This is a genomic window from Pseudomonas sp. HP_08, from assembly GCF_055284095.1.
The window spans coordinates 1-56,834 of sequence record NZ_JBTOQC010000021.1 but is presented as its reverse complement, the minus strand read 5'-3'; the positions used below and the strand labels follow the sequence as shown (position 1 = coordinate 56,834).

The following is a 56,834-nucleotide window of genomic DNA, read 5'->3' as shown; positions in this document are numbered from 1 at the left end:
TGGCGGGCAAAAAACAAGCCGAGGATTATACCCGAGCTAGGACCTCACGCGCCAGTTGAGGTCGGGTTTTGTGTCGGCACATTGCGATTGAGCAGGTCCCGAAGCTGAGTTTTCTCTTCTGCGCTCAGTTCGGTCTGCCGTGCCTTGCTAATCAGATGTTCCAGGCTTCGCTCGCGTTGGCGGGCGGTTAAGCTAGTTATAGTGTCGAAAAACTGTTGTTCAAGGTTGTCGGCTTCGATCAGCCATTCCTTTTCTGCCAGCGCGCGTAACAATCGGCCCTGATCGGTGCCATGCCAGCGAGCTATCAACTGTAACGACCGCAAGCCGGGATTCTTTTGCCTGGCTTCGATCAATGCCACCAGAAGTTGCGCCTGAAGGTTGTCTTCGGCCGCGAAATGGCTGGCGTTGTCGACCTTTTCCGCAAGCTCCGGGTGATGCAGAAGCGTGCGCAGGGCTGACTGCATGGTTGGCTCTACGGTGGCCGGCACGCGCGGTTGTCGCGGTTCAAAGTCGCGGCGCTGGCCTTTTTTGTCCCAGGGCTTGTTGTCCCATTTCTGCTTGCCTTGACGGTTGCCCGAGCCTGCGCTTTTCGGTGGCGTCCACTGTGGCTGTTCGTCGTAACCCTGGTAATCACTGACCGATGGCGGGTAATCGGCAAAGTCGGGCATGCCCTCGTATCCGGCATGGCCCTCATGGCTGGCGGGCGCTGGAGCGCTTTGTGCCAGCTGGCTCATGGCCTCGCCGGTCAGCCCGGTGATTTCGCTCAGGCGCTGGCGCATCAAGGTGCGCAGATTGGCACCCGGAACCTTTTCGATCAGTGGTGCAGCCAGCGTGGCCAAATGGGCCTTGCCCTCCAGTGAGCGAGGATCGGCTTCCTGGGACAACTGTTCAAAAAAATAATCGGCCAGCGGTTGGGCATGCTGGTTGATACGCGCCTTGAAGGCGTCGGTGCCTTCAGAGCGCACCAGCGTGTCCGGGTCTTCGCCTTCGGGCAGAAACAGAAAGCGCGCACGGCGCCCGTCCTGCAGGCTTGATAAAGCGGCTTCGAGGGCGCGCCAGGCGGCGTTACGGCCAGCCTGATCGCCATCGAAGCAAAACAGTACGCTGGGCACCACGCGAAACAGGCGCTTGAGATGCTCTTCGCTGGTGGCAGTGCCCAGTGTCGCGACGGCATTGCGCAGGCCTTGCTGGGCCAGGGCAATGACGTCCATGTAGCCTTCGACAACGATGATCTCGTCAAGGTTGCGATTGAATTTGCGCGCCTCGAACAGGCCGTACAGCTCTTGTCCTTTGTGAAACACCGGGGTTTCCGGGGAGTTCAGGTATTTGGGCTTGTCGTCACCCAGTACCCGTCCACCGAAGGCAATGACCCGGCCACGCGCATCGCGGATCGGAAACATCACCCGGTCTCGAAACCGGTCGTAACGCTTGCCGGTTTCGTTGTTCTCGATCAGCAAGCCTGCGTCGATCATCACCTTCTGCTGCAGTGTGTCGCTGCTCAGGTGCTTGTACAGGTTGTCCCAGCCCGGTGGCGCAAACCCCAGGCCGAAGTCACGGGCGATTTCGCCGGACAGGCCGCGACCCTTGAGGTATTCCACTGCCGCCTTGCGTGCCGGATGGCCTTTGAGCGCCTGGCGATAGAACTCGGCGGCAGCTTCCAGCAACGGATACAGCGGCGAATCAGTCGGCTGACGCGGCTTCTGACCCCTGCCGCCTTGCTCGCGGGGCACTTCCATGCCTGCCGCCTTGGCCAGTTCCTCGACCGCCTGGGGGAAGTCCAGGTTGTCGTGGTCCATGATGAAGCCCAGTGCGTTGCCGCCGGCACCACAACCAAAACAGTAGTAAAACTGTTTGTCGGGGCTGACGCTGAACGACGGGCTCTTCTCTTTGTGGAACGGGCAGCAGGCAACATGGTTCTTGCCGGCTTTCTTGAGTTGCACGCGCGAGCTCACCACGTCGACGATGTCGGTGCGGTTCAACAGGTCGTCAATGAAACTCTGGGGGATCAGCCCGGCCATGGCATTCTCGTCAGGCGCAATGCAATGAGTCAGTATGGGTCATCAGTCGTGCATCCGTGGCGTCTGTGTGCAGGGTCCCATGTCGAATGGGCCTGGCAGCGCAATGGCGTGCAGCTTGAATGGTGCTGTGCACCCTGTTCGCGCTCTGTAGAGAGGCGAGCAATATGGCCCGGAGCGGGCAGGGTAGTGTTGACGGAGCGCCCTGGGCGAGCCTGCGCTTCGGGCGGTCTCTGTCAATGAAGCGTGTAGCGTGAAGCTGAAACTGCAAATGCCGACAGCCCGGCTTTGGGCCGGGCAAGGCATTCGCTTGCGACGTCAGTCTGTATTAGTACAGACGAACGGCACGGCGCTGTTCGCGCTGAACTTTCTTGGCGTGACGCTTAACAGCGGCTGCTGCTTTGCGCTTACGCTCAGAAGTTGGCTTTTCATAGAATTCGCGGCTACGAACTTCAGCCAGAACACCGGCTTTTTCGCAGGAGCGCTTGAAACGACGCAGAGCTACGTCGAAGGGTTCGTTCTCTTTAACTTTGACGGCTGGCATCCAGAGCTACCTTCATTCATTACCGGGGTCAACGTTTCGTGCAAAACGCACAGAAATACGTCGGTTTTTAAGGGTTGCGGATGTTACCCCTTCGCGGGCAGGAATGCAAAGCCTCTGATCGAAAAGGGTTGGCCCACGTCATGAGCGGCGACTATGATGCGCGCCTTCGAATCCGCCCCCCTGAAAAGGCGCACCCCATGCTAGTACTGGGACTGGAAACCTCCTGCGACGAAACCGGCGTCGCGCTTTACGACAGTGAAGACGGCCTTTTGGCCGATGCGCTGTTCAGCCAGATCGACCTGCACCGCGCCTACGGTGGCGTGGTTCCGGAGCTGGCTTCACGCGATCACGTCAAGCGTATGCTGCCGTTGATCCGCCAGACATTGGCCGAAGCCGACCGCGTCGCGACCGACATCGACGCCATCGCCTACACGGCAGGTCCAGGCCTGGTCGGCGCCTTGCTGGTCGGGGCTTCGTGTGCCCAGGCGCTGGCCTTTGCCTGGGATATTCCGGCGCTGGGCGTGCACCATATGGAAGGGCATTTGCTGGCGCCGATGCTTGAAGCGCAGCCGCCGGCCTTTCCGTTCGTCGCTTTGTTGGTTTCCGGCGGTCATACCCAGCTGGTGCGAGTCGATGGCATCGGTCAATACCAAGTGCTGGGCGAGACGCTGGATGACGCCGCCGGCGAAGCTTTCGACAAGACAGCCAAGATGATGGGGCTGCGTTATCCCGGTGGTCCTGAAATTTCGCTGCTGGCCGCCAAGGGCGTGCCGGGCCGCTTTGTGTTCCCCAAGCCGATGACCGACCGTCCGGGCCTGGATTTCAGCTTCAGCGGGCTCAAGACGTCGGCCCTTAACGCCTGGCAGCAGTGCCAGGCGTCTGGCGACGACAGTGAGCAAACCCGTTGCGACATCTCGCTGGCCTTCCAGCATGCCGTGGTGGAGACTCTGACCATCAAATGCAAGCGCGCGCTCAAGCAGACCGGCCTCAACAGCCTGGTGATTGCCGGCGGCGTGAGTGCCAACAAGGCGCTGCGGGTTTCGCTTGAAGCCATGTTGGGTCAGTTGCACGGTCAGGTGTATTACGCGCGCCCCGAGTTCTGCACCGATAATGGCGCGATGATCGCTTATGCGGGCTGCCAGCGGTTGCTGGCGGGGCAGAAGGAAGGGTTGGGCATCAGTGTCCAGGCGCGCTGGCCGATGGAGCAGTTGCCGGGGCTCTGAGAGGCTTCGGTGGCGGCCTCAAAAATGTCGTTCGCGTCCTGCCAGCAGGTCGCGTAGATTGCCGCGATGACGCCAGGCGATCAGCAGTGTCAGGATGCTCGCCGGCAGTAATGCCCGGGGTTCCTGCCAGGCCAGCAGCGGCAGGGTCAACGGGGTGGCGATCAGCGCGGCAAGTGAGCTGGTGCGGGTCAGGTAGAACGTCAGGACCCAGAGCGTCGCTGCCAGGGCTGCCGCTGGAGGATAAAGCCCCAGCAGCATACCGGCTGCCGTTGCCACGCCTTTACCGCCCTTGAAGTGAAAGTACAACGGCAGCATGTGGCCGATAACGGCGCACAGGCCGATCCAGGCTTGTTCGTTGACGCTCAGGCCCTGATGCGCCGCGATCAGGACCGGAATCAGGCCTTTGCAAAGGTCGCCGGCGAGCGTCAGGATGGCAAGCTTTCGCCCCGCCAGACGCAACATGTTGGTGGCGCCAGCATTGCCCGAGCCACTGGCGCGCGGGTCTGGCGAGCCGGTAAAGCGGCTGAGCAGGATGGCAAAGGACAGTGAGCCGAGCAGGTAGGCGAATATCGCCAGTAACCAAAACATGCTGACCATTCCGGGCTAGGATGCCTTGATTCTAACGGCGCATCGCGCCCTTGTCGTGCAGTGGAGAGTAGTGCTTGGACAGAGTGTTCATCGAGGGGCTGGAAGTCGATACGGTCATCGGCGCCTACGACTGGGAGCGTGGCATTCGCCAATGCCTGCGCCTGGACCTGAGCTTCGCCTGGGATAACCGGCCGGCGGCGGCTGATGACGACCTGAGCAAGGCGCTGGATTACGCCAGTGTCAGCGAGCGAATCCAGGCCTTTGCTGCACAAACACAGTTCCAGTTGGTGGAAACCTTTGCCGAGCGACTGGCCGAGGTGTTGATGAGTGAATTCCACATTCCCTGGCTGCATATCAAATTGACCAAGCCCGGCGCAGTCGCTGCCGCCAAAGGCGTGGGTGTGGAGATCGAGCGCGGATGTCGCTAACCCGGATTTTCCTGGGCCTGGGCAGTAATATCGAGCGTGAAAAGCACCTGCAGGCAGGGCTTGAAGCGCTCGATGGCCTGTTGCTCGATCTGCACTGCTCGCCGGTGTTCGAAAGCCATCCGGTGGGCATCAAGAGCGGTCCGTTCTTCAATCTGGTGGTGTCGGCATTGACCGATCTGCCGTTGATGGAGCTGGACCGGCGTTTGAAATTCATCGAGGCCGATAACGGTCGCTATGCCCCGGATCGCAAGGGACTGCCGCTGGACATCGATGTCTTGCTGTACGGCGAGCAGGTGGGCACCTTCGATGGTCTGGTACTGCCGCGTGCCGAGATTCTCAAGAACGCCTTTGTGCTGCGCCCTTTGTCGTTGATCGCGCCGCACACGTTGCATCCGGGTGTGGGCGAGTCCTTCGCCGACCTGTGGGCCCATGCACAGATCGACCAGCAGCTGTGGCCGGTGGCATTCGAATGGCGAAACACGCCATTGACCCCGGCCGAACTGCTGTAGACCGCTTCTAGGCGCTGGCCTTGTAAATGATCAAGGCATCCAGGCGCGCGTCCTTCAGGGCGTTGCCCAGCTCCTGGCCTTTCAAGCCTTTTTCCAGCAATGGCTGCACAGACACCGCGCGTGCGGCCTGTGCGGCGCCGTGCAGGTAGGCCGCCTGTGGATAAGGTTGTTGCTCGAAGCCCGGGCGGGCGCGGGCGTCCATTTCGCAGGCAGCAATAAACTCCTCGAAACGCTGTGGGCGGCGGTAGACGTCGAAGCCTTGTAGCAGGTCCAGCAAGGTCGAAGGCTTGAGCGCCAGTGCCTGATGCCCGTGGCTCAGGTGCTGGCCGACCAGCAGGGCCAGTTCCTGACATTCCCGAGGCGCCCGAAAGCGTTCGCTGATTGCCTTGATCTCATCCAGATCGTGCAGCAGGCAGGCCCAGCGCACGCTGAGCGGCTGCTTGTGTCTGGCACACAGTTGCAGGACATCGAGCACATGCTCGCCGGTGTCGGTTTCAGGGTAGCAGGTGTCAGGTTGCGGCAGGCCAAACAGCGCTTCGAGCTCCGGCATCAGCTCTTTGAGCGCGCCACATTCGTGCAGCACGCGAATGAACACTTCGGGCCGTTCTTCCATCAAGGCGCGGGATATTTCTTTCCAGCTGCGTTCAGGCGTCAGGGCCTTGAGCTCGCCTGATTCGCTGAGTTGACGCATCAGTCCCAAGGTCTCGGGAGCGACACTGAAACCGCGCGAGGCATAGCGTGCAGCAAAGCGGGCCACGCGCAGGACTCTGAGGGGATCTTCGGCGAATGCCGGCGATACGTGGCGCAAGATGCGGGCTTCAAGATCGTGCTGTCCGCCGTACGGATCGGTCAGATTACCGTCCTTGTCTTCGGCAATGGCATTGATGGTCAGGTCGCGACGGATCAGGTCCTGCTCCAGCGTCACCTCGGGGCTGGCATGAAAAACAAAGCCGCCATAGCCGACACCGCTCTTGCGCTCGGTGCGCGCCAGGGCGTATTCCTCGCCAGTGAGCGGGTGAAGAAAGACCGGAAAGTCAGTACCGACCGGGCGATAGCCCTTGATCAGCATTTCGTCGCTGGAGGCGCCAACCACCACCCAGTCGATATCGGTAACGGGTTGCCCCAGCAGGCGATCGCGTACAGCGCCGCCAACTTTATAAATCTGCATAAGAACCTCCGTAAGCACGACAGGATAAACCTTGTGCTGTGCCGACGGAGGTTAAAACTACATGACGAATTGCGCTCAGAGGTGGTGAACCACCGCCATGTCGAGCCTCGGATAGTCACCGTCGGCGTGTTCGCCTCGCGGTGGAACGTGATGGGTCTTGACCAGTTGATCGCCCTGCAGGCTTTCGAGATGCACATCGAAGCCCCACAAGCGGTGCAGGTGTTTGAGTACCTCCTCGGTGGATTCGCCCAACGGTTTACGGTTGTGCTGCTGATGGCGCAGGGTCAGCGAGCGATCGCCACGGCGGTCGATGCTGTAGATCTGCACATTGGGTTCGCGGTTGCCCAGGTTGTACTGGGCAGACAGGGTTTCACGCACGGTGCGATAGCCGTCCTCGTTGTGAATGGCCGGCACCAGCAGGTCATCCTTCTGATCGTCGTCCATGATGCTGAACAGCTTGAGATCACGAATGACCTTGGGCGACAGGTACTGAAGGATAAAGCTCTCGTCCTTGAAGCTGCTCATGGCGAACTTGATGGTGCTCAGCCAGTCGCTGCCGGCGATGTCGGGAAACCAGTGGCGGTCTTCGTCGGTCGGGTGCTCGCACATGCGCCGGATGTCCTGGAACATCGAGAAGCCCAGGGTGTAGGGGTTGATGCCGCTGTAATACGGGCTGTCGAAGCCCGGCTGGTAGATCACGCTGGTGTGCGACTGAATGAACTCGAACATGAAGCCGTCGGTCACCAAGCCTTCGTCATAGAGGTCGTTCATCAGTGTGTAGTGCCAGAAGGTCGCCCAGCCTTCGTTCATGACCTGGGTCTGGCGCTGCGGGTAGAAATACTGGGCAATCTTGCGCACGATGCGCACCACTTCGCGCTGCCAGGGCTCCAGCAGCGGCGCGTGTTTTTCGATGAAGTACAGGATGTTTTCCTGGGGCTCGGCCGGGAAGCGCGCATTGTCTTCCTTGCTGCCCTTGCCGGCGCTTTTCGGGATGGTGCGCCACAGGTCGTTGATCTGCCGCTGCAGGTGCTCCTCGCGGTCCTTCTGCCGACGGCGCTCTTCTTCGGCGGAAATAGGGTAGGGACGCTTGTAGCGGTCCACGCCGTAATTCATCAGGGCATGGCAGGAGTCGATCAGGTCTTCGACCGCATCGATGCCATGGCGCTCTTCGCACTGGGTGATGTACTGCTTGGCAAACACCAGGTAGTCGATGATCGAACTGGCGTCGGTCCAGGTGCGAAACAGATAGTTGCCCTTGAAGAAGCTGTTGTGGCCGTAGCAGGCGTGAGCCACCACCAGTGCCTGCATGCACATGGTGTTTTCTTCCATGAGATAGGCAATGCACGGGTCGGAATTGATGACGATTTCGTAGGCCAGGCCCATCTGGCCGCGCGAGTAGGATTTCTCGGTGCTCAGGAACTGTTTGCCGTACGACCAGTGATGGTAGCCCAGCGGCATGCCCACGGAGGCATAGGCGTCCATCATCTGTTCGGCGGTGATGACTTCAATCTGGTTAGGGTAGGTGTCCAGGGCATAACGCTCGGCGATACGGCTGATTTCGCGGTCGTAGGCCTGGATCAGTTCAAAAGTCCACTCTGACCCGGTGGAAAGGGGCTGGCGTTTCTGGTCTCTGGCAGTCATGACGCTAACCTGCGCTGAAAGAGTTCACGAAATACCGGATAGATATCACCGGCAGATACCAGTTGCTGCTGGGCAAAGGTGTCGGCGAATTCTTCACCGATGCGCTCGTATTCGAACCACAGCGCCTGGTGTTCGCGCGGGGTGATTTCGACATAGGTGTAGTACTGCACGAACGGCATGATCTGTTTGGTCAGAATGTCGCGGCAGATCGGCGAGTCGTCGTTCCAGTTGTCGCCGTCGGAGGCCTGGGCTGCGTAGATATTCCACTCGCTGGCCTGATAACGCTCGGCCATGATTTCCTGCATCAGTTTCAGGGCGCTGGAAACGATGGTGCCGCCGGTTTCGCGTGAATAGAAAAACTCCTCTTCGTCCACTTCGCGGGCGCTGGTGTGGTGGCGAATGAACACGACTTCGATCTTGTCGTAGTTACGCTTGAGAAACAGGTAAAGCAGGATGAAGAAGCGTTTGGCAACGTCTTTGGTGGCCTGGGTCATGGAGCCGGAAACGTCCATCAGGCAGAACATCACCGCCTTGGAACTGGGGTTGGGTTGCTTGACCAGCAGGTTGTATTTGAGGTCGAAGGTGTCGAGGTAAGGGACACGACGGATACGCGCCTTGAGCCGTTCGACTTCGCCTTCAAGCTCTTGAATGTCGCCGAAGTTGTCCGGTTCTTCACGCTTGAGGCGCTCAAGTTCTGCCGTCACTTCGCGCAGCTTGGCGCGGCTGCTGCCCGACAGTGCAATGCGCCGCGCGTGGGCAGAGCGCAGTGTACGGATGATGTTTATACGTGAGGGATTGCCCTCGTTACTGATACCGGCACGCACGGTTTTGAACGTCTCGGTGCCGACCAGGTTGCGCTTGACCAGATTGGGCAGCTCAAGGTCCTCGAACATGAATTCGAGAAACTCTTCCTGGGTGATCTGGAACACGAACTCATCCATGCCCTCGCCGGAATTGCTCGCCTTGCCAGGCCCTTTGCCGCCACCGCCGCCTTGCGGACGCGGGATGTGTTCACCGGTGGTGAACTCTTTATTGCCTGGGTGAACCACGGTCTGTTTGCCACCACGACCATGGTGAAGCACCGGCTCGTCGATGTCGCGGCCGGGAATACTGATCTGTTCGCCATGTTCCATGTCGGTAATGGAGCGGCGGCCGACGGCTTCTTCCACCGCCTTCTTGATGTGATCACGGTAGCGCCGCAGGAAACGCTGGCGGTTCACCGTGCTTTTGTTCTTGCCATTCAGGCGTCGGTCGATCACATAACTCATAGGGGCCCCTTCGGGGAGCTGCTAGCTCCAAGCTACAAGCTGCAAGTTTGACTATCGAAACGCCGGCTCCAGGCTGACATCGGTCACCGTGCTGCCCTCGATACAGGGCAACACGCTGATCGACTTGTCGCTTGAAGCTTGCCGCTTGCTGCTGCCTTACTGCGACTTGCGTACGCGCAGGTACCATTCCGAGAGTAGGCGCACCTGCTTGTCGGTGTAGCCCCGTTCGACCATCCTGGTGACGAAGTCATTGTGTTTCTGCTGGTCTTCCTTGCTGGCCTTGGCGTTGAAGCTGATGACCGGCAGCAGGTCCTCGGTGTTGGAGAACATTTTCTTCTCGATCACCACCCGCAGTTTCTCGTAGCTGAGCCAGGTAGGGTTCTTGCCGTTGTTGTTAGCACGGGCGCGCAGCACGAAGTTGACGATTTCGTTGCGGAAATCCTTCGGATTGCTGATCCCGGCAGGCTTCTCGATTTTCTCGAGTTCTTCGTTCAGGGCCACCCGGTTGAGGATTTCTCCGGTTTCCGGGTCGCGGTATTCCTGGTCCTGAATCCAGAAATCGGCGTACAGCACGTAGCGATCAAAGATGTTCTGCCCGTATTCGCTGTAGGACTCGAGGTACGCGGTCTGGATTTCCTTGCCGATGAACTCGATGTAGCGCGGTGCCAGGTACTCCTTGATAAAGCGCAGGTAGCGTTCACGGGTTTCGGCCGGGAACTGTTCCTGTTCGATCTGTTGCTCCAGCACATACAGCAGGTGTACCGGGTTGGCGGCGATTTCATGCGGATCGAAGTTGAAGACCTTGGAGAGAATCTTGAACGCGAACCGGGTTGAAAGACCGGTCATGCCCTCGTCGACACCGGCACCGTCGCGGTATTCCTGTATCGACTTGGCCTTGGGGTCGGTGTCCTTGAGGTTTTCACCGTCATACACGCGCATCTTGGAGTAGATGTTGGAGTTGTCCGGCTCCTTGAGGCGCGACAGGGTGGTGAACTGCGCGAGCATTTTCAGGGTGTCGGGCGCGCAGTGCGCCTTGGCCAGCGAACTGTTGATCAACAGCTTTTCATAGATCTTGATCTCATCGCTGACGCGCAGGCAGTACGGCACCTTGACGATGTAGATCCGGTCGATGAACGCCTCGTTGTTCTTGTTGTTGCGGAAGGTGTGCCACTCCGATTCGTTGGAGTGGGCCAGCAGAATACCGGTGAACGGAATCGCGCCCAGGCCTTCGGTACTGTTGTAGTTACCTTCCTGGGTAGCGGTAAGCAGTGGATGCAGGACCTTGATCGGCGCCTTGAACATCTCGACGAATTCCATCAGGCCCTGGTTGGCCCGGCACAGTGCGCCCGAATAGCTGTAGGCGTCCGCGTCGTTCTGCGGAAATTCTTCGAGTTTGCGGATATCGACCTTGCCCACCAGCGCCGAAATATCCTGGTTGTTCTCATCCCCGGGTTCCGTCTTGGCAACGGCGATCTGGTTGAGGATCGAAGGGTAGAGCTTGACCACCTTGAACTGACTGATGTCACCACCGAATTCGGCCAGTCGCTTGGTAGCCCATGGCGACATGATGGTGCTCAGGTAGCGCCGCGAAATACCGAAGTCTTCTTCAAGGATGTCGCCATCCTCGGCGGCGTTGAACAGGCCCAGTGGCGATTCGAAGACTGGCGAGTCCTTGATCGCGTAGAACGGCACTTTCTGGATCAGTTGCTTGAGCTTTTCAGCCAGGGAGGATTTACCGCCCCCTACCGGGCCGAGCAGGTAGAGGATCTGTTTCTTTTCTTCCAGGCCTTGGGCGGCATGGCGGAAATACGAAACGATCTGCTCGATGCACTCTTCCATGCCATGGAAATCCGCAAAGGCCGGATAGCGGCGGATAACCTTGTTGGAAAAGATTCGCGACAAGCGCGGGTTGACGGACGTGTCCACCAACTCGGGCTCTCCTATGGCCAGCAGCAAGCGTTCTGCTGCCGATGCATAGGCGCTTCGGTCACGTTTGCAGAGCTCAAGGTACTCCTGTAGTGAGAGCTCTTCCTGGCGTGTGGTTTCGAAGCGTTGTTGGAAGTGGCTAAAAATACTCATGACGTCACCTCGCTCGATACGTTGAGCCGGCGGCGGATCGTCAGTCGATGCTGGCAGCAACTGAGTATCCAGATGCCGTTACCCCCCAAACACCATGAAAGTAACTACCGATGACCCACGCGCCGGTGTACCGGCTCTCCCCTGATTACGGATGGCCTGTGGGTAAGAATAGATGGCTTTCGGGAAGATAAAGAAGGGATGTGAAAATAGTCTGTTCAACCGTTCATCGGATTCAGGCTCAAGCCCGCGCAGTACACGGCTTGAGCCCGGATGAAATTTTTTTGTAATCAGCCTTGCGCGGTATCGCTCGGGTAGGTGGCGCGCCACAGCTCGAAACCGCCATCGAGGCTGTACACATCCGAGAAACCCTGGCCTACCAGATAAGCCGCAGCGCTCTGGCTGGAGTTGCCGTGGTAGCAGACCACGACCAAGGGTTTGTCCAGATCGGCCTTGGCAATGAAGTCGGCGATGGAGTGGTTGTCCAGATGCAGCGAGCCATTGATGTGGTTGCTGGCGAAGGTCTGCGGATCACGAATGTCGACCAGTACCGCGCCTTGTTCGCGCAGGGCATGGGCTTGTTCGGGCGGGATGCGTTTGAAATCGGTCATGCTGAAAGCTCCTGGGCTGATTAGGTGTCAGGCGTGGCGGTTGGCCCGGCCATCGGGGGTGCAGTCGCAGTGGTGGCGTTGCAGGGTGTCGACATTGAGCAGGGTCAGGCTGCCGCCCCACACGCAACCGCTGTCCAGCGCAAAGACGCCCGGCTCGTCGCAGCGGCCTTCAAGGGCTGCCCAGTGGCCGAAGATAATCTTTACGTCGCGGGTCTTGCGTTGCTTGTGGCTGAACCAGGGTGCATAGCCTGGCATGGCAGTTTCGACGCCTTCCTTGCCCTTGAGGTCCAGCTTGCCCTCGCTGGTGCAAAAGCGCATGCGGGTGAAATAGTTGGTGATCACCCGTAGCCGGGTGACGCCTTCAAGATCGTTGTCCCAGCGAGCGGGCTCGTTACCGTACATGTTGTCCAGAAAACGCTCGTACAGCGTGTCGTCCTGCAAGGCCTGTTCGACTTCGCCGGCCAGCTTGAGCGCTTTTTTCAGGGACCACTGTGGCGGGATGCCGGCGTGGGTCATGGCCACATTGCGCTCGGCATCGTAGTGCATCAGCTTTTGCCGGCGCAGCCAGTCGAGCAGTACCTGGCGGTCAGGTGCCTCGAGGATTTCGCGCAGGGTGTCGGATTTTTTCAGGCGCTCATTGTGGCGCGAGGCCGCCAGCAGGTGCAGGTCGTGATTGCCCAGTACGCAGGTCAGCGAATCGCGGATGCTGTACAGAAAGCGCAGGGTTTCCAGCGATTGCGGGCCCCGGTTGATCAGGTCACCGACCAGCCACAGGCGATCGTTGCCTGGAGTGAAGCGAACATCGTCCAGCAGGCACTTGAGCGGTTCAAGGCAGCCTTGCAGGTCGCCGACGGCGTACACCGCCATCAGTGCAGGGCACCCGGCACAGCCAGGCGGAAAGGGGCGATGACGGCGTCGAAGCGTTTACCGTCTTCGGCCAGCATCTGGTAGCTGCCCTGCATGTTGCCGACCTTGGTCGGCATGACCGTGCCGCTGCTGTAGGTGTGGCTCTGGCCTGCGGCAATCAGCGGTTGCTGGCCGACCACGCCATCGCCACGCACTTCCTCGACCTGGCCATTACCGTCGGTGATGACCCAGTGACGCGACATCAGCTTGGCGGGCAGTTCGCCGTTGTTGTGTACGGTGATGGTGTAGGCGAAGGCGAAGCGGTCTTGCTCGGGGTTCGATTGTTCGGCGAGATAGCGCGTAACGACACTGACATCAACCTGGTAACGGGAATCGGACATGCGATGGGCCTTGAAATCGAGAGCGGAAAGAACGCAAGCACCGGCTCAGTCTAGGCCATGTGCAGGGAAAATCACTGATCGCGAGTTCTCCTGCACAGGCCTGCCGGTCATTGGACGGGGGGCTTTTCGCTGAGCTGGTCCGCCAGACGGACAAACGCAGCAAGGTCGAGCTGTTCGGGGCGCAGGCTGCCGTCTACACCGGCGGCTTCGATCTCGTCGCTGGTAAGCAGCAGTTTGAGGGTGTTGCGCAGGGTCTTGCGGCGCTGGTTGAACGCTTCACGCACGACGCGCTCAAGCAGGCGGTGATCCTTGGCCGGGTGCGGCAGGGTTTCATGCGGCACCAGGCGCACGATGGCCGAGTCGACCTTGGGCGGCGGGTTGAACGCGCCGGGACCGACGTTGAACAGGTGCTCCACGCGGCAGTGGTACTGGACCATGATCGACAAGCGACCCCAGTCGCCGCCGCCAGGACCTGCTGCCAGGCGCTCGACCACTTCCTTTTGCAGCATGAAGTGCATGTCGCGGATCAGGGCGGCATTGCTCAGCAGGTGGAAGATCAGCGGTGTCGAGATGTTGTACGGCAGGTTGCCGACCACGCGCAGGCTGTTGGGGGCTGCGCCCAGGCTGTTGAAGTCGAACTTCAGGGCATCGCCCTGGTGCAGGTTGAAGTTCGACTTGGTGGCGAACTGGCTGTTGAGGATCGGGATCAGGTCCTTGTCCAGCTCGACCACGTCCAGGTGCGCACCGCTGCCCAGCAGGCCTTCGGTCAGTGCGCCCTGGCCCGGACCGATTTCCAGCAGGCGGTCTTCGGGTCTGGCACGGATGGCGCGCAGGATCTTGTCGATAACGCCGGCGTCGTGCAGGAAGTTCTGGCCGAAACGCTTGCGCGCCCGGTGTTGGTATTGCTCGGTCATGAAGGGGTCTCGGCCATCTGGTAGGCGGTTTGCAGGGCGACCTGCAGGCTGCCGGTGTCGACCTGACCGGTACCGGCCAGGTCCAGGGCGGTGCCGTGATCGACTGAGGTGCGGACGATCGGCAGGCCCAGGGTCACATTGACCGCCGCGCCAAAGCCCTTGTACTTGAGTACCGGCAGGCCCTGGTCGTGATACATCGCCAGCACCGCGTCGCAGTGCTCCAGATATTTGGGGGTGAACAGAGTGTCGGCGGGCAACGGACCGCGCAGGTCCAGGCCTTCGCCGCGCAGACGCTCCAGAGTAGGTTCGATGATGTCGATTTCTTCGCGGCCCAGATGCCCGCTTTCGCCAGCGTGGGGGTTGAGGCCACAGACCAGGATGCGCGGGCGCTGGATGCCGAACTTGTTGACCAGATCGCTGTGCAGGATGCGCGTCACACGCTCCAGGCGCTCGGCGGTGATGGCGTCGGCCACCTCGCGCAGCGGCAGGTGCGTGGTGACCAGCGCGACGCGCAGGTCGCCGGTGGCAAGCATCATGACCACCTGTTCGGTTTCGGTCAGTTCAGCGAGAAATTCAGTGTGTCCGGAAAAAGCGATGCCGCCTTCGTTGATCACGCCCTTGTGTACCGGGGCGGTAATCATGCCGGCGAACAGGCCATCCAGGCACCCTTGAGCTGCGCGGGTCAGGGTCTGCAGCACAAAGGCGGCGTTGGCCTTGTTCAGCGTGCCGGCGACCACCGGTGCCTGCAGCGGGGTGTCCCACACATACAGGGTGCCGGCGGGCGCAGGCACGTCGGGCAGGGCGTCGGCACTGACGGGCAGCACCTTGACGTCCACACCCAGCCGAGCGGCCCGCTCAATGAGCAGGTCGTGGCTGGTAATGGCGATCAGGGGGTAGGGCTGGGGCTGCGCGGCGAGCAGCAGGCACAGGTCGGGACCTATGCCGGCCGGCTCGCCGGGCGTCAGTGCGAAGCGCCTGGGCTTCACTGATTAGCCTGGGCGGCGCCAGGCAGTTTGACTTCGACGTAGGCCTCGTCACGGATCTGACGCAGCCAGGTCTGCAGCTCTTCATCGTACTTGCGGTTGCGCAGCACGGTCAGGGCCTGCTGGTCGCGAGCCTGAGTGGTGGTGTCGGTTGCCCGACGGCCCAGCACTTCAAGGATGTGCCAGCCATAGTTGGTCTTGAACGGTTTGGACAGCACGCCTTGTGGCGTCTCGTTCATGGCTTCGCGGAACTCGGGTACCAGCGAGTTGGGGTCAACCCAGTTCAGGTCGCCGCCATTGAGTGCCGAACCCGGGTCTTCGGAGAAGCTCTTCGCCAGATCGGCGAAGTTATCGCCGTTCTCGATGCGCTCGTAGAGTTTGGTCGCCAGACGTCTGGTTTCGGCTTCACTGCGGATTTCGCTTGGCTTGATCAGGATGTGCCGTACATGCACTTCGTCGCGCATCTGCGCCTGACCCTGGCCACCGCGTTTTTCCAGCAGCTTGAGAATGATGAAACCGCCCGGCGTGCGCGCAGGTGGTGTGACATCACCCACCGGCATCGAGCCGAGCATGTCACCGAATGGCGGTGGCAGCTGGGCAGCTTTACGCCAGCCCATGTCGCCGCCGTCCAGCGCGCTTTCGCTGGCCGAACGGGCCACAGCGAGCTGGGCGAAGTCAGCACCTTTTTTCAGTTGGTTGTATATGTCCTGAGCCTGGCTGGCCGCTTTCTGGATCTCGGCGGACGATGCACTGTCCGAGGTCGGGATCAGAATGTTGGCCAGGTGGAACTCTTCGGACAGCTGCGCCTTGCCCAGGTCCGAGGCCAGGAAGTTTTTCACTTCCTGCTCGGTGACCTGAATGCGCTCGGCAACACGACGCTGACGTACGCGGCTGATGATCATCTCGCGACGCACCTGCTCGCGGGCATCGTCGTACGACAGGCCGTCATGGGCCAGGGCAGCGCGGAACTGCGCCAGGCTCATGCCATTGCGCTGGGCAATGGTTTCAAGGGCCTGGTTGAGTTCTTCGTCGCCAATGCGGATGCCGGAGCGATCGCCCATCTGCAGTTGCAGGTTTTCCAGGATCAGACGATCCAGGACCTGGCTTTGCAGTGCTTCGGCTGGCGGAGTGCCGCCGCCGCGCTTGGCGATGGTCTGCTGGACTTCGCGCACACGCTGGTCCATCTGGCTTTTCATAATGACATCGTTGTCGACGATGGCCACTACGCTGTCCAGCGGCTGGACGGCCGCATGGGCCGCGCCGCTCAGGAGAAGCGCGCCCAGCATCAGCGGGCGCAGGCCGTTACAAAGCTTTGTCTTCACGTTCACGATAACCTTGAATGCCGTTGTCGAGGAAACTCTCTACCTTGGCGCCAGTCACGCCACCGAGGCCCTTCAACACAATTTGTAGGAATACGCCGCGGTCGCCTTTTTCGTTCTGAGGCGCTTCCTGGCTGTATTCGTCGTAGTCGACCCAGTAACGGCTGACCAGACGCAGCTTCCAGCAGCAACTGTCGTATTCGAAACCACCGAAGGCTTCCAGGGTCCGAGCGCGGTTGTAGTCATATTGCCAGCGGCTGATCAGGCTCCACTGCGGCACGATCGGCCAGATCACCGAGAAGTCGTGCTGCTGGATCTTGTAGTAGTCCTTCACGTAGCCAGGCGTGCCTGGGGTGCCGTAGTCACCGCCGCCAACGCTCCAGCGGCCGGTGCTCTGGTCGTAACGGACCAGGTCATTGCGGTAGCGGTAGCCAACGTTGACGATCTTGCCCGGGTTGTCCTCAGGCTGGTAATGGAACATCGCGCTGCCGGAACGGGTGCTGTGGCTGTCCGGGTCCCAGTTGAAATCGGAGTTGAAGCGCCAGTCGCGGTTGAAACGGAACTCGTATTCCATCGCGATCGGCGAAACATTGGCCTTGGCATCGTCGCGGTCGGCGAAGACTACGCCCGGCAGTTGCACCTTGCGGTCTTCGAAGTACAGCGCCTGGCCAATGCTGAAGCGTTGACGCTCGAAGCCGTTTTCTTCGATCCAGCGGTTGGTCACGCCCAGCGACAGCTTGTTCTCGTCACCGATACGGTCGGAGCCGACGAAGCGGTTGTCGCGGAACAGCGAGGCGTAGTTGAAGGTGGTTTCCGAGGTGTCGAAGACCGGAATGTCGGTCTGGTCCTTCTCCGGTACATAGAGATAGAACAGGCGCGGTTCCAGCGTCTGACGGTAGTCCTTGCCGAACCACTGGGTGTCGCGGTCGAAGTACAGGCCGCTGTCGACGCTGAAGATCGGTACGCTGCGGTTCTGAGTGCTGTCGAACTCGCCGCCGGCGGCTGCCAGCTGGCTCTTGCCCCTGCCGTCCAGATCCAGGTCGTACTGGGTGTAGACGTACTTGAGCTTGGGCGTGACAAAACCGTAGGTCGAGCTCAGCGGCAGGCTGATGGCCGGTGCCAGGTTCAGGCGGTCGCCGTTGGCACGGTCCAGGCCGGAAACGTTGTTATCAAGCCGCGAGCTGATGTTGCCGTCTTCATCGACAAAGCTGCCGTTGCGCAGGTCACGATCGAAACGCACCAGCTCGGTCTGATAGTCAAACTTCAAACCGCCCGGGTTATACGGCAGGGTGCCGTCCAGGGTCAGCTGTGGCAAACGGTTATACGGCGTGATGTTGGCCACGGTCGCCAGCTTGTAGGCCTGGGCATTGAAGCGGGCGGTGTAGCTGTCGCCGCGCCAGGTCAGGGTGCCCTGCTGGTTGATGTAGTCGGTCTTGGACACGCCGATCTGGTCGGTCTGCAGGTCCTGGAAGTAGTACGGGTCGCTGATGTCGGTGTAGTCGACCGTGCTCATCAGACGCGAGTCCAGGCCGCCCTTGTGCTGCCAGTTGATCATCCAGCGCGTCTTGTCGTAATCGCTCTGCAGCTTGCGATCATCGTTCTCGTCGTTGAGGTAGGCGCCGCCGAACTGGCCTTCGCTGCTCTTGGTCAGGTAACGGAATTCGCCTTCCATCAACAGGCCGCGCTTGGTCATGTAGCGCGGATAGAGCGTGGCGTCGTAGTTGGGCGCCAGGTTGAAGTAGTACGGGGTCACCAGCATGAAGCCGGTGTCGCTGCCGCTGGCGATGGTCGGCGGCAGGAAGCCGGACTGGCGACGGTCGTCGATCGGGAAGTAGATATACGGTGTGTAGAGTACCGGTATGTCCTTGACCCGCAGGGTGACGTTGGTCGCAGTGCCGAAGCCGGTGGCCGGGTTCAGCGTGACGTTGTTGCCCTTGAGCGTCCAGGCGTTGTTGCCCGGCTCGCAGGAGGTATAGGTACCGTCCTTGAGGCGGATAATCGCGTTCTCGGCCCGCTTGGCGTACAGCGCGTTACCACGGATGTTGGACTTGTGCAGCACGTACTCGGCGTTGTCGACCTGCGCTTCGCCGGTGTCCAGTTGCACCTCGGCACGGTCGCCGACGATCAGGGCGCCCTTGTCGCGCAGGCGCACGTCGCCTTTGAGCTCGCCACGGTTCTCGGCCTGGTGCAGGGAAGCCTCCTGGGCCTGAACCTGCATGCTGCCCTGGCGGATGACGACGTCACCGGCCAGGGTCGCAATCTGTTCTTCCTGCTGGTAGCGCGAGGCCTTGGCACCGATGAACATCGGCGACTCGTCCATGGGCGTGGTGTCATCCATGCCTGGGCGCAGCGGCTCGACATAGGCACCGGAGCAGTAAGGAGCGGTCTCGGCCAGTTGCGCGGCACTCAGGTTTTCACGCGGCACCCAGTCGAGGTGACTGTAATCGGCGCTGCGCGACTTGAGGGCCCGGCCCTTGGCTTCGGTGACCAGTTTGGTCCGTGGGCCAGGTTCGCTTGCCGAGCTGCCGCTGTCCTGCGAGCCTTCGGTGCCGGCCGTACCGGCATGCACCGGACGGGGCGGCAGCTGCGCTTCGCTGGTTTTCGGCGCGCAGTTCCAGGCTCCCGAAGCAGACACTGAACAGTCATACTGTTCGGCGGCAACCGCGAACGGAATGGCCAAGGGTTGCATCGCCAGCAGACTGCCGGTTACCAGCAACGGAAATTTTTTACGAAACGCGGGGGATTTCAATGCCATCTTATTAGTCCGGGCTTCCTGCGCGCCATCTGCCCGCGGGGGGCCGCACGCCTTTCGATGGGCTGAAAAAGATCCCGGATAATAAAGCATGACCCGCTTGACGGCTAGCGCCGTCGGAGACCCTTGTAATGCAAGACCACGATATACGCCTGCAAAAGCTCCAGGTTTGGCTGAACGAGCAATTACCTGCGCTGTTTCAGGCCAATGATTGGGGCGTTGTGCCCCAGGCTACCTTGACCGCTGCCAGCAGCGACGCCAGTTTTCGGCGTTATTTTCGCTGGGAAGGCGCCGGCCGCACGCTGATCGTCATGGATGCACCGCCGCCCCAGGAAAATTGCCGGCCCTTCGTGGACATCGCGCACCTGTTGGCTGGCAGCGGCATCAATGTGCCGGTGATTCATGCCCAGGACCTGGAGCAGGGCTTTTTGCTGCTCAACGATCTGGGTCGGCAGACGTATCTGGACGTGATCGACGCTGAAAATGCCGATGTGCTGTTCAGCGATGCCATCGATGCCTTGATCGCCTTCCAGCAACTGCCGATGGACGCGCCGCTGCCCAGCTACGATGTGGCCCTGTTGCGCCGCGAGCTTGAGCTGTTCCCGGAGTGGTATGTGCAGCGCCATCTGGGGATCGAACCGGATCCGGAGCAGCAGGCGCTCTGGCAGCAGACCAGCACGCTGTTGATCGACAGCGCCCTGGCCCAGCCCAAGGTGCTGGTGCACCGCGACTTCATGCCGCGCAACCTGATGCGCAGTGAGCCGAACCCTGGCGTGCTGGATTTTCAGGATGCGGTCTATGGCCCGGTCACCTACGACATCACCTGCCTGTTCAAGGATGCATTCCTGAGCTGGCCCGAAGAGCGGGTTGCGGCCTGGCAGCAGCAGTATTGGGATCAGGCGCGTGAAGCCGGGATTCCCGTGCAGGCGGACTTTGCCGAATTCCAGCGCGCCAGCGACCTGATGGGCGTGCAGCGGCACCTGAAGGTGATCGGTATCTTCTCGCGTATCTGCCATCGCGACGGCAAGCCGCGTTACCTGGCCGATGTACCGCGCTTCTTCTCTTATATAGAAACAGTGCTGGCCCGGCGTCCTGAGCTGGCGGCGCTTGGGCAGCTGTTGAAGGGGCTTGCATGAAAGCGATGATTCTCGCCGCCGGTAAAGGCGAGCGAATGCGTCCCCTGACGCTGACCACCCCCAAGCCACTGGTGCCTGTCGCCGGTGTGCCGTTGATCGATTACCACCTCAAGGCCCTGCGCGCCGCAGGCTTCGAGGAGGTGGTGATCAACCATGCCTGGCTGGGGCAGCAGATCGAAGACTATCTGGGCGACGGCCAGCGCTATGGCCTGAGCATCCGTTATTCACCCGAAGGCGAACCGCTGGAAACCGGTGGCGGCATTTTGCGCGCGCTGCCATTGCTGGGCGATGAGCCGTTCGCGGTGATCAGTGCCGATGTCTGGACCGACTACGACTTTTCCGGATTGAACACACGCCTGGCGAGCCATGCGCATCTGGTGATGATCGATAACCCGGCGCACCATCCGGCGGGCGACTTTTCGCTGGTAGGCGGGCAGGTGCGTGACGACGATTCGGCCGCGCAGCGGCTGACCTACAGCGGCATTTCGATTCTTGATCCTGCGTTGTTTGCAGGCTTTGAGCCCGGCGCCTTCAAGCTGGTGAATGTGTTGCGCAAGGCCATGGCCGAGGGTCAGGTCAGCGGTGAGCACTTCAAGGGCCGTTGGGTCGATGTCGGAACGCATGAGCGTCTGGCCGAGGTCGAGCGCTTGCTGGCGGAGAAGCACTGATGTTGTGGCCGGGCACTTTGATAGGGGCAGGAATCGGCTATGCACTGGCCAGTATTCCAGGCGCCTTGCTCGGCACGGTGTTAGGCCAGGTCGTCGACCGGCGCCTGCAATTGCGCAATTGGCAAACCCTGCGCGAACGGCTGGGCGGTCGGGCGGCGATCCGCGATGACGAGGTGTTGTTCGTGCTGCTCGGCCGGCTGGCCAAAAGTAATGGCCGTGTGCTGCCGGTGCATATTCACCAGACGCGCGAGCACATGAACCGCCTGGGCCTGGATCACGCGGGCCGGTTGCGAGCCGTGGCGGCGTTCAATCGGGGCCGTGATGAGCGCGAGGGTTTGCGCGGTTATCTGCGTTATCTGCGCAGCGATCCGGTGACGGGCGAAGCCTTGTTGCGGGCCTGTTGGCGCATGGCCTGGGCTGACGGCAAGGTAACGCCTGTCGAACGCGAACTGATCGGTGTCTGGGGACAGTGGCTGGGCTGGTCGCCTACGCGGATCGATGCGCTGGCGGCCGAGCATGATCCACTCAAGCGCACGCCGCTCGGCAGCGTCGAGGATTACCCCGGTGCCTTGTCGCTGCTGGGAGTAAAGGCCGATGCCGACCCGCAGACGATCAAGCGCGCCTACCGGCGTTTGCTCAGCCGCCATCATCCGGACAAGCTGACCGGCGCAGGCGCCAGTGCCGCGCAAGTGCGCGAAGCCACCGAAAGAACCCGCGACCTGCACAGCGCTTATGCACTGATCAAGACGCGGCGCGGCTTCAGGTAAGACGGTTTACGGGCACTACTCGGCCTGCACCCAGCCACGAATCCGGCGGAAGATCTGTTCCTGTTCAGCCTCGGCATTGCCAGCAATGTCGACCAGGCCGACCTGAGTATAGCCGGGGCCCTTGGTGCGTTTGCTGGTTTGCAGGCGTTGTTCGGCGCTGCCGTTGGGGCGGTTCTTGTAGATGAAGTCGGCGGTTTTGACCTTAAGGTCCGGGATCAGCGCCAGCAGTGAAGGCGAGGCGCCAATCGGTTCACGTGCGCCCACCAGCACCAGTTTCTGCACTTGTGAAGAGGGATGTTCGTTGGCATAGCGCGTGGCCCAGTAAGCGCCACTGCTGTGGCCAAGCAAGACGATGCTGCGCGCCTTGTTCTGCACCGCGAAGGCAATCGCGCTGTCGATACGCGCAAAGATCTGCTCGGCTTCGGCTTGCGCCAATACCTGGGCGGCGGCTGCTTGAGCGGCTTGGGCCGCCGAATCGTCGACCGCAGCGCTGGCGCCGTCTGTAGCAGGTGTTGGTGTTGGTGTTGGTGTTGGTGTTGGTGCCGCGGCCGGGGCTGCAGCGGTGGCGTCGGCCGCAGGATCTGCTTCGCGGGCTTGCAACGCCGGGTCTTGTGTATCGGGCAGCGGCAGGCTCAGGGTCGCCCAGCCGATATCGGGAAACTTGCGCCGCATCGGGCCGACCACCTCGGGCCAGTCCACCGATTCGCCGGCACCGGAAACAATGATTACCGCGCCTTGCGGATCGTCGCTGTTGGCGGGCTTCCATAGCGCGAGAAACGTAGTGTCGCCGGCTTGCAGTTGCTGCAGGTCCTGGGCGGGCAAGCGCCGCTCCAGTGCTTGTGCCTCTTCCTGTTCGCGGGACAACAGCGGCGGACGTTCGACAGGGGCATCGGTCGGCGCGGTGGCCGGGGCTGCAGGTGCCGGGTCGGCGGCCACGGCAGGCATGACCTGGGTCAGGCTCAATGACAGCAGTAATGCAGGAAACATTGCGCGAAGGGTATGGGACATCGGATATTCCAGATCAGAATCCATGCGGGCACTGTGCTTACAGTGCAGCTAAGCCGTGCAACAGACGAGAAGCATGCCTTGATGATAGCGGTTGTACGTGGGTTTTTTATCGGCAGCCTGGCTGCGCTCTTGATGCTGGCCGCCGCCGTGGCGCGTGCCGATGAGGCACCGGCTTCGGTTCAGGCAAACCTGAGCGGCGAGCAGCGTGCCTGGCTCGATCAGCAGGGTCCCCTGCGCGTCGGGGTGGTGCTGCGTGCGCCCTATGCGCAGTTCGACCAGCGCCTGCAGCAGTTGTCCGGCGCCAATGTCGACCTCATGAATGCGGTGGCGGCGGCCTTGCGCGTCGAGCTGTCGTGGCGCACTTATCCTGACCAGGCAACGATGGAAAAGGCCCTGGCGGCCGGCGATCTGGATCTGGCTCCCGGCCTGATGCAAACCCCGACCGGGCTGCGCCTCTGGCTGTTTTCCGACCCTTATTTGCGGGTCTCGCAATTGCTGATCGGTGAGCGCGACGGCAGTGGCACCGTGGACCTGGAAAACCTCGATACCTTGTCGCGTGTTGTGGTGCGCATGCCGTCGGCGACCGCCGATTACCTGCGTGCCAACTACCCGCACCTGAACCTGCAAGGCGTGCCGCTGGAGCGTCAGGCGCTGCAACTGCTGCTCAGCCAGCAGGCGCGTTATGCGGTGGTCGATGAAGCGCAGCTCAGCCGGTTGTTTCGCGAGCCGGAGTTCGCCGGGCTGACCATCGTCGGCGACATCGGTCTGCCGCAGTTGCTGCGCATCGCCTCGCGCCGTGATTCACCGGAACTGGCGGCGATCATTGCTGAGGCGTTGCTGGCGATTCCGGCCAAGGAGCTGGACCAGCTGCATGCGCGCTGGATGCCGCTGACCTCATCACGTTTCACAGAGTCGACGGCGCTGTGGAAGAACCTGTGCCTGTTGTTGCTGACCATGCTGCTGGCGTGCCTGGCCATCGTCATCTGGCAGCGGCGCATGCAGCAGACGCTGGAGCAACAACTGCTGGATGCGCGCGAGGACATTGCCCGGCGCCTGGCCGGTGAAGAGGCCTTGCGCCTGGCGCAGTTTTCCATCGACCAGAGCACGGTCGGCATTCTGTGGGTCAATTGGGACAGCCGCGTGCGCTACGCCAACCAGTCTGCCGAAACCATGCTGGGTTACCCGGCCGGCGCGGTGGTCGACCGGCCGTTGATCGATTTCGAGCCCGGCCTGCATATGGACCGCTGGCTGAACCTGTGGCGCAACGCACGCTCCAGCGAAGACGGCCCGCAGGTGTTCGAGACCAACTGCATTCGTGCCGACGGCAGCGTGCTGCCCACCGATGTGTCGTTGAGCTTCTTGCGCTTTCGCGAGGCCGAATACCTGGTGGTGTTTCTCAGCGATGTCAGCGAGCGGCGCCGGGCCCATGAACAGCTACGCGAACTGTCGGCGCACCTGGAAAGCGTGCGCGAGGAAGAAAAGGCGCGCATTGCCCGCGAGGTGCACGACGAGTTGGGGCAGATGCTCACCGTGCTCAAGCTGGAGACCTCGATGTGCGAGCTGGCCTACGCCGACCTCGATCCGGGCCTGAGCGACCGGCTCAACAGCATGAAGCGCCTGATCGCGCAGTTGTTCCAGCTGGTGCGCGATGTGGCCACGGCCCTGCGCCCGCCGATTCTGGACGCCGGAATTGCCTCGGCCATCGAATGGCAGGCGCGGCGCTTTGAAGAGCGCACGCAGATTCCTTGCCTGGTACTGGTGCCCGATAACCTGCCGGCGCTCAGCGATGCCCGGGCGATCGGCATGTTCAGGATCCTGCAAGAGGCGCTGACCAACGTCATGCGCCATGCCAATGCGCATTCGGTTCAGATCAGCCTGACCCTGGCCGATAACCTGCTGTGCCTGAACATTGCCGACGACGGCCAGGGCTTTGACCCGCAGGCCGCCCGGCCTTCCTCGTTCGGGCTGGTGGGCATGCGCGAGCGGGTGTTGATGCTCGGCGGCCGGCTGGAGCTGGACAGCGAGCCGGGTGAGGGCACAGCCTTGTATGTTTATATCCCCCTTGATCCGGTCGAGCAGGAGTGAGCCACGTGATTCGTGTACTGGTAGCTGAAGATCACACCATCGTGCGCGAGGGCATCAAGCAGCTCATCGGCCTGGCCAAGGACCTGCAAGTGGTGGGCGAGGCCGGCAACGGCGAGCAACTGCTGGAAATCCTCCGCCAGGTGCCGTGCGAGGTGGTGTTGCTGGATATCTCGATGCCGGGCGTCAACGGCCTGGAGGCCATCCCGCGCATTCGTGCGCTGAATAACCCGCCGGCGATTCTGGTGCTGTCGATGCACGATGAGGCGCAAATGGCAGCGCGGGCGCTGAAGGTCGGCGCGGCCGGCTATGCGACCAAGGACAGTGATCCGGCATTGTTGCTGACCGCCATTCGCCGGGTGGCGGCGGGCGGGCGTTATATCGACCCGGACCTGGCCGACCGCATGGTCTTCGAGGTGGGCCTGACCGACAACCGTCCGCTGCATTCACTGTTGTCGGAGCGCGAGTTCTCGGTGTTCGAGCGGTTGGCCCAGGGCGCCAACGTCAACGATATTGCCCAGCAACTGGCCCTGAGCAGCAAGACCATCAGCACTCATAAGGCACGCCTGATGCAGAAGCTGAATGTGCATTCGCTGGCCGACCTGGTGAAATATGCGCTGGAGCACAAGTTGCTCTGACAGCGCGACATATCTGATTGCGACACCACACTGTGGGAGGGAGCTCTGCTCGCGATGAGGTCAGTGCAGTCATGACATATCTGGCGTCTGAACGTCAGCTATCGCCAGCAGAGCTGCCTCCCACAAGGTGTGTTGATTTTTCATATGCCTGATCGCGCCATCGGTGTAGGGCAATCCCTACACGCGACCTTCCATCGCGCCTAGGACAATCTCTCCCGGCCCCCGATTTGCGTGGCCTGTGGCCTGCACTAGTCTTCAACTCACGCAGTCATAACAAAGGTGTGGGTAATGAGCGACGTCGATTCAAGCGCTGGGGCCAATGACGTTCTGGTCAGCTTTCGTGGTGTGCAAAAAAGCTACGACGGCGAATCACTGATCGTCAAAGACCTGAACCTGGACATTCGCAAAGGCGAGTTCCTGACCCTGCTCGGGCCGTCCGGCTCTGGCAAGACCACCAGTCTGATGATGCTGGCCGGCTTTGAAACGCCGACGGCCGGGCAGATTCTGCTCGGTGGCCGGGCCATCAACCACGTGCCGCCGCACAAGCGCGACATCGGCATGGTGTTCCAGAACTACGCCTTGTTCCCGCACATGACGGTCGCCGAGAACCTGGCGTTTCCGCTGACGGTACGCGGCCTGAGCAAGACCGACGTCGGCGAGAAGGTCAAGCGCGCCCTGGGCATGGTCCAGCTCGACGCCTTTGCCCACCGTTACCCGGCGCAGATGTCCGGCGGCCAGCAGCAGCGTGTGGCCCTTGCTCGCGCCCTGGTGTTCGAGCCGCAACTGGTGCTGATGGACGAGCCGCTCGGCGCGCTCGACAAGCAACTGCGCGAACACATGCAGATGGAAATCAAGCACCTGCACCAGCGCCTGGGCGTGACCGTGGTCTATGTGACCCACGATCAGGGCGAAGCCTTGACCATGTCGGACCGGGTGGCGGTATTCCACCAGGGCGAGATTCAGCAGATCGACGCACCGCGCACCCTGTACGAAGCCCCGAAAAACACCTTTGTGGCCAACTTCATTGGCGAGAACAACCGCCTCAATGGCCGGCTGGTCAGTCAGGAAGGCGAGCGCTGCGTGGTCGAGCTGGGCCGTGGCGAGCGGGTTCAGGCGCTGGCGGTCAATGTCGGCCGGAGCGGTGATCCGGTGACCCTGTCGATTCGCCCGGAGCGCATCAGCCTCAACGGCCACAGCGAGCATTGCGCCAACCGCTTCTCTGGCCGCGTCGCCGAATTCATCTACCTGGGCGACCACGTGCGGGTGCGCATGGAAGTCGCCGGCAAGACCGATTTCTTCGTCAAACAACCGATTGCCGAACTCGACCCCGCCATGCGCGTGGGTGATGTCGTGCCGATCGGCTGGCAAACCGAGCACGCCCGCGCGCTCGACCCGCTGCAGCAAGTGCAATAAGGCATCGCTTAACCTTAGAGACGGAACAATCGTCCTACCCAATTGCTAAACCCAACACTGCCCGTGGAGAGAAGAATAAATGCTCAAACCATTGAAGTTCACCGCTATTACGCTGGGGATGATGTGTGCAGCGCACGCCATGGCGGCAACCGATCTGACGGTCATTTCCTTCGGCGGCGCGAACAAGGCCGCTCAGGAAAAAGCCTTCTATGCGCCGTGGGAAAAAGCGGGCAATGGCAAGATCATCGCCGGTGAGTACAACGGTGAGATGGCCAAGGTCAAAACCATGGTCGACACCAAGAGCGTGTCCTGGGACCTGGTAGAAGTCGAGTCGCCCGAGCTGTCGCGCGGCTGTGACGAAGACATGTTCGAAGAACTGGACCCTGCGCTGTTCGGCAAGAAAGAAGACTTCGTACCGGGCGCGCTGAGCACCTGTGGCGCGGGCTTCTTCGTCTGGTCCACCGTACTGGCTTACAACGCTGACAAGGTCACCACCGCACCGACCAGCTGGGCCGATTTCTGGGACACCAAGAAATTCCCGGGCAAGCGTGGCCTGCGCAAGGGCGCCAAATACACCCTGGAATTCGCCCTGATGGCCGACGGCGTCAAGCCTGCCGACGTCTACAAGGTACTGGCCAGCAAAGACGGTCAGGACCGCGCCTTCAAGAAACTCGACGAGCTCAAGCCGAACATCCAGTGGTGGGAAGCCGGCGCTCAGCCGCCGCAATACCTGGCTTCTGGCGACGTGGTCATGAGCTCGGCCTACAACGGCCGCATCGCTGCCGTGCAGAAAGAGAGCAACCTGAAAGTGGTGTGGAACGGCGGCGTGTATGACTTCGACGCCTGGGCCATTCCAAAGGGCTCTAAGAACGCTGAAGCGGCGAAGAAATTCATCGCCTACACCCTCAAGCCTGAACAGCAGAAGATCTACTCGGAAAACATCGCCTACGGCCCGGCCAACACCCAGGCCGTACCGTTGCTGGACAAGAACATCCTCAGCGACATGCCGACCACGCCGGAAAACATCAAGGACCAGGTACAGATGAACGTCTCGTTCTGGACCGACAACGGCGAATCCCTGGAGCAGCGTTTCACTGCCTGGGCTGCCAAGTAAGCGTTTGACCCCGCGTTAGCCTGAGGCGCGCTCCCGTAAGGGAGCGGCCTCTTGTTCAAAAGCCTTGTTCAAAGATTTTCGGAGTTCGCTATGGCCACCGCCGTGCCCCTGTCTGAAGGCGCCAGCCCCACTCTCAAGCAGCGTTTGGCTCGCGCCGAGCGGTTCAACCGCTTCAAGGCTCAGGCACTGATCGCACCGCTGGTTATTTTTCTGCTGCTGGTCTTTCTGGTGCCCATCGCCGCGCTGCTTTACAAAAGCGTGGGTAACCCTGAAGTGGTCAACGCCTTGCCGACCACCATCGTCGAGGTGCAAAAGTGGGACGGCAAGGGCCTGCCGCCGGAAGCTGCCTATGTGGCACTGAGCCGCGACCTGGCCGATGCCCGCAAGAATTCGACCCTGGGCGATTTGTCCAAGCGTCTGAACATGGAACTGGCCGGCTATCGCAGCCTGCTGACCAAGACCGCGCGCGCCTTGCCGCTGCCGGCTGAACCTGCGTCCTACAAGGATGCTCTGGAAGCGCTCGACGAGCGTTGGGGCGATCCGGCCTATTGGCAGGCGATCCGCCGCAACACCAGCAGCGTGACCCCGTATTACCTGCTGGCCGCGGTCGACCATCGCATCGACGATGTCGGCGAAGTGGCTGCGGCTTCGCCCGATCAGGCGATCTACCTCGACATCTTTGCCCGCACCTTCTGGATGGGCCTGGTGATCACCGCCATCTGCCTGGTGCTGGCGTACCCGCTGGCCTACCTGCTGGCCAGCCTGCCGGCGCGGCAGAGCAACCTGCTGATGATCCTGGTGTTGCTGCCGTTCTGGACCTCGATTCTGGTGCGCGTCGCCGCCTGGATCGTATTGCTGCAATCGAGCGGGCTGATCAACAGCGCGCTGCTGGCCATGGGCATCATCGACAAACCGCTGGAACTGGTCTTCAACCGGGTCGGCGTGTACATCTCGATGGTGCACATCATGCTGCCGTTCATGATCCTGCCGATCTACAGCGTGATGAAGAACATCTCTCCAAGCTACATGCGCGCCGCGATTTCCCTTGGCTGCCATCCGTTCGCCAGTTTCTGGCGGGTGTATTTCCCGCAGACCTATGCCGGTATCGGTGCCGGTTGCCTGCTGGTGTTCATTCTGTCGATCGGCTACTACATCACGCCGGCGCTGCTGGGCAGCCCGAACGATCAGATGGTCAGCTATTTCGTGGCCTTCTACACCAACACCAGCATCAACTGGGGCATGGCCACGGCATTGGGCGGCCTGCTGCTGTTGGCGACCATCGTGCTGTACCTGATCTATAGCTGGCTGGTCGGCGCCAGCCGCCTGCGCCTGAGCTGAGGAGAATCATCATGCTGACCCCTTACACCTCGCCGATCGAGCGAATCTGGTACTACGCCTTGCGCATCATCTGCGCGCTGGTGCTGCTGTTTCTGGTGTTGCCGGTGCTGGTGATCGTGCCGCTGTCGTTCAACTCGGGCAGTTTTCTGGTTTACCCGCTGCAAGGCTTCTCGATGCAGTGGTACGAGAACTTCTTCAATTCGGCCGAGTGGATGCGCGCCTTGAAGAACAGCATGATCGTCGCGCCCGCCGCCACCTTCCTGGCCATGGTCTTCGGCACCCTGGCCTCGATTGGCCTGACCCGTGGCGACTTTCCCGGCAAGCCGCTGGTGATGGCCCTGGTGATTTCGCCGATGGTGGTGCCAGTGGTGATCGTCGGCGTGGCCAGCTACCTGTTCTTCGCGCCGTTGGGCCTGGGCAACAGCTACACCTCGCTGATCCTGGTGCATGCGGTGCTGGGCGTGCCGTTTGTGATCATCACCGTGTCGGCGACCCTGCAAGGCTTCAACTACAACCTGGTGCGGGCCGCTGCCAGCCTGGGCGCTTCGCCACTGACGGCATTTCGCCGGGTGACCTTGCCATTGATCGCACCGGGCGTGATCAGCGGCGCGCTGTTTGCCTTTGCCACCTCGTTCGATGAAGTGGTGGTGACCCTGTTCCTGGCCGGCCCCGAGCAAGCCACCTTGCCCCGGCAGATGTTCAGCGGCATCCGCGAAAACCTCAGCCCGACCATCGCGGCCGCCGCGACCCTGCTGATCGCCTTCTCGGTGGTGCTGTTGCTGGTACTGGAATGGCTGCGCGGACGCAGCGAAAAACTGCGGGTTCAGGCGGATTAACGGCAGCGGGTAGGAGCGCGCTTGCCCGCGACTGGGCGCGAAGCGGCCATAAAATTGATGCGCCGCCACAAATTTACGACTGCTAACGCAAACTGCGGGTTCAGGCGGATTAACAGCAGCGTGTAGGAGCGCGCTTGCCCGCGACTGGGCGCGAAGCGGCCATAAAATTGATGCGCCGCCACAAATGTACGACTGCTAACGCAAACTGCGGGTTCAGGCGGATTAACAGCGGCGTGTAGGAGCGCGCTTGCCCGCGACTGGGCGCGAAGCGGCCATAAAATTGATGCGCCGCCACAAATTTACGACTGCTAACGCAGCCGGTCGCGGGCAGAGCGCGCTCCTACGGGGGCAGTGTGAGACGCAATATTGCGAAACGTTAGAGTACAATGCGCGCCACCGTGATTCAGTCCAGACAGGTGCGCCATGCAGCCCTTCGTTATTGCTCCATCGATTCTTTCCGCCGACTTCGCCCGTCTGGGCCAGGAAGTTGACAATGTACTCGCCGCCGGCGCGGACTTTGTTCACTTCGATGTCATGGACAACCACTATGTCCCGAACCTGACCATCGGCCCGATGGTCTGCAGCGCACTGCGCAAGTACGGCGTGACCGCACCCATCGATGTACACCTGATGGTCAGCCCGGTGGATCGCATCATCGGCGACTTCATCGAGGCCGGCGCCACGTACATCACCTTTCACCCTGAAGCCACCCAGCACATCGACCGCTCGTTGCAGCTGATTCGCGAGGGCGGTTGCAAGGCCGGCCTGGTGTTCAACCCGGCGACCCCGCTGAACCTGCTCGAATACGTCATGGACAAGGTCGACATGATCCTGCTCATGAGCGTCAACCCGGGCTTCGGCGGGCAGAAGTTCATTCCCGGCACGCTGAACAAGCTGCGTGAAGCGCGTGCGCTGATCGATGCGTCGGGCCGTGATATCCGTCTGGAAATCGATGGTGGCGTGAACGTACAGAACATCCGCGAAATCGCCGCTGCCGGTGCCGACACTTTCGTCGCCGGTTCCGCGATTTTCAATGCGCCGGACTACCAGCAAGTCATCGATAAAATGCGCAGCGAGTTAGCGGCCGCCCGCTCATGAGCGGCCTTGAACAGCTCTTTGGCGACCAGCTGCCGAAACTGATCATGTTCGATCTGGACGGCACGCTGGTCGACTCGGTGCCGGACCTGGCGGTAGCGATCGACAAGATGTTGCTGGCGTTGGGTCGACCGGCTGCCGGCCTTGAAGCCGTGCGAGCCTGGGTCGGCAACGGGGCGCCGATTCTGGTACGTCGTGCGCTGGCCGGGAGTCTTGAGCACAGTGGCGTCGACGACGCCCTGGCCGAGCAGGGCCTTGAGCTGTTCATGCAGGCGTATGCCGAGAAGCACGAGTTCACCGTGGTCTATCCCGGCGTCCGCGAAACCCTCAAGTGGTTGCAAAAGAAGGGCGTGGAAATGGCCCTGATCACCAACAAGCCGGAGCGCTTTGTCGCGCCGCTGCTGGACGACATGAAGCTGGGGCGGTTTTTTCGCCTGATCATCGGTGGCGATACCCTGCCGCAGAAAAAGCCCGACCCGGCCGCCTTGCTGTTCGTGATGAAAATGGCCGGTGTGCCGGCCGCCCATGCGCTGTTTATCGGCGACTCGCGCAGCGATGTGCAGGCGGCCAAGGCGGCGGGTGTCGCCTGCGTGGGCCTGACCTACGGCTACAACCATGGCCGGCCGATTGCCGAAGAGTCACCGGCGCTGGTCATCGATGATTTGCGCAAGCTGATTCCCGGTTGCCTGGATAAGGGCGCTGAGATACTGTTGCCGCACATCGAACGTCCCTCTCATAGAGATTCCATCGTGGTGGTCACTCGCAAACTCTGGATGAAAGTCATCAAGGCCCTGGCCCGCTGGCGCTGGCGCGCCTGACTTGAATCCGGCCGCCCGCGGCCTGTTTGCCTAACCGACCGTTTTTATCCTCACACCACGAGGTGCTGTATGAACCGTGAAGAATTCCTGCGTTTGGCCGCTGAAGGCTACAACCGCATCCCGCTGGCCATCGATACCCTGGCCGACTTCGATACCCCGCTGTCGATCTACCTGAAACTGGCCGATCAGCCCAACTCCTATCTGCTGGAGTCGGTGCAGGGCGGTGAGAAGTGGGGGCGTTATTCGATCATCGGCCTGCCATGCCGCACCGTGCTGCGGGTACACGGCTACAACGTCAGCGTGACCTGTGATGGCGTCGAGACCGAAAGCCTGCAGGTCGAAGACCCGCTGGCGTTCGTCGAAACCTTCAAGGCCCGCTACAACGTGCCGACCTTGCCGGGCCTGCCGCGTTTCAATGGCGGCCTGGTGGGGTATTTCGGCTATGACTGCGTGCGCTATGTCGAGAAGCGCCTGGCCAACTGCCCGAACCCGGACCCGCTGGGCGTGCCGGATATCCTGCTGATGGTCTCCGATGCCGTGGTGGTGTTCGACAACCTGGCCGGCAAGATGCACGCCATCGTACTGGCCGACCCGGCGCAGCCGCAGGGCTACGAACAAGGCCTGGCGCAGCTCGACGCCTTGATGGAAAAGCTGCGCCAGCCGATTACCCCGCGCCGCGGCCTGGACCTGTCGCGTCCACCGGCGGCCGAGCCGACTTTCCGCTCCAGCTTCACTCAGGATGATTACGAGCGGGCGGTCGATACCGTCAAGCAGTACATCCTGGCGGGCGATGTGATGCAGGTGGTGCCGTCGCAACGGATGTCCATCGACTTCAAGGCCGCGCCGATCGACCTGTACCGTGCGCTGCGTTGCTTCAACCCGACGCCGTACATGTACTTCTTCAACTTCGGCGATTTCCATGTGGTCGGCAGCTCGCCGGAAGTGCTGGTGCGCGTCGAAGACAATCTGGTGACGGTACGGCCGATTGCCGGCACCCGTCCGCGCGGCGCCACCGAAGAGGCTGACCGGGCGCTGGAAGAGGACCTGCTGTCGGACGACAAGGAAATCGCCGAGCACCTGATGCTCATCGATTTGGGCCGTAATGACACCGGTCGGGTGTCGGAAATCGGTTCGGTGAAGCTGACCGAGAAGATGGTCATCGAGCGTTATTCCAATGTCATGCACATCGTGTCCAACGTCACCGGCCAATTGAAAAGCGGCCTGACCGCGATGGACGCCTTGCGCGCGATCCTGCCGGCCGGCACCTTGTCGGGCGCACCGAAGATTCGGGCGATGGAAATCATCGACGAGCTGGAGCCGGTCAAGCGCGGCGTGTATGGCGGCGCAGTGGGTTATATGGCCTGGAACGGCAATATGGACACCGCGATTGCCATCCGTACCGCGGTGATCAAGGACGGCGAGCTGCACGTCCAGGCCGGCGGCGGCATCGTGGCCGACTCGGTGCCGGCGCTTGAATGGGAAGAAACCATCAACAAGCGCCGCGCCATGTTCCGCGCAGTGGCCTTGGCGGAACAGTCGTAGGACCGACCGGGCGGCTCCTCTTGATCGTGAATTTCGTAGGACCGGCTTTAGCCGGGAACGGGGCACCCCATTAAACTCCGGTGATGCCCTTCGCGGCTAAAGCCGCTCCTACGCAAACCTGGTCCTCCTCAAAAATCCAGACTCACGCCGACACTGACCCCTTGCTGGGTCAGTGCGTCGTTCTTGCGCCAGTTGTAGCCGGCGCGCAGGCTCAGGTCGCGGGTCAGTTGCTGGCCCAGGCCGAGGCTGGCGCGGTTGAGGCTACGTTGCGGGGCATAGCCTTGCAGATCAAAGTCGATGGACGACAGGCTGTTGAGCGACAGGCGCAATTGTTGTGGGTCGGTCTCGAATTCGCGTTCATGGGCAAATTCGCCAAACACTTGAGTGGCGGGCGCGATCTGCCATTTACCGAGAATGCCGGCGCCGAGCCGGCGTGAGGTGCGTTCCTGATCATCGAAGCCCAGTGCGGTCGACGCCTGGCCGCGCTCGCGGTAGCCATCGACGGTGACCCTGGCATAGTCGGCGCTGATGAACGGCGACAGGTGCCACGGACGATTGCTGCCGGCCAGGTCATAACCAACGCGCGCACTGAAGGCCCACAGATGGCCGTCGGTATCACCTTTTTCCTGACCTTTGCTGGCGCCCAGCGCGAACTGGCGTTCGGCCCTGTCGTAATCCAGTTGCCCGGCCGATGCCGTCAGGTCGCCCCACACGTGGCTGGCCTGATACTGCACGAACGCGCTGGCGATGTAGCTATTGAGCCGGTAATGCGAGTCTTGCTGGCCGGCATCCAGGCTCTGCCGATAGGCGCCGGCGACCAGGCCGGTGCGCCAGTGTTCGGCAAGGCGGTAGCTGCCGCCCACGGTCAGGTTGTAGCCACGCCCGTCAGCCTTGGCGCCGCTGCTCTGGGCGTCGATGTCGACGTGCTGGCCGCCGGCATTGAGGATGCTGCGCCATTGCCCGACGGCCTGCCAGGCCCCGAGGTCGGCGAGCCATTGACTGCGCAACTCGTCTTGCTGGGCGCGCAGGGTGGTGTGGGCCATTTCCGGCAGCAGGGTCAGTTCCCATGGCGCGGCCAGGATCGAGTAGGCGTAATCGGCCAGTAAAAGCTGGGCAGCGGTGGTCGGGTGTACGCGGTCGTTGAAGAACAACCGATCAGGGTTGGGCGTTGTACCGTTGATCCCGTAGACCGGATTTGCCAGGCAACTGTCGCCGCTGAAACAGGTGCCGGTCAGGTTGGTGTTTGTGGCAAAGCCGAAGCGTGCCGGGTCGCTCAGGGCCTCGTTGATCAGCAGCGGGATATTCAACGGAATGATTTCGGCATCGATCTGCGCCAGGCGCTCGACCAGTTGAGTATTGAACGCCGCGCTGAGACCGGAGACGCTCGATTGCAGCGGGCTGCCATTGAAAGCGGGCGTATTGCCGATATCGGGCAGCAACCACACCACGATATACCGCGCCCCGGCCTGTTGCAGCGCCTGCGCGCTGTCGGCCAGGCGCCCGGCGGCCAGTCGTGCATCGCCAGCACTCAATACCCGCCCTTGCAGAAAATCATTGCCGCCACCGGACAGGTAGTACAGCGCATTCGGATCGGCGCGCAGGCCGTTGCCGGGCAAATAGCCGAGGCGGCTGCGCAGCACGATGTCGGAGTCGGGCAGGGTCACCCGCGATTGCGAGGTGATCGAATCGAGGATCTGATCGGTGCGGTAGCCGCCCACCGCCCAGTTGTTGCCATCCGCCTGGCCCAGGGCGGCATTGACCGGCGAGGTCGACGCCGCCAGGTCGGCCGGCGACACGCCGAGCGATTGGCCCAGCAGCGAGGATGACGTCAGGCCGGTGAGTTCGCCACTGCCCGGCTGGTAAGTGGGGCCGGTGCGGTTGGTGAAGCGCAAGGTCGCGCCGTTCGGGCCGCCGGCGTCGGGAAACTGACCGGCGTCGAGCAAGCTGTCGCCAAACACAAACAGCGTCGAATAAGGCGCAGCTACGGCGGCCGGTGCTACGCAGAACAAGGACAGCAGACAAGCGGCCAGCGGTGTACGCAGGGCGTTGAAGGGCATGGCTGGGGAGGTTGGCATGGGAGGCACTCTTGTTATTTGATTCTGACCTTAGCAAGCCTCTTGCAGAGCGCCAGTTGTTGGCTTGTTTCCCTTACAGTGCGGCGCAATTGCCAAGCACTGTAATGCCTGCGTGTATCACTTCTGTGCTGATGCGTTTTATCTGTCGGCTTCTGATCGGATATTGCGTCGGTTTTATCGTTTAGAATCATTGCGCCGTTTGACCCGGTACGCTAATGTCCCGAAACGTTCAGATGAGACTCCTTCCGTGACAACTGTCAGCAAACTCTTGATGCGCGTTATCAAGGCTCACGCCCGTTGGCGTTGGCGCGCCTGACTCTTTCTCCTGCCGGCCCTGCCGGTGTCGTAACGATGTGCCCCGCAAACCTCTGCCCTGTCCCCACCGGATGCCGTTCGTGCCCGGCAGCGGGAGAAGCGTGAGTGTTCAGATTGCGAGGGGACTAATTTCAAAGTCAGCGATTCAAGAGGTGAGCCCATGCTGCTGATGATCGATAACTGTGATTAACGTCCGTTGATGTCGCTGATCGTCCGATATTTCCTCGCGCTCCCTTATTCATTGGTGCTATATGCCGTCGCCGTCCGGGGTTAACCGGCGACATCTACTGAAAATGCGGGTATTTTTGCGGGTATCAATAGCCGAGTCCCCGCATACCCTCATGCCACTTACCGACATCAAAGTTCGCCAAGCCGGACAGTTCATCAATCAAATTGACCGATAGCGCTGGGCTTTATCTAGAGGTTACGCCGAGCGGTTCAAAGCTTTGGCGGTACAGGTTTCGGCTTGATGGCAAAGAGAGCACCTATGCAATCGGCGCCTACCCAGACGTCACGCTGGCAGATGCCCGCACTGAACGGGATATTGCCAAGGCTCGCGTTAAGGCTGGTCGCAACCCCTCGCACGTTCGTCAAACCGAGAAAGCGCAGCAACTAACCGAGAACAGGAACACGTTCAAGGCTGTTGCCGACGAATGGATCAGGGCCCGCCTGGCAAAACGCAAAGAGACATACCGCAAACAGATCCGTCATGCGTTCGAGAACGACGTATACCCCCGGATCGGCCGGTTCCCAATGAGGGAGATTACTGCGGCGCAGGTGTTGGACATCATCACGCAGATGGACAAGCGGGGCGCTACGACCTTGGCGCTGATGGTCAGGCAGTGGATCTCTGCTGTGTTTCAATATGGGGTTGTCACGCTGAGGGCTGATGCGGACCCTGCCTCTGCAGTAAAAGGTGCGGTCTCGCGTAAGGTTATCAACCATAGCCGGCCCATGAGCCTTGCTGATCTTGGCCAATACTTTAAGGCGGTCGCTGCATACTGTGGGCACAGGGGGACGGTTATTGCTCTTTATCTTTTGCCTCTTCTGTTTGTGCGTACGGTTGAGCTGCGTCTGGCTGAGTGGTCGGAGTTCGATCTAGACCAAGCGCTGTGGACGGTGCCGTCCGAACGTATGAAAATGGGCCGCATGCACTTGGTGCTTCTGCCAACTCGTGCCATCGAGCTCTTGCGTGAGTTGCGAGAGATCACTGCTGGAAAGCTGCTGTTCCCTGGTATGCACCCAGGGCAGCCTATCAGTGTGACTACGTTGAACCGTGCTTTGGAGTACATGGATCTCAAGGGGTGGCACTGCCATGACTTCCGTGCGACCGCCTCTACTCACATGTATGAGTCGGAGCTATGGCGTTTAGAAGTTATCGAGATGCAGTTGGCTCACAAGGATCCGGATCGGACGAAAAGTGCGTACAATCATGCGAAGTATCTGGCTGAACGAAAGCGTCTAATGGATTGGTGGGCTGCCGTGCTTGAAAAAACCGTACAGCATTGATAGATAACGCGCTGGGGTTATAAGCCGCTTACGCCGATATGGGGTCATACCAGTTTGAACATTAAATCTGATTGGGTACTCGGGGTTATTATGACGTGTTATAGTTGCGAAAAACCTGAGACAAGTTTGGAGCATGTTCCGCCGCAATGTTTCTTTATAAAGGGGCGGCGGGGTGGTCTTATTACTGTGCCTTCTTGTGAGGAACATAATCAAGCCAAATCAAAAGATGATGAGTATGTCCGTTTAGTTTTGCTTTCATCGCACTTGCTGGAAAATAACGACACCCTTGAGCCTCTCTTTGATGTTCATCTTCGTTCATTGAAGCGTGCTGCCGATAAAGTTGTAGGGCAGCTTAAGACGGACGAAGATTTTCAGAATTTTTTTTCAATTGAGGATAAGTGGCGTGATGACCCAGCTTTTGGTGTGAAGACTTTTTCTGATCTTGATCAATCTGGAGTGGGTACCGGTTTGCTCGGGCTTATTTCATATAACTATCAGGACGAGGTTGTGGTTGATAGTGTTGGAGTTGAGCAACAGGTGATTTCCTATGAGTTTGATCAAGAGAGATTCTTTCGATTCTTCAAATCCGTGGCTAAAGGACTTTTTTACCACGAGATGCAGTGGTCTTGGCTAGGTGAAGTTATGCTCGTGCCGCATGATTTCATCAGCGAGCGGGCTACGGATTACGAAAAAAAAGTAAGTTCTGAGTTTCTTGGCTATATCAAAAAAGAAAAAGCTGAGGGAGAACATCCTGGCATTTTTTATTACAATTTTTTTAAAGATGTGGGGCCTGAGGGCGAAGATCAAACGCATATTGTGAACTTTTGCTTTTATGAAACTTTCAAGTTTACTGCGGTGTTTAATGGGTCAGATTTTCTAGCGCCCTCAATGGCCTGCTCTGAGGATGTTTGATATAAGCCAAAAGCGGTGCGAGTGCTGGTGATTTGCTCATATAGCTGTCATGCAGTTATTGTTCGAGATGATTTAAGTGGGTGGGCGATTTCATCACTCGAAATACCCGGGTGGGCGTAGACTCTGATTCGCTTTTAGTCATCTCTACGCCGCCCCAGAGAACTATTTTCAGGCGGCCTCTCGGGCAGCCTTTTTCTGCGCAACCCAGCTTTGGATTTCTGCCTGAGACCAACGAGAAGAGCGTCCCAGCTTGATCGGTACCGGGAAGGTTTTTTCTTTTATCCGATCATACACGGTCGGTCTGCCCATGCCTGTCTGCTGTAAGCGCTCCATAAACCCCACCGACCTTAAATGGATGGCGCGCTCAGCTAGACGATGCGGGTGGGCAGTTCCACGGTAGCAAAGCTTCGAAATCTTCAACCGATGTCGCTGTCGGCAGGCGTGGCGCAGCCACGCATAAGGCTCTTGGCCGTTGGCTTTGGCAGTTTCGACCAAGCTGTAAAGTTGAGCACTGGCCGTCGCGCCCTTGGGCGTGTCGCTAAACAGCCAATTCTTTCTTCCGATCACGAAGGGGCGGATCGCGCGTTCAGCGGCGTTCTTGTCGAGCGGCAGGTAGCCTTCCTCGACGTATCGCTCCAGCTTGCTCCAGTTACTGGCGAGGTAACTGATGGCTTTGCCCAGGGCGTTCTGAGCAGTGACCTGTGGCTGCGTCTTTTCGATCCAGCTTTTCAACTGAACCAGTATCGGCAGGCTTTGTTCGTGACGACCGATCTTACGTTCAGCGTCGCCGCAAGCCTTTAGGTCGCGCTCGATGCCGTAAAGCTTGTTGATCAGATTCAGCGCGATATCCGCGCGCCCCGTTTTACCTTTGGGCTGCACTTTCTGTGCTTCAACGAACTTGCGACGCGCATGGGCCCAGCATCCCAAACGCTCAACTCCTGCTTGGGCGCCCAGTGCGTTGTAACCGGCATAATCATCGGTCATGACCTAACCGCGATAGCCATCGAGCAGGCGCGTAGGCACCTCCTGCGCTCGGCTGGTGGAGTAGTCAAAAAGGATCACCGGCTTATCCGGCGGGCCGCCGGTTTGCACCCACATCCATGACTGGCTGCCTGGCTCGCGGTCAGGCTCTTTCAACACCTGCACCCGCGTTTCATCGCAATGGATGACCCGGCTGGCCAATAGGCTGTCGCGCATTAAATTCAGCAGCGGCTGGAAATGTTCGCCGCACTGGATAACCCAGCGTGCCAAGGTCTGGCGAGGGATATCGATGCTGTGGCGGGCCAGTACTTTTTCAAAGCGGTGAAGCGGCAAACCGTCCACATATTGAGTGGTCAGCAGCATCGCCAGAACGCTTGGGCTGGCCATGCTTTTTTCAATCACCTGAGCCGGCTTGTCCGCAGTGACCGGTGCAGTCTCGCAGTCGCGGCAACCGTAGACTTTACGAACGTGTTTGATCACCCGTATCTGCATCGGGACGATTTCAAGTTGCTCGCTGATTTCCTCGCCAATGGCGTGTTTGCGGCAACCGCAGGTACAAGTCAGCTCATGCTCGGGCAGTTCGTGGATGACTTCGATGCGCGGTAGATCGGCAGGCAATGGGTTACGCTTGCCACGGCGCTTTGCGGGTGCGACGACCTCTTCTTCAGGGGGCTCGCACGCCAACTCGACCTCGTGCTCCGCTTCATTGAACAACGCCATTTGAGGCGTTGCCGGATCGACGGCCTGCTCTGATTTTTGACCGAACAGGCGCTGCCTTAGTAGTGCAACTTGCTCTTCGAGCACGCCCATCCTGGACTGCATCTTCGCAAGCATCTGCTTGAGCAATTCAGGATCATCAGGAAGGTTGTCGGGCACGAAATTCATGCCCGGGATTATACCGAATCAGGCCACGAATCGCGGCGTCAAAACCTGATGGGGACGGTTACGCCAAAGGTCAAAGCCGTCGAGCATCCAATTGAGCTCCTGGGCAGTCAGGACAATTGCTTCGTCGGACACATCGGGCGATGTTTCGAAACGATCAGACTCCAGGCGCTTGAGCCAAAGGCAGAAGCCGTTGCGCTCCCAGTACAAGATCTTCACGCGGTTACGTGGCTTGTTGAGGAAGACGAAAAGCACGGGGTCGAACACCGCGACCTTGATGTCCAACTCGACCAAGGCTGCCAGACCGTCGATGGATTTTCGGAAGTCGACGGGCTTGGGGTACAGATACACTTTTTCGACTTTTGCATCGGGACGCATCATGGTTGGCGGGCTCCAGAAAGAAATCGGGAGCACAGCATCCGGGATCAAGCAGCGGCTTTGAATGTGGGGTTCATGGAGCGCTTACAATTGATCAGCTCTGGACTGTGAAATGCAATTGAGGACATCTGCACTTCAAACCTGGACCGTGGCCATTGAGGACCAAAGCTCGCTTTTGCTTAATCCTGAGGCGAGGCACCGTTACATGATCTCTCTGGTGACGCAGGCAAAAAGGCAAGGTATGGGGGCTGATCAGATCAGCTTCATGCTGGAGGTGACAGACGCGGCGCTGCTCTGGGCCAGAGAGGAGCTTGTGGGACGATAGTGGTGACGATCAGCCAGGCTACGGAAAACCTGGCCGACCGGATCAGACTACTGATCATGTCGCCTAGGGGATACCGGAATGGTGTTGCAAGGCATGAGATATGATTCGGCCTATTGACACATGATCGACAGCAGGCTGCGTCTGTGTATCATAACCGCGCTCAGCTTATTGTGTTAGCAATGCCACATTGCAACTCACCTATTTTTACGCGCTCAGCCTCGCTGAATAGGCCCTTCAAGTCTAATTCGGCATCAGTTGCAATTTTATTCTTTATGCGTAATTGCTTCTGCTTGAGATTGTCATCGACAGTCTCAAGGGTAATAGCTTCGCGTATCAAAAGCTTTGATCTTTCAACACTGTCCGGGTTGTCTTTTTCTAGAAGATATAGATAACATGCTTTGTTAAAAAGCGTGATAGGAGTTGTTTGCCCTGATTGGATTTGCTCATTAACAATGTCCAGAGCTTCACGAATCCGGCCAAGACGCTTTAAAATATACCCCTTAAAAACTCTTGCTTTGTCATACTCGGCGGAGGTCTTATCCTCGCTGTAAACCGCAATGGCCTCATTGATGCATTTCAGGGCTTCTTCAAGAAGATTTTTTGAGCCTGTTTTTTCAGCTGACTCAGTATTGGTAACAGCTTTAAGATACTGAATCTCTGCGCGTAACCTATTGTTTTGGATGAGAATATTGTTATCTTGCTCCTTGCGCTCTTCAGATTCCTTCTTAATTTCTTGTTGAAGGACCTTTTCCGCTATACCGTCAAGAAGGGCATAGCCTAGGTAAGATGCAATTCCTGAGACTGACACGAGTAACAATGCCTTCTCAATAAATTTTGCTGTCGTACCATCGACGATAGGGAGGACTATTTGCTGATAATCGATATGAATAACCGATGAAAAAAAAGGTACGCACATGAAGGAGGCGGCGGCACCAAAAAGTATATTTTTGATGGGGATTCTATCGTTTTTATCTGCTGTCCTTGACCATTGCGCATAACCACCCAAGAATGAGCCGAAAAGAATCAGCACTATCACGAATAGCAGGTTGAGTATGGCAGGTACTACAACAGCCAAGGGTTGGAAGTAATTAAAAAACGTAAGCCAGGCAGAATTTTCCATTTCTTCTATTTCGTGGTCGTGCTGATTTTTTGACAAAAAAAAGCAGGCACAATGCCTGCTCTTTTACAGATTATTAATACTTAAATGTCAGGACGCTCGTCCTTGCAGACATTTGCTACGTAACCTTTCATGTATTTTCCTCCATAAGAGAGCACTGTGCTTCAAAGGATATTCGCTGTGCTACGTTGACGAGTATCCCTAATACTAGATCACCTTAGGTGCAAAAAATTCCCTGCTAACCGCGCTGATGGGCTAGGGAGCAAGGATCTGAAGCAGCCTACGCGACGCATCTTGAAGCGAATCGCGTGGTGAGTAAAGAAATAATTTGTATCCGCGTAAGAGAATGTGCTCTACCCCTGCCTGGGGTGCGGCTCCCCTGTTGGGCGGGGGCGCACGACCCCGCGCCAAAGAGGGTAGCAGCAGCCTAGGCATGAGTCTCATACCGTTTTGTTATAGGGGAGACCGGTTTGCGATATGAGAACCTGTGGTACAGCCTGATCTCATTTTGAGATCCTAAATCTGATCATGTGCAGCAAGGAGGATCTATCTTAGAATGATATTGCACCGCGTAACCCGGTGAGCTAATGTCCCGAAACATATAGATGAGACTCCCTCCGTGACGACTGTCAGCAAACTCTTGATGCGCGTTATCAAGGCCCACGCCCGTTGGCGTTGGCGCGCCTGACTATCTCCTTTGCCGGCCTTGCCGGCCCGTATCGATATGCCTTCAGACCGCCCCGCGAACAGCGTACAAGCTGGTAGATTTCAGTAAATGAAATAGCGGGTATTTAAGCGAGTATGAAATTTGAAGGTTTACTAGAAAAGTCAGTAAATTCAATGGGTTGCGCTTAAAATGCTGCTGATGATCGATAACTATGACTCTTTTACCTATAACGTCGTGCAGTACCTGGGTGAGCTGGGTGCCGACGTCAAGGTGATCCGCAACGACGAATTGACCATTGCCGAAATCGAAGCGCTCAACCCCGAGCGCATCGTGGTTTCTCCCGGTCCTTGCACGCCCAATGAAGCGGGCGTCTCGCTTGAGGTGATTCGTCACTTCGCCGGCAAGTTGCCGATCCTGGGCGTTTGCCTGGGCCATCAGTCGATCGGCCAGGCCTTCGGCGGCGATGTCGTCCGCGCCCGGCAGGTGATGCATGGCAAGACCAGCCCGGTGGCCCATGAAGACCAGGGCGTATTCGCCGACCTGAACCAGCCCTTGGTGGTCACCCGCTACCACTCGCTGGTGGTCAAGCGCGAAACCCTGCCCGAGTGCCTGGAAGTCACTGCCTGGACCACGCATGCCGATGGCTCGGTGGACGAAATCATGGGCCTGCGCCACAAGACCCTGAACATCGAAGGGGTGCAGTTTCACCCCGAGTCGATCCTGACCGAACAGGGTCATGAGCTGTTCGCCAACTTCCTCAAACAGACCGGCGGCACGCGTCAGGCACAAGGACTTTCTTCATGAGCACCCCGATCACGATCAAAACCGCTCTGGAACGGGTGGTCAATCATCTGGACCTGAGCACCGAAGAGATGAGCCAGGTCATGCGCGAGATCATGACCGGCCAGTGCAGCGAGGCGCAGATCGGCGCGTTCATGATGGGCATGCGCATGAAAAGCGAAAGCATCGACGAGATCGTCGGTGCGGTGTCGGTCATGCGCGAGCTGGCCGGCAAGGTCGAGCTGCAGACGCTGGACCGAGTGGTCGACATCGTCGGCACCGGCGGCGACGGCGCCAATATCTTCAACGTCTCGACGGCTGCATCGCTGGTGATTTCGGCGGCCGGTTGCACAGTGGCCAAGCACGGCAACCGCGCCGTCTCGGGCAAGAGCGGCAGTGCCGACCTGCTTGAGGCGGCGGGTATCTACCTGAACCTGACCCCGGTGCAGGTCGCGCGCTGCATCGACAGCGTCGGCATTGGTTTCATGTTCGCCCAGGTGCATCACGGCGCCATGAAATACGCCGCCGCACCGCGCCGCGATCTGGGTTTGCGTACCCTGTTCAACATGCTTGGCCCGCTGACCAACCCGGCCGGCGTGCGCCATCAGGTGGTGGGCGTGTTCAACCAGGCCCTGTGCCGCCCTCTGGCTGAAGTGTTGCAACGCCTGGGCAGCCAGCATGTGCTGGTGGTGCATTCCCAGGACGGGCTGGACGAATTCAGCCTGGCCGCGCCGACCTATGTCGCCGAGCTGAATAAAGGCGAAATTCGTGAGTACTGGGTGCAGCCTGAAGATCTGGGTATGAAGAGCCAGAGCCTGTATGGCCTGGTGGTCGACAGCCCACAAGCCTCGCTGACACTGATTCGCGACGCGCTGGGCAAGCGCAAGACTGAAAGCGGGCAAAAAGCCGCTGAAATGATCGTGCTTAATGCTGGCGCTGCACTCTATGCTGCTGATTATGCTTACAGCCTTAAAGAAGGTGTCGAGCTGGCGCATGATGCCTTGCACACCGGCCTTGCCCGGGAAAAGCTCGAAGAGCTGGGTGCCTTTACCGCCGTATTCAAGCAGGAGAATGAAGGATGAGCGTGCCAACGGTTCTGGAAAAAATCCTGGCCCGCAAAGCCGAGGAAGTCGCAGCTCGCCGTGCTCTGGTGAGCCTGGCCGAAGTCGAGCGCCAGGCCGCGCTGGCCGATGCGCCGCGTGGTTTCGCCACAGCGCTGCTGGAGCAGGCCAAGCGCAAGCAGCCGGCGGTGATTGCCGAGATCAAGAAGGCGTCGCCCAGCAAAGGCGTGATCCGCGAGGACTTCAATCCGGCCGAGATCGCCGTCAGTTATGCCAGTGGCGGCGCGACTTGCCTGTCGGTGCTAACCGACATCGACTTCTTTCAGGGCGCCGATGCGTATCTGCAACAAGCGCGGGCGGCCTGCAAGCTGCCGGTGATCCGCAAGGACTTCATGATCGACCCGTATCAGGTGATCGAAGCCCGTGCGCTGGGCGCCGACTGCATCTTGCTGATCGTCTCGGCACTCGATGACGTGCGCATGGCCGAACTGGCGGCGACCGCCAAGGGCGTCGGCCTGGATGTGCTGGTCGAGGTCCATGATGGCGATGAGCTGGAACGCGCACTGAAAACCCTCGATACACCGCTGGTAGGGGTCAACAACCGTAACCTGCACACCTTCGAGGTGAGTCTGGAAACCACGCTGGACCTGCTGCCGCGCATCCCGCGCGACCGTTTGGTGATCACCGAAAGCGGCATCCTCAACCGGGCCGATGTCGAGCTGATGGAAATCAACGACGTGTACTCGTTCCTGGTCGGTGAGGCATTCATGCGCGCCGAGCAGCCGGGGGCTGAATTGCAGCGTCTGTTCTTCCCGGAGCGTGGGGCTGCAATCATCAGCGCGCCAGCAATCGATTGAGCTCTTCTGTGATCATCGATATCGGCGTCGAGCAAGGCCTGCAGGCCGAGCAGGACTTGCTGGCGTCGGTAGGTGCGGGCGAGTCCGAGCATGGGCTGTTGTTCTGGCGGCCCAATGAGCAGGCGTTGGTCATGCCACGGCGCATGAACCGGCTTGCCGGTTTCGATCGAGCCTGTGACGTGCTGGCCGACAGCGGCTGGCCGGTGTTGCTGCGCGAAAGCGGTGGCGAACCGGTGCCGCAGTCGCCTGCGACAGTGAACATTGCGCTGGTGTACGCGCAGCCGCGCCATGATGTCGATCGTGACCGGATCGAGACGGCTTATCGGCGCTTATGCCAGCCATTGCTCGATGTGCTGACCTCGCTCGGCGCCCAGGCGTCTCTGGGCGAGGTGGACGGTGCGTTCTGTGACGGTCGCTATAACGTCAACATCGACGGGCGCAAGCTGGTCGGCACCGCGCAACGCTGGCGCCAGGCACGAGCCCTTGAGGGTGGCGCGCGGCCTGTGGTTCTCGCCCATGGTGCATTGCTGCTGGATAACCAGCGCGACGAGATGGTGGCGGCGGTCAATCGTTTCTATGCGTGCTGCGATCTGCCGTCACGTGTGCGAGCCAGCAGCCATATCGCGCTGCATGAAGTGTTCCCGGGCCCCGACGTGCCTGAACGCCTGTTCCAGGCCTATCGGCAATTGCTGGCCGGGCTCTGAGCGACTCGTTTAACGGGTACCGAACACCACCATGGTCTTGCCTTTGACGTGCACCAGGTTCTGCTCTTCCAGCGACTTGAGCACGCGGCCGACCATTTCTCGCGAGCAACCGACGATACGACCGATTTCCTGACGGGTGATCTTGATTTGCATGCCGTCCGGGTGAGTCATGGCGTCAGGCTGTTTGCACAGGTCGAGCAGGGTTCGCGCGACGCGGCCGGTGACATCGAGAAACGCCAGGTCGCCGACCTTGCGTGTAGTGTTACGCAGGCGCTCGGCCATCTGCGTGCTGAGGGTATAAAGAATGTCCGGCTCTTGATGACTAAGTTCGCGGAATTTCTCGTAGGAAATTTCTGCAACTTCACATTCGCCTTTAGTCCGCACCCAGGCGCTGCGCAGCGATTCATGGCCCGGTGGTTCAAATAATCCCAACTCGCCAAAGAAGTCGCCACTGTTGAGGTAGGCGACAATCATTTCCCGGCCGTCGCTGTCCTCGATCGAGATGGTCACAGAACCTTTGATAATGAAGAACAGCGAGTGCGCGGTATCGCCGGCACAGATAATGTTGCCCTTGGCCGGGTAGCGGCGGCGCTGGGCATGGATGAGAAGCTTGTCGATGCTCTTTGTTCTTGAATTGAGGGCGATAGCGAACATGCGTGCATCCCGAAGAGGTCTTGCGCCAAATGGCTTGCTTAAGGTATCGGCAGATAGACAGTTCTCGCCAGTATTTGACGAAACTTTGACGTCATTTAAGAATTTTCCTACAAAACTTCTGAAAACGGCATGTTTAATTCATTGTTCGATAGCGCTGCATCGCGGCTTGCACTGCAATGCCCACACGCCCTAATCTGGCGACCCTTTTTTCAGCAGTGGAGTCTTGGCGATGAAAGCACGCATTCAATGGGCTGGCGAAGCCATGTTCCTCGGCGAGTCGGGTAGCGGTCATGTCGTGGTCATGGACGGCCCGCCCGAGAGCGGTGGTCGTAATCTGGGCGTGCGGCCCATGGAGATGGTGCTGATCGGCCTGGGTGGCTGCAGCAACTACGATGTGGTGAGCATTCTCAAGAAGTCCCGGCAGCCGGTCGAAAGCTGCGAGGCGTTTCTGGAAGCCGAGCGCGCCACCGAAGACCCGAAGGTGTTCACGAGCATTCACCTGCATTTCGTGGTCAAGGGCCGGGGCTTGAAAGAGGCTCAGGTCAAGCGCGCCATCGAGCTGTCGGCCGAGAAGTACTGTTCGGCATCGATCATGCTGGGCAACGCCGGGGTAAAAATCACCCATGACTACGAAATCGTCGAACTGGGCTGAGTGGCAGGTTTGTTTCAAATAGAAAAGGCGCCTTCGACAGGCGCCTTTTTTGTTTGCTTGCCGGTGCTTAAAACCGGTAAGTGGTTTTGGTCATGACCTTGGCCACCAGGCTCATGCCAAACTTGACCGGTGCCGGAAAGCGAAATCCACCGGCATGCAGTGCCGCTTCAGCGTGATGGGCCTCATCGATGCGCATCTGCTCGAGGATCGCCCGGGATTTTTCGTCGGCGGCGGGGATTTGCTCAAGATGTTCGTCCAGGTGCTTGCAGACCTGGTCTTCGGTGGCGGCGACAAAGCCCAGGCTGATCTTGTCGCTGATCAGGCCGGCAGCAGCGCCGATGCCGAACGACAGGCCATAGAACAGCGGGTTGAACACGCTGGTATGGCTGCCGAGCTGGTGAAGACGTTGTTCACACCACACTAGGTGATCGATCTCTTCATCGGCGGCATGTTCCATGGCCTTGCGCACTTCTGGCAGCTTGGCCGTCAGCGACTGACCCTGGTACAGCGCCTGGGCACAGACTTCGCCGGTATGGTTGATGCGCATCAGGCCGGCGATGTGGCGTGTTTCGGTTTCATCCATCGCGTGTTCCGGGCGTACGATCGCCGGCGACGGGCGCTGGGAGTGGCCGCTGGAAGGCAGCAATGTGCGCATTGCGCTATCGGCCTGCAACAACAGCTTGTCGATGACCGAGTAATGACGTTCGGTTGCCATGGGCACCTCCGGTGATATCCATTGGCCCCAGTCTAGTGCAATCGTGCATCTGAGGCTTGCGGTGGATCACCCTGCCGATCCGCTGAGCGGCAGGGTATAGAGCATAAGTCGTTGAAAATGCAGCTCAGCCCGGCGGCCAGTTCAGCTGGCGCTTGCCAAGCACGTGCATATGAATGTGATAGACGGTCTGCCCACCCAGTTCATTACAGTTCATGACCACGCGAAAACCTTCTTCACAGCCTTGCTCCAGCGCCAGGCGCTGGGCAGTGAAGAGGATATGACCGGCCAGTGCCTTGTCTTCTTCGGTCAGGTCGTTGAGGGTCGCGATGGGCTTTTTCGGGATGACCAGGAAATGCACGGGCGCCTGTGGGGCGATGTCGTGGAAGGCCAGAACCTGGTCGTCTTCGTAAATGATGTTCGCCGGGATTTCCCGGTTGATGATCTTGGTGAACAAAGTATCCACAGCCATTTGCTCCTTGAGGTGGGACCGGCAGCAGTGTACTGAACCGTATCCTTTTAGTCAGTGACAGCGCCTTTTGTTGATCAGGCCGCTGATGCGTCGGGTCAGCCAGCGCGAGCCCAGGCGCGGGCTGAAGGATCGCCATTTGTTGCGCCAGCCCGGAATGATCACGGCTCGATTACGGGCCAGGGCGCGTACGGTATGCAGCGCCAGCTCTTCGGGGCTCATCATCTTGCGCTCGTCGATGTTGATCTGCGCGGTGCGCCAGAACGGCGTGCGGGTCGGGCCGGGACACAGCACGGAAACCTTGACGCCGTTTTTGCGGCCTTCTTCACGCAGCGCTTCAGAGAAGTTCAGCACATACGCCTTGCTCGCCGAGTAAGTGCTCATCCACGGGCCTGGCTTGAAGGCGGCAACGGAGGCAATGTTGAGAATCTGCCCGCCGCCTTGCAGGGCCATGAGGTTGCCCACGGTATGACACAGGCGGGTCAGGGCCAGGACATTCAGGTCGATCAGGTCTTGTTCGGCCGCCCATTCCTGGCCCAGAAACGGGCCGCAGGTGCCGATGCCGGCGCTGTTGACCAGCAGGTCGATCTGGTGGGCGCCGTCTTCGAGTTCCAGCAGAAAGCCTGACAGGCGCAACGGTTCGCCCAGGTCACAGGCGCGAAACAGCACTTCTACGCCGAAACGCTGAGTCAGCTCCAGGGCGATGCATTCGAGCGGGTCGCGCTGGCGAGCCACCAGAATCAGGTTGCGACCACGGCGCGCCAAGGCTTCGGCCATGGCCAGGCCGATGCCGCTGGAAGCACCAGTAATCAGGGCGTAGCGGGTCATGCAGGTCTCCATTACAGGCTTCGTTCGCCTTTGAAAAACGTGCCCGGTGCGGGACGGGCATTATCGCTCGCGCCGCTGTCGTCGTCATAAGGCAATGCCTGTTCGTAGAGATCGACTGTGCTTTGCAGTTCTTGGGTCATCGCGGCGATGCCGCTGAATACGGTCAACAGGATAAACAGGATGATGACCACCAGCCACAGGCCAGACAGCACTTTCACCGCGCGCGTATTGGACGGAGGCGGTGCGCCATAGAGGTTGGCCGTGGCATTGCCGGGCATCAGTGCCATCACCAGCGGAAAGAAACTGCCCAGAAACGGCACCAGGTTGAGCAGTAAAAACCAGCCCGACCAACCGATGTCGTGCAGCCGCTGCACGCCGATCTGGATACTCACCACCGCCAGGGCAATCACTGTGACGGTGGTCAGTAGCCCGCCGGCCACGAGTGAAACGCTCATGACGGCGGCGCAAACCAGTCCAGCCAGCAGCGCTGAGCCGATCCAGACCAGAGACCAGGCCAGATAACGCAGGCGGCCGATGCGGCCCTGAATACTGAAAACCTTGAGTTCACTGCGCAATACAGGCGTATCGACCGCAGCCTTGGGTGGTGCGTAAGGCGATGCATCTGGCGGGTCGATGGGGGTGCGATAGGGTGACGGTTCGCTGACTTCTTCAAGGCTCAGGCTGATGGCCGGGTCTGGCTCGACGCGCGCATCGATTCCGGCCTCGTGCAGTGCCTTGAGGTAGCGATCGGCCTCGCTGTGGATCAGCCCGCGCTTGAGAGCAACGGGCTGACCGTTGAACAGGCGGTCGATGGCCGACACCTCGCTCTTGAACAGCTGTGCCAGGTTGCGCTTGGCTGTTTCGAGGCTGACGCCATCGCGCAATTGTCCTTCGAACACAATCTTGAAGTGGGTGTCGGGCATGCAGGGCTTCCTTGTCTGGTCTGGAAAGGTCTAGAACGGCTTGACCACCACGAGAATGACGATGGACAGCAGGATCACTACAGGAATTTCATTGAACCAGCGATAAAAGACGTGGCTGCGACCCTTTTCGCCACGGGCGAAACGCTTGATCTGGGCACCGCAGACATGGTGGTAGCCAATCAGCAGAAACACCAGGGTGAGCTTTGCATGCATCCAGCCTTGAGTGAACCAGGCGGGGTTGAGCCAGGCCAGCCAGCCACCGAACAGCAACGTGGCGATCATCGCCGGGCCCATGATGCCGCGATACAGCTTGCGCTCCATCAGGCTGAAGCGTTCGCGGCTGGTGTTGTCTTCGCTCATGGCGTGATAGACGAACAGGCGCGGCAGATAGAACAGGCCTGCAAACCAGCAGACAAGGGCAACGATGTGCAGCGCTTTGATCCAGAGATAGAGCATATGAAGGTTCCTTCAGGTTCACGGTGGCCGAATAGTAGGGGCCGTGTGCGCATACGTCACGTTGTCGGTTGTCGCATCGGCCTTGCCGCCCTATCATCGTTGGCTTTCCAGTTGTTTCGTTGAGGACAGGTTATGGTCAAGGTCGGTATCGTCGGCGGCACGGGTTACACCGGGGTTGAGCTGCTGCGCTTGTTGGCACAGCATCCGCAGGCGCAGGTAGAGGTCATCACTTCCCGCTCCGAGGCCGGCGTGGCAGTCGCCGACATGTACCCGAACCTGCGCGGTCATTACGACGGCCTGGCGTTCAGCGTGCCGGACATCAACACCCTGGGCGCGTGCGATGTGGTGTTCTTCGCGACCCCGCACGGCGTTGCCCATGCGTTGGCTGGCGAGTTGCTGGCCGCCGGCACCCGCGTCATCGACCTGTCGGCCGATTTCCGTCTGCAGGATTCCGAGGAGTGGGCCAAATGGTACGGCCAGCCGCATGGCGCGCCGGAGTTGCTCAAGGATGCGGTCTACGGTTTGCCTGAAGTCAATCGCGAGCAAATCAGGACTGCTCGCCTGATCGCCGTGCCGGGCTGCTACCCGACCGCCACCCAACTGGGTTTCCTGCCACTGCTGGAAGCCGGCCTTGCCGATAACAGCCGTCTGATCGCCGACTGCAAGTCGGGTGTCAGCGGTGCCGGGCGCGGTCTGAGCGTGGGCTCGTTGTTCTCCGAGGCCACCGAAAGCTTCAAAGCCTACGCGGTCAAGGGCCACCGTCACTTGCCGGAAATCAGCCAGGGGCTGCGCCGTGCAGCCGGTGGCGATGTCGGCCTGACGTTCGTGCCGCACCTGACGCCGATGATCCGTGGCATTCACGCAACCTTGTATGCAACGGTTGTGGATAAGTCCGTTGACCTGCAGGCGCTGTTCGAAAAACGTTATGCCGACGAGCCGTTCGTCGACGTATTGCCGGCCGGCAGCCACCCGGAAACCCGCAGTGTGCGTGGCGCCAACGTCTGCCGTATTGCGGTGCACCGTCCGCAGGGCGGCGATCTGGTGGTGGTGTTGTCAGTGATCGATAACCTGGTCAAGGGCGCTTCGGGCCAGGCCATCCAGAACCTGAACATCATGTTTGGTCTGGACGAGCGTCTGGGCCTGTCACACGCCGGCATGATGCCGTAAGACTTGCGACGACCGGGCCTGATTGAGCCCGGTCACGGCAGTCCCTATAGTTGACCTGTTTTCTCGGACAAGCGGATAATGCCCGTCATTACGCATTACGACGGCTGACGCCGGGAGATATCTGACATGAGCGTTGAATCCTTCACTCCAGTGGCTCTGGAATTCACCCCAGGTGCTGCGCACAAGGTGAAAACCCTGGTCGATGAAGAGGGCAATGATCGTTTGAAGTTGCGTGTCTTCGTGACCGGCGGCGGTTGCTCGGGCTTCCAGTACGGCTTCACCTTCGATGAAGATGTGGCTGACGATGACACCATCGTCGAGCGCGAGGGCGTAAGCCTGGTGGTCGACCCGATGAGCTTCCAGTACCTGGCCGGTGCCGAGGTGGATTATCAGGAAGGTCTGGAGGGTTCGCGCTTCGTGATCAAGAACCCTAACGCCACGACCACTTGCGGTTGCGGTTCGTCATTCTCGATCTGATTGTCTGGCTTTAATGCAAAGCGCCGCGCTGATGCGCGGCGTTTTGCATTGTGGGCTCAGTCGGATCAGGCGGGATAGATGGCGCCCAATACCCTCAAGCCGCGTGCACCGGTTACGGTCGGGCGGTTGGCCGGCACGCCTTCCAAGCAGCAATGCGCCAGCCAGGCAAACGCCATGGCTTCCACCCAGTCAGGGTCGACACCGAATTTTTCGGTGCTGCTGACCCGGGTTTGCGGCAGCAGGGCGGTCAGGCGATTCATCAGCGTCAGGTTGTGGGCGCCGCCGCCGCACACCAGCAGCTCGATCGTGCTCGACTGCGCGGCCTGCAAGGACTGGGTGATGCTCAGTGCGGTCAGCTCCAGCAATGTCGCCTGGACATCCTGCTCGGGAAGGGCCGGGAATGATTGCAGGTGCTGTTTCAACCAGCCCAGGTTGAACACCTCGCGCCCGGTGCTTTTGGGTCCCCGAGCGTTAAAGAACGGATCGCTGAGCAGGGCCTTGAGCAGTGCGTCATTGACTTGGCCGCTCGCTGCCCATTCGCCATCGCGGTCGAACGGCAGATTACGGCATGCCTGAATCCAGGCATCGAGCAGTACGTTGCCCGGGCCGCAGTCGAAGCCGGAAACCGGACGGTCCGATTCGATCAGGCTCAGGTTGGTGAAGCCACCAACATTGAGCACCGCGCGGCGGTCCTTGTTGTCGTCGAACAGGGCTTCGTGGAACGCCGGCACCAGCGGAGCACCCTGGCCGCCGGCAGCGATATCGCGGCGGCGGAAATCGGTGACGACGGTAATTTCAGTCAGTTCGGCCAGCAGTGCCGGGTTGCCGATCTGGATGCTGAAGCCGCGTGCCGGCTCATGGCGAATGGTCTGGCCATGGCTGCCGATGGCGCGCACTTGCCCGGCGACCATGTTCTTCTCGCTCAGCAGGGCAAGGACGCCTTGCGCTACCAGCCGCACCCACTTCTGCTCGGCAATCGCTGCACGGGCCAGTTCATCGTCGCCGCTGGCGCACAGGCCGAGCAACTCGGCCCCGAGGTCTTCCGGCATGGGGATGTAGTGCGTCGCCAGCAGTCTGGGACGCTCATCCTGCTCCAGCAGGGCGATATCGATCCCGTCGAGACTGCTGCCGGACATGACGCCGATATAGAAGAAGGCCATGGATTACCTTTTATTGGAAGCCAGCTTGGTGGCCTTGTCCTGGTCCATGCGAGCCATCAATGGCTGGCTCTGTTGCATGAACCGCTGTTTTTCGGCTTTGGCGATAGGTTCGGCCATTGGCAGCTTCTGACCCAGTGGATCGACGTGTACGCCGTTGACCTGGAATTCATAGTGCAAGTGCGGGCCTGTCGACAATCCGGTCGTACCAATATAGCCGATCACCTGGCCTTGCTTGACGCTGCCGCCGGTTTGCACGCCCTTGGCGAAGCCTTGCATGTGGCCGTAAAGGGTGCGGTAGGTATCGCCATGCTGAATGATCACGGTGTTGCCATAACCGCCGCGGCGTCCGGCCAGCAACACTTTACCGTCGCCGGTGGCCTTGATCGGAGTACCGCGCGGGGCGGCATAGTCGACGCCTTTGTGGGCGCGGATCTTGTTCAGGATCGGGTGCTTGCGGCCCATCGAGAACACCGAACTGATGCGCGCGAAGTCGACTGGCGTGCGGATGAAGGCTTTGCGCATGCTGTTGCCTTCGGCGGTGTAATAGTTGGCGTTACCCGACTTGTTGACGTAGCGCACGGCGGTGTAGGTCTTGCCGCGGTTGGTGAAGCGCGCAGCGAGGATATTGCCGGTGCCGATGGCCTTGCCGTTGGCGACCTTCTGTTCGTAGACCACGTCGAACTCGTCACCCTTGCGCAGATCCTGGGCGAAGTCGATGTCGTAGCCGAAGATTTCGGCCATTTCCATGGTCATGCTGTGGGCAAGCCCTGCGCGTTGTGCCGACACCGACAGCGAGCTGTTGATCACGCCATGCACATAGGCATTGCGCATGTCCGGTTTACTCACTTCGCGGTTGAAGGTGTAGCCGCTGTCGCCTTTCGACAGGCTGATGGATTCAAGCTCGCTGAGCTTGCTGTGCAGCTTGCTGAGCTGGCCGTCCTGGGACAATTCGAATTGCAGGATCTGGCCGTTTTGCAGTTTGGTGAACTGCTTGGCCTGTTTGTCACTGTTGATGACTTCGTGCACGGCGGTAGCAGGCAGGCCGACTTTCTCGAACAGGGTCGACAAGGTGTCGCCTTTGGCAACGACCACTTCACGGTGATTCGGGTTTTTGCTCGCGGCCGGTGCGGCGGCTACGGCCTTGGCGGGCTCTTGCTCAGGCTCGGCGGCCGCAGTTTCTTCGCTGCTGTCTTCAGTGGCGTCGATCTGGGCGAACGGCGATGGCGCGTCCGACGGTGTGGCCTGGGCTGAATTTTGAGCGTCTTGATCATTATGAGGATGCTGCTCGGCAGACATTTCCAGATCAAGGTTGAGATTGGTGCGTTTGGCCTCCACTTCACTGGAAGGGAAGACCAGAAGAGCCAGGCTGAGCAGGGCGGCAATGCCGCTTGCGGCCAGCAGATGGCTCTTCGGATAAAGCGGGGGCGCTTTAGGCGGTGTGTCGATCATAGGTAATTTGACTTTGAAAAAGGTGAAATGGAAAAGATGAATGACATGATGAAGATGAAATAACTGTATAAAATATAACCAAAACCAGCGCGAAGCAACCCTGGCCGAGAGACGGTCAGGCGTCACGGCTGTGCGCTGGGCAAAAACTTGTAATTGGGCGCTGATCTTGTATGGTTGGTTCCCTTTGAATCGGGGGTAATATGAAGTCGGTTGAAGAGCAGTTGGCGCTGATCAAGCGCGGCGCAGATGAGCTTCTGGTCGAGGCTGAGCTGGTTGAAAAGCTCAAGCGTGGTCAGCCGCTGCGAATCAAGGCCGGTTTCGATCCTACTGCGCCCGATCTGCACCTGGGTCATACGGTGCTTATTAATAAGCTGCGCCAGTTCCAGGACCTGGGGCACCACGTCATTTTCCTGATTGGCGACTTCACCGGCATGATCGGTGATCCGAGCGGCAAGAGCGCAACGCGCCCGCCGCTGACCCGCGAACAGGTGCTGGCGTATGCCGAGACCTATAAAGAGCAGGTGTTCAAGATTCTGGACCCGGCCAAGACCGAGGTGGCGTTCAACTCCACTTGGATGGACAAGCTCAGCCCTGCGGACTTCATTCGTCTGTCTTCCAACTACACCGTGGCACGAATGCTGGAACGCGACGACTTCGACAAGCGTTACACCAGCAACCAGCCGATCGCTATCCATGAGTTTCTCTACCCGCTGGTGCAGGGCTATGACTCGGTAGCGTTGCGTTCCGATGTAGAGCTGGGCGGTACGGACCAGAAGTTCAACCTGCTGATGGGGCGCGAGCTGCAACGTGCCTATGGCCAGGAAGCACAGTGCATTCTGACCATGCCGTTGCTTGAAGGCCTGGATGGCGTGAAGAAGATGTCCAAGTCTCTGGGCAACTACGTCGGCATTCAAGAGGCGCCGGGTGTCATCTATAACAAGCTGGTGTCGATTCCCGATTCGCTGATGTGGCGCTACTTCGAACTGTTGAGCTTCCGCTCGATGGACGAGATCAATGCGCTGAAGGCTGATTGTGAGGCGGGCGCCAATCCTCGCGATATCAAGATCAAACTGGCTGAAGAAATCGTCGCGCGTTTTCATGGCGAAGAAGCGGCGGCCAATGCGCATCGTTCAGCGGGCAACCGTATGAAAGAAGGCGAGCTGCCTGAAGATCTGCCAGAGATCGAAGTGGCTTCCAATGAAGATCTGCCAGTCGGTGCTGTCCTTAATAAGGCGGGTCTGGTCAAGAACGCAGCCGGTGCGCGGGATCTGCTGGCGGCGGGCAGTGTGCGTATAGATGGTGAGGTGGTCGATCGCGGCTTTATATTCAAGCTGGGCGCGACTCATGTTTGCCAGGCGGGCAAGAAGGCTTTTGCCCGCATTACCTTGCGTAAAGAAGAAAGTTCAAATTAAGTGTTGACGCCCCGTCTCAGCGCTCTATAATGCGCACCATTCCCGCCGCGGAAGAAACTGAAAACTCCTTGAAGATCAACGAGTTAGATGTGAAAACGGCGAGGGAATGGTGCAGGCCTCGGGCCGCAGCGGTGAAAAAGGTAGTTGACAGCAAGTTTGAACGCTGTAGAA

The 56,834-nt window shown here is 59.8% G+C and carries 51 protein-coding genes and 2 pseudogenes; 25 read left to right on the top strand and 28 right to left on the bottom strand.

Annotated elements, in window-relative coordinates; translation table 11 throughout:
- Positions 1-44: 44 nt before the first annotated feature.
- A complete protein-coding gene (gene dnaG / locus ACYAS9_RS18535) occupies positions 45-2,018 on the bottom strand; it encodes a DNA primase (RefSeq protein WP_463569718.1) in 1,974 nt (657 codons plus the stop codon).
- Positions 2,019-2,343: 325 nt separating this feature from the next.
- Positions 2,344-2,559: a 30S ribosomal protein S21 gene (gene rpsU, locus ACYAS9_RS18530; protein WP_002551877.1), complete on the bottom strand. Its 216-nt coding sequence runs from the start codon at positions 2,557-2,559 to the stop codon at positions 2,344-2,346.
- 197 nt (positions 2,560-2,756) lie between these two features.
- Here rpsU and tsaD point away from each other — a divergent pair, with 197 nt between their 5' ends.
- Complete coding sequence (gene tsaD, locus ACYAS9_RS18525) at positions 2,757-3,782, top strand: tRNA (adenosine(37)-N6)-threonylcarbamoyltransferase complex transferase subunit TsaD (protein ID WP_463569717.1); 1,026 nt, start codon at positions 2,757-2,759, stop codon at positions 3,780-3,782.
- Positions 3,783-3,800: 18 nt separating this feature from the next.
- Here the strand turns inward: tsaD and plsY are convergent, their stop codons facing one another.
- Positions 3,801-4,370 (bottom strand): glycerol-3-phosphate 1-O-acyltransferase PlsY, encoded by a 570-nt coding sequence (gene plsY / locus ACYAS9_RS18520; RefSeq protein ID WP_463569716.1) that lies wholly within the window; start codon positions 4,368-4,370, stop codon positions 3,801-3,803.
- 74 nt (positions 4,371-4,444) lie between these two features.
- Between plsY and folB the strand changes: the two genes are divergently transcribed.
- Complete coding sequence (folB, locus tag ACYAS9_RS18515) at positions 4,445-4,798, top strand: dihydroneopterin aldolase (RefSeq protein WP_459743210.1); 354 nt, start codon at positions 4,445-4,447, stop codon at positions 4,796-4,798.
- Positions 4,789-5,307 (top strand): 2-amino-4-hydroxy-6-hydroxymethyldihydropteridine diphosphokinase, encoded by a 519-nt coding sequence (gene folK / locus ACYAS9_RS18510; protein ID WP_463569715.1) that lies wholly within the window; start codon positions 4,789-4,791, stop codon positions 5,305-5,307. Before folB ends, folK begins: the two co-directional genes overlap by 10 nt.
- Before the next feature lie 7 nt (positions 5,308-5,314).
- Here folK and ACYAS9_RS18505 read toward each other — a convergent pair whose 3' ends face one another.
- From ACYAS9_RS18505 to ACYAS9_RS18455, 11 genes are all read right to left on the bottom strand, one after another.
- Positions 5,315-6,475, bottom strand: a complete 1,161-nt coding sequence (locus tag ACYAS9_RS18505; RefSeq protein ID WP_463569714.1) for a multifunctional CCA addition/repair protein — start codon at positions 6,473-6,475, stop codon at positions 5,315-5,317.
- A 75-nt stretch (positions 6,476-6,550) separates the two neighbouring features.
- Positions 6,551-8,116 carry a SpoVR family protein gene (locus ACYAS9_RS18500; protein WP_463569713.1) on the bottom strand — a complete coding sequence of 522 codons (1,566 nt, stop codon included), beginning with the start codon at positions 8,114-8,116 and terminating at the stop codon, positions 6,551-6,553.
- On the bottom strand, positions 8,113-9,384 hold the full coding sequence (locus tag ACYAS9_RS18495) for a YeaH/YhbH family protein (protein ID WP_463569712.1): 1,272 nt from the start codon (positions 9,382-9,384) through the stop codon (positions 8,113-8,115). The genes ACYAS9_RS18500 and ACYAS9_RS18495 overlap by 4 nt, the downstream gene beginning before the upstream one ends.
- Positions 9,385-9,540: 156 nt before the next feature.
- Positions 9,541-11,463 carry a PrkA family serine protein kinase gene (locus tag ACYAS9_RS18490; RefSeq protein WP_463569711.1) on the bottom strand — a complete coding sequence of 641 codons (1,923 nt, stop codon included), beginning with the start codon at positions 11,461-11,463 and terminating at the stop codon, positions 9,541-9,543.
- A 287-nt stretch (positions 11,464-11,750) separates the two neighbouring features.
- Positions 11,751-12,071, bottom strand: coding sequence for a thiosulfate sulfurtransferase GlpE (gene glpE, locus ACYAS9_RS18485; RefSeq protein ID WP_463569710.1), 321 nt, complete (start codon positions 12,069-12,071; stop codon positions 11,751-11,753).
- Between the two features lie 27 nt (positions 12,072-12,098).
- Positions 12,099-12,938 (bottom strand): symmetrical bis(5'-nucleosyl)-tetraphosphatase, encoded by an 840-nt coding sequence (locus ACYAS9_RS18480; protein WP_463569709.1) that lies wholly within the window; start codon positions 12,936-12,938, stop codon positions 12,099-12,101.
- A complete protein-coding gene (gene apaG, locus ACYAS9_RS18475; RefSeq protein ID WP_463569708.1) occupies positions 12,938-13,318 on the bottom strand; it encodes a Co2+/Mg2+ efflux protein ApaG in 381 nt (126 codons plus the stop codon). Before apaG ends, ACYAS9_RS18480 begins: the two co-directional genes overlap by 1 nt.
- 107 nt (positions 13,319-13,425) lie before the next feature.
- Complete coding sequence (gene rsmA / locus ACYAS9_RS18470; protein WP_463569707.1) at positions 13,426-14,232, bottom strand: 16S rRNA (adenine(1518)-N(6)/adenine(1519)-N(6))-dimethyltransferase RsmA; 807 nt, start codon at positions 14,230-14,232, stop codon at positions 13,426-13,428.
- Positions 14,229-15,218 (bottom strand): 4-hydroxythreonine-4-phosphate dehydrogenase PdxA, encoded by a 990-nt coding sequence (gene pdxA / locus ACYAS9_RS18465; protein ID WP_463569706.1) that lies wholly within the window; start codon positions 15,216-15,218, stop codon positions 14,229-14,231. Before pdxA ends, rsmA begins: the two co-directional genes overlap by 4 nt.
- Positions 15,215-16,537, bottom strand: coding sequence for a peptidylprolyl isomerase (locus tag ACYAS9_RS18460; protein WP_463569705.1), 1,323 nt, complete (start codon positions 16,535-16,537; stop codon positions 15,215-15,217). Before ACYAS9_RS18460 ends, pdxA begins: the two co-directional genes overlap by 4 nt.
- On the bottom strand, positions 16,518-19,289 hold the full coding sequence (locus ACYAS9_RS18455; RefSeq protein ID WP_463569704.1) for an LPS-assembly protein LptD: 2,772 nt from the start codon (positions 19,287-19,289) through the stop codon (positions 16,518-16,520). The genes ACYAS9_RS18460 and ACYAS9_RS18455 overlap by 20 nt, the downstream gene beginning before the upstream one ends.
- Before the next feature lie 128 nt (positions 19,290-19,417).
- On the opposite strand from ACYAS9_RS18455, the gene ACYAS9_RS18450 reads away from it, so the two are divergent.
- Genes ACYAS9_RS18450 through ACYAS9_RS18440 form a run of 3 tightly spaced genes read left to right on the top strand, consistent with a single transcriptional unit; the run spans position 19,418 to position 21,857 of the window.
- Positions 19,418-20,422 carry an aminoglycoside phosphotransferase family protein gene (locus ACYAS9_RS18450; RefSeq protein ID WP_463569703.1) on the top strand — a complete coding sequence of 335 codons (1,005 nt, stop codon included), beginning with the start codon at positions 19,418-19,420 and terminating at the stop codon, positions 20,420-20,422.
- A complete protein-coding gene (murU, locus tag ACYAS9_RS18445; RefSeq protein WP_463569702.1) occupies positions 20,419-21,090 on the top strand; it encodes an N-acetylmuramate alpha-1-phosphate uridylyltransferase MurU in 672 nt (223 codons plus the stop codon). Before ACYAS9_RS18450 ends, murU begins: the two co-directional genes overlap by 4 nt.
- Entirely contained in the window at positions 21,090-21,857 is a 768-nt protein-coding gene (locus ACYAS9_RS18440; RefSeq protein ID WP_463569701.1) for a TerB family tellurite resistance protein, read from the top strand. Before murU ends, ACYAS9_RS18440 begins: the two co-directional genes overlap by 1 nt.
- A gap of 15 nt (positions 21,858-21,872) precedes the next feature.
- On the opposite strand, the gene ACYAS9_RS18435 is transcribed toward ACYAS9_RS18440, so the two are convergent.
- Positions 21,873-22,865: an alpha/beta hydrolase family protein gene (locus tag ACYAS9_RS18435; protein WP_463569700.1), complete on the bottom strand. Its 993-nt coding sequence runs from the start codon at positions 22,863-22,865 to the stop codon at positions 21,873-21,875.
- Positions 22,866-22,946: 81 nt separating this feature from the next.
- Between ACYAS9_RS18435 and ACYAS9_RS18430 the strand changes: the two genes are divergently transcribed.
- The 9 genes from ACYAS9_RS18430 to trpE all read left to right on the top strand — a co-directional run bounded on the left by ACYAS9_RS18430 (position 22,947) and on the right by trpE (position 33,741).
- Positions 22,947-24,950 carry a transporter substrate-binding domain-containing protein gene (locus tag ACYAS9_RS18430; protein WP_463569699.1) on the top strand — a complete coding sequence of 668 codons (2,004 nt, stop codon included), beginning with the start codon at positions 22,947-22,949 and terminating at the stop codon, positions 24,948-24,950.
- 5 nt (positions 24,951-24,955) lie between these two features.
- Positions 24,956-25,585 carry a response regulator gene (locus ACYAS9_RS18425; RefSeq protein WP_463569698.1) on the top strand — a complete coding sequence of 210 codons (630 nt, stop codon included), beginning with the start codon at positions 24,956-24,958 and terminating at the stop codon, positions 25,583-25,585.
- Positions 25,586-25,873: 288 nt separating this feature from the next.
- Positions 25,874-26,998 (top strand): ABC transporter ATP-binding protein, encoded by a 1,125-nt coding sequence (locus ACYAS9_RS18420; protein ID WP_463569697.1) that lies wholly within the window; start codon positions 25,874-25,876, stop codon positions 26,996-26,998.
- Positions 26,999-27,077: 79 nt separating this feature from the next.
- Complete coding sequence (locus ACYAS9_RS18415) at positions 27,078-28,112, top strand: ABC transporter substrate-binding protein (RefSeq protein ID WP_463569696.1); 1,035 nt, start codon at positions 27,078-27,080, stop codon at positions 28,110-28,112.
- Between the two features lie 90 nt (positions 28,113-28,202).
- Entirely contained in the window at positions 28,203-29,450 is a 1,248-nt protein-coding gene (locus ACYAS9_RS18410) for an ABC transporter permease (protein ID WP_463569695.1), read from the top strand.
- 11 nt (positions 29,451-29,461) lie between these two features.
- A complete protein-coding gene (locus ACYAS9_RS18405) occupies positions 29,462-30,286 on the top strand; it encodes an ABC transporter permease (protein WP_463569694.1) in 825 nt (274 codons plus the stop codon).
- A gap of 423 nt (positions 30,287-30,709) precedes the next feature.
- A complete protein-coding gene (gene rpe / locus ACYAS9_RS18400) occupies positions 30,710-31,384 on the top strand; it encodes a ribulose-phosphate 3-epimerase (protein WP_463569693.1) in 675 nt (224 codons plus the stop codon).
- A complete protein-coding gene (locus tag ACYAS9_RS18395; RefSeq protein WP_463569692.1) occupies positions 31,381-32,199 on the top strand; it encodes a phosphoglycolate phosphatase in 819 nt (272 codons plus the stop codon). Before rpe ends, ACYAS9_RS18395 begins: the two co-directional genes overlap by 4 nt.
- Positions 32,200-32,268: 69 nt before the next feature.
- The gene (trpE, locus tag ACYAS9_RS18390; RefSeq protein ID WP_463569691.1) at positions 32,269-33,741 is read left to right on the top strand and encodes an anthranilate synthase component I; all 1,473 of its coding nucleotides are present in this window, start codon (positions 32,269-32,271) and stop codon (positions 33,739-33,741) included.
- 128 nt (positions 33,742-33,869) lie between these two features.
- On the opposite strand, the gene estP is transcribed toward trpE, so the two are convergent.
- On the bottom strand, positions 33,870-35,816 hold the full coding sequence (estP, locus tag ACYAS9_RS18385; protein WP_463569690.1) for an esterase EstP: 1,947 nt from the start codon (positions 35,814-35,816) through the stop codon (positions 33,870-33,872).
- Positions 35,817-36,524: 708 nt separating this feature from the next.
- Here estP and ACYAS9_RS18380 point away from each other — a divergent pair.
- Together ACYAS9_RS18380 and ACYAS9_RS18375 are read left to right on the top strand one after the other, a co-directional pair.
- Positions 36,525-37,640: a tyrosine-type recombinase/integrase gene (locus tag ACYAS9_RS18380; RefSeq protein WP_463569689.1), complete on the top strand. Its 1,116-nt coding sequence runs from the start codon at positions 36,525-36,527 to the stop codon at positions 37,638-37,640.
- A 54-nt stretch (positions 37,641-37,694) separates the two neighbouring features.
- Complete coding sequence (locus ACYAS9_RS18375) at positions 37,695-38,552, top strand: hypothetical protein (RefSeq protein WP_463569688.1); 858 nt, start codon at positions 37,695-37,697, stop codon at positions 38,550-38,552.
- Positions 38,553-38,720: 168 nt separating this feature from the next.
- Here ACYAS9_RS18375 and ACYAS9_RS18370 read toward each other — a convergent pair.
- The 4 genes and pseudogenes from ACYAS9_RS18370 to ACYAS9_RS18355 form a co-directional block, all read right to left on the bottom strand.
- A pseudogene (locus ACYAS9_RS18370) lies at positions 38,721-38,882 on the bottom strand (helix-turn-helix transcriptional regulator); the annotation flags it as partial.
- Between the two features lie 34 nt (positions 38,883-38,916).
- Positions 38,917-40,418 (bottom strand): annotated as a pseudogene (tnpC, locus tag ACYAS9_RS18365) (IS66 family transposase).
- A gap of 18 nt (positions 40,419-40,436) precedes the next feature.
- Positions 40,437-40,796: an IS66 family insertion sequence element accessory protein TnpB gene (gene tnpB / locus ACYAS9_RS18360; protein WP_463569687.1), complete on the bottom strand. Its 360-nt coding sequence runs from the start codon at positions 40,794-40,796 to the stop codon at positions 40,437-40,439.
- A gap of 482 nt (positions 40,797-41,278) precedes the next feature.
- Positions 41,279-42,238: a hypothetical protein gene (locus ACYAS9_RS18355; protein ID WP_463569686.1), complete on the bottom strand. Its 960-nt coding sequence runs from the start codon at positions 42,236-42,238 to the stop codon at positions 41,279-41,281.
- Between the two features lie 853 nt (positions 42,239-43,091).
- On the opposite strand from ACYAS9_RS18355, the gene ACYAS9_RS18350 reads away from it, so the two are divergent.
- From ACYAS9_RS18350 to ACYAS9_RS18335, 4 genes are read left to right on the top strand one after another with little or no spacing between them, the layout of a single operon-like run.
- Positions 43,092-43,706, top strand: a complete 615-nt coding sequence (locus tag ACYAS9_RS18350) for an aminodeoxychorismate/anthranilate synthase component II (RefSeq protein WP_459743158.1) — start codon at positions 43,092-43,094, stop codon at positions 43,704-43,706.
- Between the two features lie 8 nt (positions 43,707-43,714).
- A complete protein-coding gene (gene trpD, locus ACYAS9_RS18345) occupies positions 43,715-44,764 on the top strand; it encodes an anthranilate phosphoribosyltransferase (RefSeq protein WP_463569727.1) in 1,050 nt (349 codons plus the stop codon).
- A complete protein-coding gene (gene trpC, locus ACYAS9_RS18340) occupies positions 44,761-45,600 on the top strand; it encodes an indole-3-glycerol phosphate synthase TrpC (RefSeq protein ID WP_463569685.1) in 840 nt (279 codons plus the stop codon). Before trpD ends, trpC begins: the two co-directional genes overlap by 4 nt.
- A gap of 8 nt (positions 45,601-45,608) precedes the next feature.
- The gene (locus tag ACYAS9_RS18335) at positions 45,609-46,304 is read left to right on the top strand and encodes a lipoate--protein ligase family protein (protein WP_463569684.1); all 696 of its coding nucleotides are present in this window, start codon (positions 45,609-45,611) and stop codon (positions 46,302-46,304) included.
- A 9-nt stretch (positions 46,305-46,313) separates the two neighbouring features.
- Here ACYAS9_RS18335 and crp read toward each other — a convergent pair whose 3' ends face one another.
- Positions 46,314-46,958, bottom strand: coding sequence for a cAMP-activated global transcriptional regulator CRP (crp, locus tag ACYAS9_RS18330; RefSeq protein ID WP_463569683.1), 645 nt, complete (start codon positions 46,956-46,958; stop codon positions 46,314-46,316).
- A 229-nt stretch (positions 46,959-47,187) separates the two neighbouring features.
- On the opposite strand from crp, the gene ACYAS9_RS18325 reads away from it, so the two are divergent.
- Positions 47,188-47,610: an OsmC family protein gene (locus tag ACYAS9_RS18325; RefSeq protein WP_463569682.1), complete on the top strand. Its 423-nt coding sequence runs from the start codon at positions 47,188-47,190 to the stop codon at positions 47,608-47,610.
- A 67-nt stretch (positions 47,611-47,677) separates the two neighbouring features.
- Here ACYAS9_RS18325 and coq7 read toward each other — a convergent pair whose 3' ends face one another.
- The 5 genes from coq7 to hemJ all read right to left on the bottom strand — a co-directional run bounded on the left by coq7 (position 47,678) and on the right by hemJ (position 50,998).
- The gene (gene coq7, locus ACYAS9_RS18320; RefSeq protein ID WP_463569681.1) at positions 47,678-48,325 is read right to left on the bottom strand and encodes a 2-polyprenyl-3-methyl-6-methoxy-1,4-benzoquinone monooxygenase; all 648 of its coding nucleotides are present in this window, start codon (positions 48,323-48,325) and stop codon (positions 47,678-47,680) included.
- A 124-nt stretch (positions 48,326-48,449) separates the two neighbouring features.
- Complete coding sequence (locus ACYAS9_RS18315) at positions 48,450-48,788, bottom strand: histidine triad nucleotide-binding protein (RefSeq protein WP_459743148.1); 339 nt, start codon at positions 48,786-48,788, stop codon at positions 48,450-48,452.
- Positions 48,789-48,845: 57 nt separating this feature from the next.
- Positions 48,846-49,619 (bottom strand): SDR family NAD(P)-dependent oxidoreductase, encoded by a 774-nt coding sequence (locus tag ACYAS9_RS18310; protein WP_463569680.1) that lies wholly within the window; start codon positions 49,617-49,619, stop codon positions 48,846-48,848.
- Between the two features lie 11 nt (positions 49,620-49,630).
- On the bottom strand, positions 49,631-50,542 hold the full coding sequence (locus ACYAS9_RS18305) for a DUF805 domain-containing protein (RefSeq protein WP_463569679.1): 912 nt from the start codon (positions 50,540-50,542) through the stop codon (positions 49,631-49,633).
- Positions 50,543-50,572: 30 nt separating this feature from the next.
- The gene (hemJ, locus tag ACYAS9_RS18300) at positions 50,573-50,998 is read right to left on the bottom strand and encodes a protoporphyrinogen oxidase HemJ (protein ID WP_463569678.1); all 426 of its coding nucleotides are present in this window, start codon (positions 50,996-50,998) and stop codon (positions 50,573-50,575) included.
- 132 nt (positions 50,999-51,130) lie between these two features.
- On the opposite strand from hemJ, the gene argC reads away from it, so the two are divergent.
- Both argC and erpA read left to right on the top strand, forming a co-directional pair.
- Positions 51,131-52,165 (top strand): N-acetyl-gamma-glutamyl-phosphate reductase, encoded by a 1,035-nt coding sequence (gene argC, locus ACYAS9_RS18295; RefSeq protein WP_463569677.1) that lies wholly within the window; start codon positions 51,131-51,133, stop codon positions 52,163-52,165.
- A gap of 126 nt (positions 52,166-52,291) precedes the next feature.
- Positions 52,292-52,642 (top strand): iron-sulfur cluster insertion protein ErpA, encoded by a 351-nt coding sequence (gene erpA / locus ACYAS9_RS18290; RefSeq protein ID WP_045484197.1) that lies wholly within the window; start codon positions 52,292-52,294, stop codon positions 52,640-52,642.
- A 65-nt stretch (positions 52,643-52,707) separates the two neighbouring features.
- Here erpA and ACYAS9_RS18285 read toward each other — a convergent pair whose 3' ends face one another.
- Positions 52,708-53,802, bottom strand: a complete 1,095-nt coding sequence (locus ACYAS9_RS18285) for an anhydro-N-acetylmuramic acid kinase (protein ID WP_463569676.1) — start codon at positions 53,800-53,802, stop codon at positions 52,708-52,710.
- Positions 53,803-53,805: 3 nt separating this feature from the next.
- Positions 53,806-55,251, bottom strand: coding sequence for a peptidoglycan DD-metalloendopeptidase family protein (locus ACYAS9_RS18280; protein ID WP_463569675.1), 1,446 nt, complete (start codon positions 55,249-55,251; stop codon positions 53,806-53,808).
- A gap of 200 nt (positions 55,252-55,451) precedes the next feature.
- Between ACYAS9_RS18280 and tyrS the strand changes: the two genes are divergently transcribed.
- Positions 55,452-56,663, top strand: a complete 1,212-nt coding sequence (tyrS, locus tag ACYAS9_RS18275; RefSeq protein WP_463569674.1) for a tyrosine--tRNA ligase — start codon at positions 55,452-55,454, stop codon at positions 56,661-56,663.
- Positions 56,664-56,834: the final 171 nt, after the last annotated feature.

Excerpts from the sequence above, each read along its gene's own strand:
- dnaG (WP_463569718.1), bottom strand. The coding sequence starts at position 2,018 with ATGGCCGGGCTGATCCCCCAGAGTTTCATTGACGACCTGTTGAACCGC.
- rpsU (WP_002551877.1), bottom strand. The coding sequence starts at position 2,559 with ATGCCAGCCGTCAAAGTTAAAGAGAACGAACCCTTCGACGTAGCTCTG.
- tsaD (WP_463569717.1), top strand. The coding sequence starts at position 2,757 with ATGCTAGTACTGGGACTGGAAACCTCCTGCGACGAAACCGGCGTCGCG.
- plsY (WP_463569716.1), bottom strand. The coding sequence starts at position 4,370 with ATGTTTTGGTTACTGGCGATATTCGCCTACCTGCTCGGCTCACTGTCC.
- folK (WP_463569715.1), top strand. The coding sequence starts at position 4,789 with ATGTCGCTAACCCGGATTTTCCTGGGCCTGGGCAGTAATATCGAGCGT.
- ACYAS9_RS18505 (WP_463569714.1), bottom strand. The coding sequence starts at position 6,475 with ATGCAGATTTATAAAGTTGGCGGCGCTGTACGCGATCGCCTGCTGGGG.
- ACYAS9_RS18500 (WP_463569713.1), bottom strand. The coding sequence starts at position 8,116 with ATGACTGCCAGAGACCAGAAACGCCAGCCCCTTTCCACCGGGTCAGAG.
- ACYAS9_RS18495 (WP_463569712.1), bottom strand. The coding sequence starts at position 9,384 with ATGAGTTATGTGATCGACCGACGCCTGAATGGCAAGAACAAAAGCACG.
- ACYAS9_RS18490 (WP_463569711.1), bottom strand. The coding sequence starts at position 11,463 with ATGAGTATTTTTAGCCACTTCCAACAACGCTTCGAAACCACACGCCAG.
- glpE (WP_463569710.1), bottom strand. The coding sequence starts at position 12,071 with ATGACCGATTTCAAACGCATCCCGCCCGAACAAGCCCATGCCCTGCGC.
- ACYAS9_RS18480 (WP_463569709.1), bottom strand. The coding sequence starts at position 12,938 with ATGGCGGTGTACGCCGTCGGCGACCTGCAAGGCTGCCTTGAACCGCTC.
- apaG (WP_463569708.1), bottom strand. The coding sequence starts at position 13,318 with ATGTCCGATTCCCGTTACCAGGTTGATGTCAGTGTCGTTACGCGCTAT.
- rsmA (WP_463569707.1), bottom strand. The coding sequence starts at position 14,232 with ATGACCGAGCAATACCAACACCGGGCGCGCAAGCGTTTCGGCCAGAAC.
- ACYAS9_RS18455 (WP_463569704.1), bottom strand. The coding sequence starts at position 19,289 with ATGGCATTGAAATCCCCCGCGTTTCGTAAAAAATTTCCGTTGCTGGTA.
- ACYAS9_RS18450 (WP_463569703.1), top strand. The coding sequence starts at position 19,418 with ATGCAAGACCACGATATACGCCTGCAAAAGCTCCAGGTTTGGCTGAAC.
- murU (WP_463569702.1), top strand. The coding sequence starts at position 20,419 with ATGAAAGCGATGATTCTCGCCGCCGGTAAAGGCGAGCGAATGCGTCCC.
- ACYAS9_RS18440 (WP_463569701.1), top strand. The coding sequence starts at position 21,090 with ATGTTGTGGCCGGGCACTTTGATAGGGGCAGGAATCGGCTATGCACTG.
- ACYAS9_RS18435 (WP_463569700.1), bottom strand. The coding sequence starts at position 22,865 with ATGTCCCATACCCTTCGCGCAATGTTTCCTGCATTACTGCTGTCATTG.
- ACYAS9_RS18430 (WP_463569699.1), top strand. The coding sequence starts at position 22,947 with ATGATAGCGGTTGTACGTGGGTTTTTTATCGGCAGCCTGGCTGCGCTC.
- ACYAS9_RS18420 (WP_463569697.1), top strand. The coding sequence starts at position 25,874 with ATGAGCGACGTCGATTCAAGCGCTGGGGCCAATGACGTTCTGGTCAGC.
- ACYAS9_RS18415 (WP_463569696.1), top strand. The coding sequence starts at position 27,078 with ATGCTCAAACCATTGAAGTTCACCGCTATTACGCTGGGGATGATGTGT.
- ACYAS9_RS18410 (WP_463569695.1), top strand. The coding sequence starts at position 28,203 with ATGGCCACCGCCGTGCCCCTGTCTGAAGGCGCCAGCCCCACTCTCAAG.
- ACYAS9_RS18405 (WP_463569694.1), top strand. The coding sequence starts at position 29,462 with ATGCTGACCCCTTACACCTCGCCGATCGAGCGAATCTGGTACTACGCC.
- rpe (WP_463569693.1), top strand. The coding sequence starts at position 30,710 with ATGCAGCCCTTCGTTATTGCTCCATCGATTCTTTCCGCCGACTTCGCC.
- ACYAS9_RS18395 (WP_463569692.1), top strand. The coding sequence starts at position 31,381 with ATGAGCGGCCTTGAACAGCTCTTTGGCGACCAGCTGCCGAAACTGATC.
- trpE (WP_463569691.1), top strand. The coding sequence starts at position 32,269 with ATGAACCGTGAAGAATTCCTGCGTTTGGCCGCTGAAGGCTACAACCGC.
- estP (WP_463569690.1), bottom strand. The coding sequence starts at position 35,816 with ATGCCAACCTCCCCAGCCATGCCCTTCAACGCCCTGCGTACACCGCTG.
- tnpB (WP_463569687.1), bottom strand. The coding sequence starts at position 40,796 with ATGATGCGTCCCGATGCAAAAGTCGAAAAAGTGTATCTGTACCCCAAG.
- ACYAS9_RS18355 (WP_463569686.1), bottom strand. The coding sequence starts at position 42,238 with ATGGAAAATTCTGCCTGGCTTACGTTTTTTAATTACTTCCAACCCTTG.
- ACYAS9_RS18350 (WP_459743158.1), top strand. The coding sequence starts at position 43,092 with ATGCTGCTGATGATCGATAACTATGACTCTTTTACCTATAACGTCGTG.
- trpC (WP_463569685.1), top strand. The coding sequence starts at position 44,761 with ATGAGCGTGCCAACGGTTCTGGAAAAAATCCTGGCCCGCAAAGCCGAG.
- crp (WP_463569683.1), bottom strand. The coding sequence starts at position 46,958 with ATGTTCGCTATCGCCCTCAATTCAAGAACAAAGAGCATCGACAAGCTT.
- ACYAS9_RS18325 (WP_463569682.1), top strand. The coding sequence starts at position 47,188 with ATGAAAGCACGCATTCAATGGGCTGGCGAAGCCATGTTCCTCGGCGAG.
- coq7 (WP_463569681.1), bottom strand. The coding sequence starts at position 48,325 with ATGGCAACCGAACGTCATTACTCGGTCATCGACAAGCTGTTGTTGCAG.
- ACYAS9_RS18310 (WP_463569680.1), bottom strand. The coding sequence starts at position 49,619 with ATGACCCGCTACGCCCTGATTACTGGTGCTTCCAGCGGCATCGGCCTG.
- ACYAS9_RS18305 (WP_463569679.1), bottom strand. The coding sequence starts at position 50,542 with ATGCCCGACACCCACTTCAAGATTGTGTTCGAAGGACAATTGCGCGAT.
- hemJ (WP_463569678.1), bottom strand. The coding sequence starts at position 50,998 with ATGCTCTATCTCTGGATCAAAGCGCTGCACATCGTTGCCCTTGTCTGC.
- argC (WP_463569677.1), top strand. The coding sequence starts at position 51,131 with ATGGTCAAGGTCGGTATCGTCGGCGGCACGGGTTACACCGGGGTTGAG.
- erpA (WP_045484197.1), top strand. The coding sequence starts at position 52,292 with ATGAGCGTTGAATCCTTCACTCCAGTGGCTCTGGAATTCACCCCAGGT.
- ACYAS9_RS18285 (WP_463569676.1), bottom strand. The coding sequence starts at position 53,802 with ATGGCCTTCTTCTATATCGGCGTCATGTCCGGCAGCAGTCTCGACGGG.
- ACYAS9_RS18280 (WP_463569675.1), bottom strand. The coding sequence starts at position 55,251 with ATGATCGACACACCGCCTAAAGCGCCCCCGCTTTATCCGAAGAGCCAT.
- tyrS (WP_463569674.1), top strand. The coding sequence starts at position 55,452 with ATGAAGTCGGTTGAAGAGCAGTTGGCGCTGATCAAGCGCGGCGCAGAT.